The organism is Streptococcus suis (genome assembly GCF_046032515.1).
GTDB lineage: Bacteria > Bacillota > Bacilli > Lactobacillales > Streptococcaceae > Streptococcus > Streptococcus suis_AL.
The window spans coordinates 1-57671 of sequence record NZ_JARQPJ010000009.1; the positions used below are offsets into that span (position 1 = coordinate 1).

General features: G+C 41.3%; 56 protein-coding genes (1 of these 56 running past the window's edge). 15 read left to right on the forward strand and 41 right to left on the reverse strand.

The genetic code is table 11. The features are described 5' to 3' along the window. The first annotated feature begins 346 nt into the window (after window positions 1-346). Window positions 347-1780 (forward strand): SH3 domain-containing protein, encoded by a 1434-nt coding sequence (locus tag P7J49_RS05290; RefSeq protein ID WP_408569809.1) that lies wholly within the window; start codon window positions 347-349, stop codon window positions 1778-1780. 49 nt (window positions 1781-1829) lie between these two features. Here the strand turns inward: P7J49_RS05290 and P7J49_RS05295 are convergent, their stop codons facing one another. Beyond that, complete coding sequence (locus tag P7J49_RS05295) at window positions 1830-2354, reverse strand: hypothetical protein (protein ID WP_408569811.1); 525 nt, start codon at window positions 2352-2354, stop codon at window positions 1830-1832. Between the two features lie 111 nt (window positions 2355-2465). Here P7J49_RS05295 and P7J49_RS05300 point away from each other — a divergent pair, with 111 nt between their 5' ends. Continuing rightward, window positions 2466-2648, forward strand: a complete 183-nt coding sequence (locus P7J49_RS05300; RefSeq protein WP_044687958.1) for a hypothetical protein — start codon at window positions 2466-2468, stop codon at window positions 2646-2648. 39 nt (window positions 2649-2687) lie between these two features. On the opposite strand, the gene malQ is transcribed toward P7J49_RS05300, so the two are convergent. Continuing rightward, the gene (gene malQ, locus P7J49_RS05305; protein WP_408569813.1) at window positions 2688-4208 is read right to left on the reverse strand and encodes a 4-alpha-glucanotransferase; all 1521 of its coding nucleotides are present in this window, start codon (window positions 4206-4208) and stop codon (window positions 2688-2690) included. Between the two features lie 315 nt (window positions 4209-4523). On the opposite strand from malQ, the gene P7J49_RS05310 reads away from it, so the two are divergent. From P7J49_RS05310 to pulA, 6 genes are all read left to right on the forward strand, one after another. Beyond that, window positions 4524-5783, forward strand: a complete 1260-nt coding sequence (locus P7J49_RS05310; protein ID WP_408550807.1) for an extracellular solute-binding protein — start codon at window positions 4524-4526, stop codon at window positions 5781-5783. A gap of 106 nt (window positions 5784-5889) precedes the next feature. Beyond that, window positions 5890-7185 carry a sugar ABC transporter permease gene (locus P7J49_RS05315; RefSeq protein ID WP_024376014.1) on the forward strand — a complete coding sequence of 432 codons (1296 nt, stop codon included), beginning with the start codon at window positions 5890-5892 and terminating at the stop codon, window positions 7183-7185. Window position 7186: 1 nt separating this feature from the next. Further along, window positions 7187-8029, forward strand: a complete 843-nt coding sequence (locus P7J49_RS05320) for a sugar ABC transporter permease (RefSeq protein ID WP_002941891.1) — start codon at window positions 7187-7189, stop codon at window positions 8027-8029. A 131-nt stretch (window positions 8030-8160) separates the two neighbouring features. Next, window positions 8161-8871: an integral membrane protein gene (locus tag P7J49_RS05325; protein WP_015445375.1), complete on the forward strand. Its 711-nt coding sequence runs from the start codon at window positions 8161-8163 to the stop codon at window positions 8869-8871. Between the two features lie 9 nt (window positions 8872-8880). Then, window positions 8881-9864, forward strand: a complete 984-nt coding sequence (locus P7J49_RS05330; RefSeq protein ID WP_408569815.1) for a LacI family DNA-binding transcriptional regulator — start codon at window positions 8881-8883, stop codon at window positions 9862-9864. A gap of 23 nt (window positions 9865-9887) precedes the next feature. Then, entirely contained in the window at window positions 9888-11939 is a 2052-nt protein-coding gene (pulA, locus tag P7J49_RS05335; protein WP_408569817.1) for a type I pullulanase, read from the forward strand. A gap of 152 nt (window positions 11940-12091) precedes the next feature. Here the strand turns inward: pulA and nrdI are convergent, their stop codons facing one another. The 9 genes from nrdI to P7J49_RS05380 form a co-directional block, all read right to left on the reverse strand. Beyond that, window positions 12092-12544, reverse strand: a complete 453-nt coding sequence (gene nrdI / locus P7J49_RS05340) for a class Ib ribonucleoside-diphosphate reductase assembly flavoprotein NrdI (RefSeq protein ID WP_009911016.1) — start codon at window positions 12542-12544, stop codon at window positions 12092-12094. Window positions 12545-12620: 76 nt separating this feature from the next. Then, a complete protein-coding gene (locus P7J49_RS05345; RefSeq protein WP_408569819.1) occupies window positions 12621-13511 on the reverse strand; it encodes a YitT family protein in 891 nt (296 codons plus the stop codon). Between the two features lie 34 nt (window positions 13512-13545). Then, complete coding sequence (aspS, locus tag P7J49_RS05350; protein ID WP_408569820.1) at window positions 13546-15339, reverse strand: aspartate--tRNA ligase; 1794 nt, start codon at window positions 15337-15339, stop codon at window positions 13546-13548. Window positions 15340-15433: 94 nt separating this feature from the next. Further along, a complete protein-coding gene (locus P7J49_RS05355; RefSeq protein WP_408569822.1) occupies window positions 15434-15886 on the reverse strand; it encodes a GNAT family N-acetyltransferase in 453 nt (150 codons plus the stop codon). Between the two features lie 9 nt (window positions 15887-15895). After that, window positions 15896-16807: an aldo/keto reductase family oxidoreductase gene (locus tag P7J49_RS05360; protein ID WP_408569824.1), complete on the reverse strand. Its 912-nt coding sequence runs from the start codon at window positions 16805-16807 to the stop codon at window positions 15896-15898. Window positions 16808-17218: 411 nt separating this feature from the next. Then, window positions 17219-18232, reverse strand: a complete 1014-nt coding sequence (locus P7J49_RS05365) for a glycosyltransferase family 2 protein (RefSeq protein WP_408569826.1) — start codon at window positions 18230-18232, stop codon at window positions 17219-17221. A 44-nt stretch (window positions 18233-18276) separates the two neighbouring features. Then, on the reverse strand, window positions 18277-20676 hold the full coding sequence (locus P7J49_RS05370) for a glycoside hydrolase family 3 C-terminal domain-containing protein (RefSeq protein ID WP_408569891.1): 2400 nt from the start codon (window positions 20674-20676) through the stop codon (window positions 18277-18279). A gap of 149 nt (window positions 20677-20825) precedes the next feature. Then, the gene (locus P7J49_RS05375) at window positions 20826-21305 is read right to left on the reverse strand and encodes a GtrA family protein (RefSeq protein WP_408569828.1); all 480 of its coding nucleotides are present in this window, start codon (window positions 21303-21305) and stop codon (window positions 20826-20828) included. 36 nt (window positions 21306-21341) lie between these two features. Then, a complete protein-coding gene (locus tag P7J49_RS05380; protein ID WP_408569829.1) occupies window positions 21342-24251 on the reverse strand; it encodes a glycoside hydrolase family 3 C-terminal domain-containing protein in 2910 nt (969 codons plus the stop codon). 239 nt (window positions 24252-24490) lie between these two features. Between P7J49_RS05380 and P7J49_RS05385 the strand changes: the two genes are divergently transcribed. Beyond that, window positions 24491-25204, forward strand: a complete 714-nt coding sequence (locus P7J49_RS05385) for a LytR/AlgR family response regulator transcription factor (protein ID WP_408569831.1) — start codon at window positions 24491-24493, stop codon at window positions 25202-25204. Then, entirely contained in the window at window positions 25201-26508 is a 1308-nt protein-coding gene (locus P7J49_RS05390) for a GHKL domain-containing protein (RefSeq protein ID WP_408569833.1), read from the forward strand. The genes P7J49_RS05385 and P7J49_RS05390 overlap by 4 nt, the downstream gene beginning before the upstream one ends. Before the next feature lie 38 nt (window positions 26509-26546). On the opposite strand, the gene P7J49_RS05395 is transcribed toward P7J49_RS05390, so the two are convergent. The 15 genes from P7J49_RS05395 to P7J49_RS05465 all read right to left on the reverse strand — a co-directional run bounded on the left by P7J49_RS05395 (window position 26547) and on the right by P7J49_RS05465 (window position 40362). Continuing rightward, complete coding sequence (locus P7J49_RS05395; protein ID WP_408569835.1) at window positions 26547-27893, reverse strand: metallophosphoesterase; 1347 nt, start codon at window positions 27891-27893, stop codon at window positions 26547-26549. Between the two features lie 82 nt (window positions 27894-27975). After that, the gene (locus tag P7J49_RS05400) at window positions 27976-29493 is read right to left on the reverse strand and encodes a flavocytochrome c (RefSeq protein WP_408569836.1); all 1518 of its coding nucleotides are present in this window, start codon (window positions 29491-29493) and stop codon (window positions 27976-27978) included. A 134-nt stretch (window positions 29494-29627) separates the two neighbouring features. Further along, window positions 29628-30077: a thioredoxin gene (locus P7J49_RS05405; protein WP_408569838.1), complete on the reverse strand. Its 450-nt coding sequence runs from the start codon at window positions 30075-30077 to the stop codon at window positions 29628-29630. 65 nt (window positions 30078-30142) lie between these two features. Then, window positions 30143-30754 (reverse strand): 30S ribosomal protein S4, encoded by a 612-nt coding sequence (rpsD, locus tag P7J49_RS05410; RefSeq protein WP_002938227.1) that lies wholly within the window; start codon window positions 30752-30754, stop codon window positions 30143-30145. A 310-nt stretch (window positions 30755-31064) separates the two neighbouring features. Beyond that, window positions 31065-31628 (reverse strand): TlpA family protein disulfide reductase, encoded by a 564-nt coding sequence (locus tag P7J49_RS05415; RefSeq protein WP_408569840.1) that lies wholly within the window; start codon window positions 31626-31628, stop codon window positions 31065-31067. Between the two features lie 18 nt (window positions 31629-31646). Continuing rightward, on the reverse strand, window positions 31647-32342 hold the full coding sequence (locus P7J49_RS05420) for a cytochrome c biogenesis CcdA family protein (protein WP_398581615.1): 696 nt from the start codon (window positions 32340-32342) through the stop codon (window positions 31647-31649). A 139-nt stretch (window positions 32343-32481) separates the two neighbouring features. Beyond that, window positions 32482-32733, reverse strand: coding sequence for a Veg family protein (locus tag P7J49_RS05425; protein WP_408569843.1), 252 nt, complete (start codon window positions 32731-32733; stop codon window positions 32482-32484). A 3-nt stretch (window positions 32734-32736) separates the two neighbouring features. Further along, window positions 32737-34092, reverse strand: a complete 1356-nt coding sequence (gene dnaB / locus P7J49_RS05430; protein ID WP_029179684.1) for a replicative DNA helicase — start codon at window positions 34090-34092, stop codon at window positions 32737-32739. 33 nt (window positions 34093-34125) lie between these two features. Next, window positions 34126-34578 carry a 50S ribosomal protein L9 gene (gene rplI, locus P7J49_RS05435; protein ID WP_408569845.1) on the reverse strand — a complete coding sequence of 151 codons (453 nt, stop codon included), beginning with the start codon at window positions 34576-34578 and terminating at the stop codon, window positions 34126-34128. 9 nt (window positions 34579-34587) lie between these two features. Then, window positions 34588-36549, reverse strand: a complete 1962-nt coding sequence (locus tag P7J49_RS05440) for a DHH family phosphoesterase (protein WP_408569847.1) — start codon at window positions 36547-36549, stop codon at window positions 34588-34590. Between the two features lie 80 nt (window positions 36550-36629). Continuing rightward, window positions 36630-38546, reverse strand: a complete 1917-nt coding sequence (mnmG, locus tag P7J49_RS05445; protein WP_408569849.1) for a tRNA uridine-5-carboxymethylaminomethyl(34) synthesis enzyme MnmG — start codon at window positions 38544-38546, stop codon at window positions 36630-36632. A 2-nt stretch (window positions 38547-38548) separates the two neighbouring features. Further along, window positions 38549-39004, reverse strand: coding sequence for an NUDIX hydrolase (locus tag P7J49_RS05450; RefSeq protein WP_408569851.1), 456 nt, complete (start codon window positions 39002-39004; stop codon window positions 38549-38551). Beyond that, window positions 38982-39425 (reverse strand): NUDIX hydrolase, encoded by a 444-nt coding sequence (locus P7J49_RS05455; protein WP_172011118.1) that lies wholly within the window; start codon window positions 39423-39425, stop codon window positions 38982-38984. Before P7J49_RS05455 ends, P7J49_RS05450 begins: the two co-directional genes overlap by 23 nt. A gap of 16 nt (window positions 39426-39441) precedes the next feature. Beyond that, window positions 39442-39894, reverse strand: a complete 453-nt coding sequence (locus P7J49_RS05460) for an NUDIX hydrolase (protein WP_408569852.1) — start codon at window positions 39892-39894, stop codon at window positions 39442-39444. A 141-nt stretch (window positions 39895-40035) separates the two neighbouring features. Further along, window positions 40036-40362: a winged helix-turn-helix transcriptional regulator gene (locus P7J49_RS05465; protein WP_014638837.1), complete on the reverse strand. Its 327-nt coding sequence runs from the start codon at window positions 40360-40362 to the stop codon at window positions 40036-40038. A 125-nt stretch (window positions 40363-40487) separates the two neighbouring features. Between P7J49_RS05465 and P7J49_RS05470 the strand changes: the two genes are divergently transcribed. Further along, window positions 40488-40877 (forward strand): nuclear transport factor 2 family protein, encoded by a 390-nt coding sequence (locus P7J49_RS05470; protein ID WP_105138573.1) that lies wholly within the window; start codon window positions 40488-40490, stop codon window positions 40875-40877. Between the two features lie 42 nt (window positions 40878-40919). Here P7J49_RS05470 and mnmA read toward each other — a convergent pair whose 3' ends face one another. Continuing rightward, entirely contained in the window at window positions 40920-42044 is a 1125-nt protein-coding gene (mnmA, locus tag P7J49_RS05475; RefSeq protein ID WP_408569854.1) for a tRNA 2-thiouridine(34) synthase MnmA, read from the reverse strand. A gap of 218 nt (window positions 42045-42262) precedes the next feature. Here mnmA and sdaAB point away from each other — a divergent pair, with 218 nt between their 5' ends. Both sdaAB and sdaAA read left to right on the forward strand, forming a co-directional pair. Further along, window positions 42263-42934, forward strand: coding sequence for an L-serine ammonia-lyase, iron-sulfur-dependent subunit beta (sdaAB, locus tag P7J49_RS05480; RefSeq protein WP_024393077.1), 672 nt, complete (start codon window positions 42263-42265; stop codon window positions 42932-42934). A gap of 12 nt (window positions 42935-42946) precedes the next feature. After that, the gene (gene sdaAA / locus P7J49_RS05485) at window positions 42947-43816 is read left to right on the forward strand and encodes an L-serine ammonia-lyase, iron-sulfur-dependent, subunit alpha (protein ID WP_408569856.1); all 870 of its coding nucleotides are present in this window, start codon (window positions 42947-42949) and stop codon (window positions 43814-43816) included. Between the two features lie 44 nt (window positions 43817-43860). On the opposite strand, the gene P7J49_RS05490 is transcribed toward sdaAA, so the two are convergent. From P7J49_RS05490 to yfmF, 12 genes are all read right to left on the reverse strand, one after another. Next, on the reverse strand, window positions 43861-44466 hold the full coding sequence (locus P7J49_RS05490; RefSeq protein ID WP_408569857.1) for a DUF3642 domain-containing protein: 606 nt from the start codon (window positions 44464-44466) through the stop codon (window positions 43861-43863). Between the two features lie 111 nt (window positions 44467-44577). Continuing rightward, window positions 44578-45246, reverse strand: a complete 669-nt coding sequence (locus P7J49_RS05495) for a response regulator transcription factor (RefSeq protein WP_044774075.1) — start codon at window positions 45244-45246, stop codon at window positions 44578-44580. Beyond that, entirely contained in the window at window positions 45243-46232 is a 990-nt protein-coding gene (locus P7J49_RS05500) for an ATP-binding protein (protein ID WP_408569858.1), read from the reverse strand. Before P7J49_RS05500 ends, P7J49_RS05495 begins: the two co-directional genes overlap by 4 nt. Continuing rightward, window positions 46126-46575: a hypothetical protein gene (locus P7J49_RS05505; RefSeq protein ID WP_408569859.1), complete on the reverse strand. Its 450-nt coding sequence runs from the start codon at window positions 46573-46575 to the stop codon at window positions 46126-46128. The genes P7J49_RS05500 and P7J49_RS05505 overlap by 107 nt, the downstream gene beginning before the upstream one ends. A 160-nt stretch (window positions 46576-46735) precedes the next feature. Beyond that, window positions 46736-47290, reverse strand: coding sequence for a LysM peptidoglycan-binding domain-containing protein (locus P7J49_RS05510; protein WP_408569893.1), 555 nt, complete (start codon window positions 47288-47290; stop codon window positions 46736-46738). Window positions 47291-47421: 131 nt separating this feature from the next. Beyond that, on the reverse strand, window positions 47422-48216 hold the full coding sequence (locus P7J49_RS05515) for an energy-coupling factor transporter transmembrane component T family protein (RefSeq protein WP_024379550.1): 795 nt from the start codon (window positions 48214-48216) through the stop codon (window positions 47422-47424). Continuing rightward, the gene (locus P7J49_RS05520) at window positions 48209-49051 is read right to left on the reverse strand and encodes an energy-coupling factor transporter ATPase (protein WP_318817274.1); all 843 of its coding nucleotides are present in this window, start codon (window positions 49049-49051) and stop codon (window positions 48209-48211) included. Before P7J49_RS05520 ends, P7J49_RS05515 begins: the two co-directional genes overlap by 8 nt. After that, window positions 49027-49863: an energy-coupling factor ABC transporter ATP-binding protein gene (locus tag P7J49_RS05525; protein WP_002941820.1), complete on the reverse strand. Its 837-nt coding sequence runs from the start codon at window positions 49861-49863 to the stop codon at window positions 49027-49029. Before P7J49_RS05525 ends, P7J49_RS05520 begins: the two co-directional genes overlap by 25 nt. Further along, window positions 49860-50399, reverse strand: a complete 540-nt coding sequence (pgsA, locus tag P7J49_RS05530) for a CDP-diacylglycerol--glycerol-3-phosphate 3-phosphatidyltransferase (protein WP_024375811.1) — start codon at window positions 50397-50399, stop codon at window positions 49860-49862. The genes P7J49_RS05525 and pgsA overlap by 4 nt, the downstream gene beginning before the upstream one ends. Window positions 50400-50418: 19 nt before the next feature. Next, entirely contained in the window at window positions 50419-51273 is an 855-nt protein-coding gene (rodZ, locus tag P7J49_RS05535; RefSeq protein ID WP_408569860.1) for a cytoskeleton protein RodZ, read from the reverse strand. Between the two features lie 81 nt (window positions 51274-51354). Then, on the reverse strand, window positions 51355-52638 hold the full coding sequence (yfmH, locus tag P7J49_RS05540; protein WP_408569862.1) for an EF-P 5-aminopentanol modification-associated protein YfmH: 1284 nt from the start codon (window positions 52636-52638) through the stop codon (window positions 51355-51357). Next, window positions 52635-53888 carry an EF-P 5-aminopentanol modification-associated protein YfmF gene (yfmF, locus tag P7J49_RS05545; protein WP_408569864.1) on the reverse strand — a complete coding sequence of 418 codons (1254 nt, stop codon included), beginning with the start codon at window positions 53886-53888 and terminating at the stop codon, window positions 52635-52637. The genes yfmH and yfmF overlap by 4 nt, the downstream gene beginning before the upstream one ends. 73 nt (window positions 53889-53961) lie before the next feature. Between yfmF and yaaA the strand changes: the two genes are divergently transcribed. Both yaaA and recF read left to right on the forward strand, forming a co-directional pair. Then, window positions 53962-54345, forward strand: coding sequence for a S4 domain-containing protein YaaA (yaaA, locus tag P7J49_RS05550; protein ID WP_002936175.1), 384 nt, complete (start codon window positions 53962-53964; stop codon window positions 54343-54345). A gap of 2 nt (window positions 54346-54347) precedes the next feature. Next, complete coding sequence (gene recF / locus P7J49_RS05555) at window positions 54348-55442, forward strand: DNA replication/repair protein RecF (RefSeq protein WP_408569866.1); 1095 nt, start codon at window positions 54348-54350, stop codon at window positions 55440-55442. 71 nt (window positions 55443-55513) lie between these two features. Here recF and guaB read toward each other — a convergent pair whose 3' ends face one another. Together guaB and trpS are read right to left on the reverse strand one after the other, a co-directional pair. Beyond that, entirely contained in the window at window positions 55514-56995 is a 1482-nt protein-coding gene (guaB, locus tag P7J49_RS05560) for an IMP dehydrogenase (protein WP_408569868.1), read from the reverse strand. Between the two features lie 231 nt (window positions 56996-57226). Further along, window positions 57227-57671, reverse strand: partial view of a tryptophan--tRNA ligase gene (trpS, locus tag P7J49_RS05565; protein ID WP_024376052.1) — the 3' portion only. Its footprint extends 581 nt past the window's final position; only the last 445 of its 1026 coding nucleotides appear in the window; its start codon lies beyond the right edge, outside the window — the gene reads right to left on this strand; the stop codon is at window positions 57227-57229.

The window sequence follows — 57671 nt, forward strand, 5'->3', positions numbered from 1 at the left end:
ATGGGACTTTTTGTATATACTTAAAAAGGCTCCATAATCTCCACGGTGGTTTTACCCACTACAGAAATTATAGAGCCTTTTTATCATCAGCGGTAAAAAAATTCTCAAAAATTATCAGACAAGTGCGAATAGATGTAGCGAGGGGGAGTAAGAACCTGTATTCACAGTTCAGCACGTTCACCTAAGGCTAGTTTTCCAGCTACTCATCGTTCGTTTTTTTCAAAATACAGTCAGTATTCCCTCAAAAAACTGCCTTGATTAGCGAAAAACTATCTCTTATCTAAAAGCACTTTACTTGTGAATACAGGTTCTAAGACCCCTACAAAAAATCATCAAAGGAGTCTGAATGACAAAAACATCACTTACAGCAAACCAACCACGCTTTTCTATCCGCACTTATTCTCTCGGTGCTACTTCTGTTCTACTAGCCTATGCCTGTCTAGCAGCTGGACCAGTAGCCCATGCCAACATAGGTACAAACACCAATACTAGTACAAATTTAAGGACCGTCCAGACCTCGACAAGTAGTTCTGTAGGACAGGAAATAACTACACCAGTCACTCAACCAACTAGCCCACAAATTGGATCTGAGCAGACAACCGCAAACACCATCACTAGTCCAAGCAACTCTGGGCAAACCGACCAAACTTCTCATGAAAAGATTGAAACAGGAGCAAGCACTTCATACGGTCAACAAACACAGGTGACTATTCCCCAGACCAGTCAAGATAGGATAGCAATTTCCCCACAAACAACACCTACAACTAGGGACAACCAGACACAGACTGCTCCAACAAGTAGCAGCCACCCTCAGACAAGTAGCTCTGCTATTTCCCAAACAACAAGCACTCGAGCACAAACCAACACCAACAGAAATCGACTGACCACCCAGGCTCGCACCACTAGCACGCGCTCTAGCTCCACCAGTGCCTTGGGGGATGATTATCCTTATACAGCGGTTGACGCTATTGACCCTTGGAGGCTCTACACCCGTCAATGTACTTCTTTTGTAGCCTTTCGCCTCAGTAAAGTCAACGGTTTTGAAATTCCGGCAGCTTACGGTAATGCAGATGCTTGGGGACATAGAGCTCGACGAGAGGGTTACCGAGTGGATATGAACCCTGCCATAGGAGCAGTGGCTTGGTGGACCTCTCCTATGCACGTTGCCTGGGTATCTAGCATCCAAGGTGACATGGTCGAAATCGAAGAATACAACTACGGTACTCGATACACCTACAATCGCCGTCTGATCCATAAGAACTCTGTCAGTGGCTATATTCACTTCAAGGACCTAGCTGGCTCTCCTGTCAGTCAGACCAGTCCTGCACCTACTCAGACGCACACATCTGGCTTAGCAAACAGTGGTACCTATACCTTTACCCAGCAAGCACCAATTAAAAATGAAGCCAAACAATCTAGCACAACCTTGGATTACTATTATGCTGGTGAGAGCGTACGCTACGACCGGGTTCTAACAGCTGACGGCTACCAGTGGATTAGCTATGTCAGCTATAGTGGTCAAAGACGCTACATTCCTATCAAACAGATACAAACAAGTCCTACACCTCAACAAACAAATAAAAACCTTCCATCCTCAGGTACCTACACCTTCTCTAGCAAAGCCATTGTCCGCAATAGCCCTAGTCAGTCCGCCAGTGAAATCACCTACTACGGTGCTGGTTCTTCTGTCCGCTATGACCGAGTTGTCACATCCGAAGGACGCCAGTGGATCAGCTATGTCAGCTATTCAGGAGTCCGTCGCTACATCGCCATCCCATAAAACAAAAGAAACTGCAGGTTCACTATGCACCATGCAGTTTTTTAGATGATTAAATATCAGTAGAATTGATAGCTGTGCTCGATTTTTCTTTCGGTTTACGCAGATGGAAGAAAATAGTTACCCCAAAATAGATGGCAAATAGGACAACTCGAATAATATAATTCATCATTGCCTGCGCCTCTACTGACTGACGCATAACTGAATCCGTATAAATTTGCCCCAAACCTTTCTCACCAATAAAAGCGTAGGTCGAAAATAGGAGAGTTACAAAAAGATAACCCAGGTAGGTATAAGAAGCCTGCTCATTTTTCTTGAGGAAAAGCAGCACAATCGTCGCAATCACAGCAAGTAGTAACACAACTGCAAATGCCTTATTGACAAGATTCGTCTGGAAATTGATAGATTCTCTCATGTAGGTAAAATATGCCTCATCAATCCCCTCAACATTAAAATTCTGCAACAATTGACGCACAACAGCCTCATCGTACTTCGCAAAAAATATATTAAAGCCACGCAATACGCTCGCAATAGATGACAGTACAACAAAAATATACAAATGAATCGGTCTTTTCATAATAGCCTCCTTTTTTCTATATTTTATACTCATATTTTTGTATTGTCAATCATATATTTCATTTGACTATAAATATAATTTTGTTATACTAAATTCAGAGGAGGAAAACTCATGAAGAAATTGCCTACCTATATCGGAGTGATTATTTTTGTAGTTACGCTACTGATTAACTGGTTATTGCCAAGTCTTGCTAAAGTGCTGAATACATTTTTCATTTGGACTATCGTAGCCTGCCTACTCTACACCATCTACTACTGGATTAGCTACTGGCTCTATGTCCGTAAACAGAGATAACAAAGCCTCCTCTAAGTTAGCTACTTAGAGGAGTTCATTTTATTCTGACTTTTCATCAACCAAATGCACATTAACCCGACGATAAGTTTCTGTAAGGTCTAGCAATTCCGCTTCAATCTCTGGTGTCAATTGATCCGCCGTCATCCTCCAAGTCCAGTTACCACCAAGTGTATTTGGCAAGTTCATGCGAGCCGAACCATCCAAACCAAGTAGGTCCTGCATAGTAGCCACCGCCATAAAGGCAGGTGAACCAAAGAGCAGGCGGAAAAGAGCATGGCTAACCGTTTCGCCCTCACGACGATTGCTGTACTTATCTAAGAATGCACGCGATTCTTTCGTTGTTTCATTTTCGTACCAGCCAAGAATCGTATCATTGTCATGGGTTCCCGTATATGCCACCACATTATTAGGATGATTATGCGGCATTTCAATGCTGTCTCCTTCTGGATCAAAAGCAAACTGCAGGACTTTCATACCAGGAATACCTGTCGTATCACGTAATTGGATGACCTTGTCTGTCACAGAGCCCAAATCCTCAGCTATGATATTTAAGTCTCCGAGTTCACGTTTGATTGTATCAAATAATTCAAAACCTGGTGCTTCGACACGATAGCCATTTACAGCTGTTTCTTCACCCGCTGGAATTTCCCAGAAGGAGGCAAAGCCGATAAAGTGGTCAATTCGCACCATGTCATAAATCTTGAAGGACTCACGCAAACGAGCCACCCACCAAGTAAATCCGTCATGCTTCATCGCTTCCCAATCATAAATCGGATTGCCCCAAAGCTGACCAATTTCCGAAAAGGCATCTGGTGGGCATCCTGCAACCACACTCGGTTTGCCTTCTTCATCCGTTTTAAAGAAATGAGGGTTGGCCCACATATCAGCAGAATCAGCCGCGATATAAATCGGCATATCCCCAACAAACTCAACACCTTTGGCATTGGCATAAGCCTTTAAAGCCTTCCATTGTGAAAAGAATAAATATTGTGTAATGCGGTGATAATCAATTCGATCTGCCAACAAGTGACGATAATATTCCAAGGTATCGTGGTAACGTAAGCGCACCCCTTGATCTTCCCACTCTGTCCAAGGTTTGAGATCAAAATGCTCTTTTATAGCCATATACTCCGCAAAGGTATGAATCCAAAAATCATTCTCCCCTAAGAACATCCAGTAATCTTCTGGCAATCCTTGTGCCTTCATGTTGGCAACTACCTTCTCCAGTAATGGACGGCGAGCATAAAAAATGGCTGCGTAATCTACCTCTGTAGGATTCTGCCCAAAGTCAACACCTTGTAAATCCTCTGCTGCCAGCCAGCCTTTATCGATCAATATATCGAAATCAATAAAATGAGTATTCCCTGCAAAAGCTGAAAATGACTGGTAAGGAGAATCTCCATAACTGGTTGTTCCCAAAGGCAAAATCTGCCAGTAGCGCTGCTTGGTTCTTTCCAAAAAATCAACAAAATCATAGGCAGCCTGTCCCATAGAACCAATGCCGTATTTACCAGGTAGAGATGAGATATGCATGAGCACACCACTTTGGCGTTCTTTCATAATAGTCCCCTATATCTTTCTAAAAATTCTTTTTTATAAACGCAAACGATTGCTTTGTTTCATTATATAATGAAAACGGTAACAAATCAAGCTTTTTTCACAGTTCTATCAAATAATTTCGATAGCATTTACAAGTTTCTTCATTAATAGTGAATCGTTTTTACGATATTTTATATTAACCTAAAAAAATTTTTTAATTTTTTTATAAAAACACTTGCAAACGCATTCATTCTGGTGTATAATAAATACATCTTAGGAAAACGTTTGCGCTAGTAAGCGTTTCACAATAAAACATTTATTCTTGGAGGGAAGAATATGAAACACAAACTTCTTAAGAGCGTTGCTCTCTTAGCTGCATCAACTGCTGTTTTAGCTGCTTGCTCAAACTCAGGTTCATCAACAGAGGCATCTAAGTCTGCTGAAGGTAGCAAAGAATTGACTGTCTACGTTGACCAAGGTTATGAATCTTATATCAACGACGTCAAAGCTGACTTCGAAAAAGAAAATGGTGTGACTGTTACAGTTAAAACTGGTGATGCTTTGACTGGTTTGGATAACTTGTCATTGGATAACCAATCTGGTTCAGCTCCAGACGTTATGATGGCACCATACGACCGTGTAGGTAGCCTTGGTTCTGAAGGTCAATTATCTGAATTGACACTTGCAGATGATAGCAAAGCAGATGACACAACAACTGCTCTTGTAACAAACGGTGGTAAAGTTTACGGTTCACCAGCAGTTATCGAAACACTTGTTCTTTACTACAACAAAGACTTGTTGACTGAAGCTCCTAAGACATTTGCAGAACTTGAAACACTTGCTAAAGATAGCAAATACGCCTTCGAAGGAGAAGCTGGTAAAACAACTGCCTTCCTTGCTGACTGGACAAACTTCTACTACACTTACGGACTTCTAGCTGGTTACGGTGGCTACGTATTTGGCGAAAACGGTACTGATCCAAAAGACATCGGACTTGCTAACGAAGGTGCCATCAAAGCGATTGAATACGCTAAAACTTGGTATGAAAAATGGCCTCAAGGTCTTCAAGACGGTACTGCTGCAAACAACTTGATTAACACTCAATTTACAGATGGTAAAGCAGCTGCTATTATCGAAGGACCTTGGAAAGCAGCTTCATATAAAGAAGCTGGCGTAAACTATGGTGTAGCAACAATCCCAACTCTTGTAAACGGTAAAAACTACTCAGCATTCGGTGGTGGTAAAGCGTGGGTTGTTCCTACAGGCGCTAAAAACCAAGAAATGGCTCAAAAATTTGTTGACTTCTTGACTGCTACAGACCAACAAAAAGCACTTTACGACGCTACAAACGAAGTTCCAGCTAACACTGACGCTCGTGAATATGCTGTAAGCAAAAACGACGAATTGACAACTGCAGTTATCAACCAGTTCGCTTCAGCTCAACCAATGCCAAACATCTCAGAAATGGGTTCAGTTTGGACACCAGCTGGTAACATGCTCTTCGAAGCTGCAAGTGGTGCAAAAGACGCTAAAACTGCTGCAACAGACGCTGTGAAAGCTATTGCAGACGAAATTGCTCAAAAACACAGCAACTAGTCAAGTTTAAAGTTGGACTGGGAGTTCCTCCCAGTCTACTTTATTACTTAACGATAAACTGAATAGATAAAATCGACCATCTATTCAGAAGCTATATAAGGAGACTATGACTATGAAACAAAATCCAGGTAAGGCACTCCTTTTGTCCCTGATCCCTGGTCTCGGACAAATCTACAATAAACAAAAAGCCAAAGGATACATCTTTTTGGGTGTTACCCTTGCCTTCCTTGTTTATTTTATTGCAATTGCAGCTGGTGAATTAGGCAACTTGATTACCCTCGGTAGTGTTCGTGGACAAGATAATTCGCTATTCATGCTGATTCGCGGTTCTTTCCATTTGATTATCACGGTTGTCTATCTCGCTTTCTATGCACTCAACCTAAAAGATGCACGTGATACTGCGAAACGATGGAATTCAGGGATGCCAGTAGCTACCACATTAAAAGAAATGGTAAAAGGTATCTATGAGAATGGTTTCCCATATCTCTTGATTATCCCATCATATATTGCGATGACCTTTGCTATCATCTTCCCAGTTGTCGTTACATTGTTTATCGCCTTTACAAACTACGACTTCAAACACCTGCCACCAGGTGCCTTGTTGGATTGGATTGGTATTACTAACTTTACAAACATCTGGAAACTAAGCACATTCCGTACAGCATTTGGTTCTGTACTTGGCTGGACAATTATCTGGGCACTCTGCGCTTCAACAGCTCAAATTGTTATCGGTATCTTGACAGCCATCATCGCAAATCAGCCATTCATCAAAGGAAAACGCATCTTCGGTGTTATCTTCTTGCTCCCATGGGCTGTTCCTGCCTTCGTAACTATCTTGACTTTTAGTAACATGTTCAACGATAGTGTCGGCGCTATTAACACACAGGTATTACCATTCCTGAGCAAATTCCTACCATTCATCGATAATTTCCTTATCCCTTGGAAGACCGACCCATTCTGGACTAAAGTTGCCCTCATTATGATGCAGGCTTGGCTTGGTTTCCCTTATATCTATGTTTTGACCTTGGGTATTTTGCAATCCATTCCAAACGACTTGTATGAAGCTGCTTACATTGATGGTGCAAGTGCCATTCAAAAATTCCGTAACATCACCCTTCCGATGATTTTAGCAGTAGCAGCTCCAACACTAATCAGTCAATACACCTTCAACTTCAACAACTTCTCTATCATCTACCTCTTTAACAATGGTGGTCCTGGTAGCGTTGGTGGTGGAGCAGGTTCAACTGACATCTTGATTTCATGGATTTATAAATTAACCACAGGTACATCACCTCAATACTCAATGGCGGCAGCAGTTACATTGATTATCTCAATGATTGTCATCAGTATTTCCATGATTGCCTTCAAAAAACTAAATGCTTTTGAAATGGAGGATGTATAAGATGAAAGTATCTGTAAAAACTAGACGCATACTCAATCAGACCTTAACCTATCTCTATCTGATTGTTCTGTCTGTTATCATCATCTATCCTCTCTTGATTACAATCATGTCCGCCTTCAAGTCTGGTAACGTGGTTGCCTTCAAATTGGATAGCAATATCAACTTTACACTAGACAATTTCAGCAAGCTCTTTAGCGAGACTCTATACGGAACCTGGTACCTCAATACGCTTATCATTGCTCTCTTGACAATGGTTATTCAAACAAGTATAGTGGTACTAGCGGGTTACGCTTATAGTCGCTATAACTTCATCGCTCGTAAGCAGAGTTTGGTCTTCTTCTTGATTATCCAAATGGTACCAACCATGGCTGCTCTTACCGCCTTCTTCGTTATGGCCCTCATGCTCAATGCGCTCAACCAAAGCTGGTTCCTCATCTTCCTTTATGTCGGTGGTGGTATCCCAATGAACGCTTGGCTCATGAAAGGCTACTTCGATACGGTGCCAATCTCACTTGATGAATCTGCAAAACTAGACGGTGCCGGTCACTTCAGACGTTTCTGGCAAATCGTCCTCCCACTCGTTCGTCCAATGATTGCTGTACAAGCGCTCTGGGCCTTCATGGGACCTTTTGGAGATTACATCCTATCCAAATTCTTGCTTCGTGAAAAAGAATTCTATACTGTAGCTGTCGGCCTTCAAACCTTCATCAGTGATGTGAAGAATATGAAGATTGCCTACTTTGCGGCAGGTGCCATTCTTATTGCCCTCCCTATCAGTATCCTATTCTTCTTCCTACAAAAGAACTTTGTATCTGGTTTAACAAGCGGTGGCGACAAGGGATAACCCTGTCCCACCTTTTCCCTTTTTAGGGGAAACATTGATATTTATGAAAGGTTCAACGAATGCTCCCATATCCTTTTTCCTATTTTTCTAGTATCTTCTCTCCAAGAAATATGTTTGCCAATCGTAGACTAATGAACCTTTGGCAACGGTTGTTTACAACGCTTTTTTTAGTGGCGCTCTTGCTCATTCCGAGCTCCCTGCAGACTGTCAATCTCGAAACCTATCCTTTAGAAAATTTCGTAGAAGGTATCTATGCACCTCTGACAGATCAGGTCGTAGATGACCTCCGTCAACATGCAGTCATTGAAAACAACCACCTAACCTATACTGGAAATACTAACTGGGAGCAAGTGACATTTGGTGATACCGTTAGCTCTAGTTCTGACTTTACTTATCAATTCGCCAATCAGTCTCTGACTATTCGTAAAGGAAGTGATATTCTAAGCGAATTGACTTATGAAGGTTTGAATACTGACGATTTTGCTAGTAAGGAGACCTTGACTGCAACCATCTCTAAAAAATGGTATCAAGCCAACCGAGCAGCTGTCGGACTGTCCATCACTCTTATTTCGACCTTTATTTTAACAACAAACCTACTCTTCATCCTACTAGGAGCCAGCTTCTTCCTCTTTTTGACTAAAAAGTCTCGTTTCTTCCATTTTGAAACGTTTGCAGAGTGCTATAATTTTGCTCTCAACTGTCTGGGCCTGCCTACTCTTATAGCCTGTCTAATTGGACTATTTGGTCAACCTGTGACTACCCTTCTGACCATACAAAATATCCTATTTGTGCTATGCTTGTTATGGGTATTTTTCAAAACAAAATTCAGAGATGAAATCTAGGAGGTCTATATGCGTGCAACCATCAAAGATGTGGCTAAATTAGCTGGTGTCTCGCCATCTACAGTTACTCGTGTCATTCAAAATAGCTCTGCCATTAGCCAAAAAACGAAAGACTTGGTGCGGAAAGCCATGGCGGATCTCAACTACCATCCAAACCTCAACGCTCGAAGCCTAGTTTCTAGCTATACACAGGTTATCGGACTGGTTTTGCCAGATGACTCGGATGTTTTCTATCAAAACCCTTTCTTCCCTACTGCCTTACGAGGAATTTCTCAAGTTGCGGCAGATCATAATTATGCCATCCAAATCTCCACAGGAAAGAATGAAGAACAACGATTGGAAGCTATTTCTCAGATGGTCTATGGAAAGCGGGTTGATGGTCTAATTTTCCTTTATTCCAAGCCAGATGACCCACTGGTCCAGCTAGCCATTCAACATAAGTTTCCCTTCCTCATTCTCGGTAAGGCGGATTCTCCATTCATATCACTAGTTGATAATGATAATATCCAGGCCGGCTTTGAAGCTACCAACTACTTCATCAGTAAAGGTTACAAAAACATTGCCTTCGTCGCTGGTAACAAAGAGTTGGTCGTATCTCAAGACCGTTATACTGGTTACAAGAACGCCCTTAAATCGCACAATATTCCCCTGGATGAAAACAAGGTCAAGTTTGTGTCTGGCTTCCTTCTCGAAGACAGTGCCTACAAAATTTCTAAGAAATTACTCAAACAAGACCTGGATGCAATCGTCACAACCGACACTTCCGTTGCCGAAGGTGTTGTCAAATATCTCAACGAAGTCGGAGTCAAACTTCCTATCATTTCTTTTGACTCCGTCAAGCCAAAACTAGATATTGAAGCCTACGTTGACGTCCACGCTATTAAACTAGGACGCGTCGCATTCAACACTCTGCACCAAATCATCAATGACAACAAGGAAGACAAGCAGGTCTGCTACCGACGTGTCATTCCACATACCATCACCGAACTCTAACTTAGAAAGGAGCCTTTTGGCTCATGGCATTACGACAATTTCAAGCATTCCTTGATGATGTAGCAACTATTCGCTTGGTCATGGAAAAACGATTCGACTCCGAACATATGAGCTTCTCACTTGAATCAAATGATGCTACGTCTCAACTTTTTATCCATTCCTGTCTAGAAGTAGACAATCTCGTTATCTATTATCTAACCAGCCTCCATGCATTGATATTGGACAAGGACTATACCATCTACGACCAGGATCGTAATAAAGCTGAACTCGGCTATGGTCATATCGTTCGCTCTACACTTTTTGAACAAAGTTATACATACAATGGGCAAGACTTGGGAGCAACCTATCGACCAGAGGCAACAACCTTTAAGTTATGGGCACCTATTTCTAAGCAAGTTTTTCTTGTTCTAGAAGGAAACCCACATGCAATGACTAAGGGAGCAAAAGGAGTTTGGGAAATTACTGTTGAAGGAGACCTAGAGGCGCACAGCTATCACTATCTCCACAAAGTAAACGGTGAATGGATTTCCGTTCACGATCCCTACGCCCTGTCTTCCACAGCCAACTCAGGTGACAGCTACGTTATCAATCCAGATAAACTTCATAAAATTCGTCGTGCTAAGACCCAACGACCTATTTCTCAGGCCATTATCTATGAAATGAGCGTCCGTGATTTCTCATGGCAAAAAGAAGCTGGTTTCAAGCATCGCAGTCAATTTCTCGGATTGACAGAGTCTCCTACCATGGATGGAATGAAGCTAGGAATGGATTACATCAGAGAACTAGGCGTTACCCATATTCAATTATTGCCTGTTTATGATTTTGGCAGTGTGGATGAAAATAAACCCCAAGCTGTTTACAACTGGGGCTACGACCCTATGCAATACAATCTGCCAGAAGGTTCCTATTCTAGCCAACCAAACGATCCTTACGCACGTATTCTAGAGCTACAAGAAGCTATCCAGGCCTACCATGATGCAGATATTTCAGTTATTATGGACGTTGTTTACAACCACGTCTATCATGCTGAAAAGTACGCATTTGAGCTCATCGTTCCAGGCTACTTCTATCGCTATGATGACCACGGCATGCGAACAGACGGGACATTCTGCGGTAACGACGTTGCCAGCGAGCGCAGTATGGTCCGCAACTACATCAAACAATCCCTTCGCCAATGGCTAGAACTCTATGGTTTTGACGGCTTCCGTTTCGACCTTATGGGTATTTTAGATAGCGAAACAATCAACCAGATTCAAACTGAATTATCTGCCATTCACCCAAATGTCTACCTCTATGGTGAAGGATGGAAAATGGCAACAGGCCTCGAATTTGAAAAGCTGGCTCACCAGTACAATGCAGAGCAGTTACCTGAAATCAGCTTCTTCAATGACGATTACCGTGATACCTTTAAGAAACTCTTGCTCAATCCAAGCCGTCTAGTAGATAAGCAATTGCACGAAAAGGTACAACATCTCCTGACTGGTAGCCGATTAAGCCATTTCTTAACGCCTCAACAGTCCCTCAACTACATCGAATGCCATGATAATGCTACAGCATTTGACTATTTCCATATTGAGAATCCAAACTGGACACCTCAACAGCAGAAACGTGCTGCTAGCTTTGGACTTCAACTGATTTTGATTTCTCAGGGTATGGCCTTTATTCATAGTGGACAGGAATTTTTCCGTACAAAAGATGAATTAGATAATACTTACAATGTCCCTGACCTTATCAACCGTCTGGACTGGACACGAGCTATTCGTTATAAGGAACATATCGAGTTCATTCAGGAATTAATTACCTTCCGCAAAAATAATCCAATACTCAGCCAGGATAACTACGAAAGTATCCAGGAAACTTGTGATTTCTACTGGTTAACTGAATATGTTCTTCGCTATCAAGTGACAAGTGAAGAAAAGACCATTCAATTTATCATCAACTTTGCGGATAGCGACTTTACCTATGAACGTGAAAAAGATAAGGCAGTTCTCTACAACTATCCTCCAGTCGAAGAGCGTGATCAGCAAGAAATCACGATTGCAGGACAGAGTATTTGCATTTTAGAAGACAAATAGGACTTTAGACCGATGAAACACGATATAGTCTGAGGTATACTATAGTCAATCCTAAATATTTTTCATAATCTCCTTAAAACTCACTGGTCACTCTGGTGAGTTTTTTTGTGTGATCAAAAAAACAACCCAGCATAAAGCTGAGTTGAGGCTCTTTACATCAATTCCATTATCTTCCGACCAATGCGTTCAATGTCATTCTGCATCCCTCTGAGTTCAAAGGTGTCTATAACAGGAAAATTAAATCGCTCAGCATATTGCTTGGCAGTCAGACAATATTGGTTGTTAAAATTACGGTTACCTGAGCCAACGACACCCAGACAGAGCTCTGCATTGGTCCCCAAAGCGATAAAATCTCCGAGAGGATTGGTCAGAATTTCCACATCTCCGTTGTCCACTCCATTTCCACCTTCTAAGTAGGTTGGTAAAAAGGCGACAAAGGGTGCATCTAGCTGATAGAAAGGAATATCCTGCTTGACCAAATCTTTAACATGGACCAGTTCAATCTCCCAGTCAGTTTGAAATTGGAAAAAAGACTTTAGACGTTTCACAAAACTCTCTGTATTGCCACTCAAACTGATATAAACCAAATATATTTTCTTCTTCATACATTTCCTCTTTATAATAAAAACACTACATGTAGACTGTAAATACTATTTTACTCCTACATGTAGTGTTTGTCAATCAGTCACTTTCCACAAACCGACCAATAATATTGACGTTGTCAGCTACCGATACAAAGGCTTGAGGATCTGCTTTTTTCATAATTTGCTTAAATTCACTAAACTCCGCACGCGTGATAATAGTAATCAGTACCGTTTTTTGCTCATGGTTATAAGCACCCTCAGCACCGTTGATAATGGTCACACCGCGATTGAGCTTCTTATGGATTTTCTTAATGACTCGTTCAGGATGATTGGTAATAATCATGGCCTGCATCCGTTTTTGTTTCACAAAAATCGCATCTGTCATGCGGCTGGAGATAAACAGCGCAACCATTGAATACAGGGCATATTGCCAGCCAAAGGTCATCCCTGCAATCAACATAATCATAATGTTGACAATCAAGGAAATGACTCCAACTTGACGTCCCGTCTTCTTGCGAATAATAATAGAGACAATATCAGTACCACCACTGGATACATTGTTCCTAAGCGCAAAGCCAATTCCTGTACCGAGCATAAGCCCACCGAAAATAGCATTGACTAACGGATCCGTCGTCAGGGTAACTGGCGGCATAAATTGGATAAAGAAAGAACTGAAGGATACCGTAATAAAGGTAAAGATAGTAAATTTATAACCAATTTTATACCAAGCTAAGATAAGCAAGGGAATGTTCAGGCCGTAGTAGACCACCGCAATCGGTACATTCCAACCAGCGTAAGAAGCTGCCAGAGCAGAAACAATCTGTGCAAGACCAGTAACTCCAGACGAATAAACATTCCCTGGTCGAAAGAAAAAATTGACTGCAATACTAGATAGGAGTCCATAAATAATGGACCCCGATATCCGTTCAGCATATTTTTCCCGAGAAATTCCCAAAATGACCGACCAAAACTTATTCTTTCTGGCCATTCTTATCAAGCGTATTTGCTGTTTTCTGAAAAATTTATTCATTTTCGAGTGTAATGTTTAAAGCCAATTCCTCTAATTGAGCTGATGCAACCGTACTCGGTGCCTGTGTCATCGGATCAGATGCCTTGTTATTCTTCGGAAAGGCGATAACTTCACGAATGTTATCCTCACCAGCCAATAACATGACAAAGCGGTCCAAACCGATAGCCAATCCACCATGTGGTGGGAAGCCGTAGTCCATAGCTTCTAGCAAGAAACCAAACTGCTCATGGGCATCCTCGGCTGAGAAACCGAGTGCCTTGAACATCTGCTCCTGCATCTCTTTCTGGTTGATACGCAAACTACCGCCACCTAGTTCATAGCCATTCAAAACGATATCGTAGGCAACTGCGTGTATTCTCTCCAAGACACTACCTTTTTCTCTAGATAACTGTTTTAATTTTCCCTTATTTGCCTTCAATTTGTTTATAGAATCTTTATCTGGCAAGGTGAATGGGTGATGGGCACTCATGTAGCGACCTTCCTCTTCAGACCACTCAAACATTGGCCAATCCACAATCCAGAGGAAGTTAAACTTGCTTTCATCAATCAAGCCCTGTTCTTTAGCCAAGCGATTACGCAAGGCTCCCAAGGTATTGTTGGCTACTTCCAATTCATCTGCCACAAAGAGAACCAAGTCCTTGTCTTCAAGTTGTAAACTTTCTGTCAAGTTTGCTGTAATGTCTGTCAAAAACTTGGCAACTGGGCCAGCTAATTCTCCCTGGTCAACCTTAACCCAAGCAAGTCCCTTAGCACCAAATTGTTTGGCGTATTCTGTTAATTTATCAATGTCTTTACGTGAGTAGCTATCCGCCGCACCCTTGACCACAATTGCTTTGACAACTGGTGCTTCTGAGAAGACCTTGAAGTCAACTTCCTTGACAAGTTCTGTCAAGTCTTGTAAAAGCATCTCAAAACGAGTATCCGGCTTGTCTGAACCATAGAAGTTCATCGCATGGTCATAGGACATACGTGGGAATGGTAAGGTCACATCAATTCCTTTGGTATCTTTCAAGACCTTAGCAATCAAGCCTTCTACGATGTCTTGGATTTCAACCTCATTCAAGAATGAGGTTTCCAAGTCAACCTGTGTAAACTCAGGTTGACGATCCCCACGCAAATCTTCATCACGGAAACACTTAACGATTTGGTAGTAACGGTCAAAACCAGCGTTCATTAAAAGCTGCTTAGTAATCTGTGGACTTTGTGGAAGGGCATAAAAATGACCTTTGGACACACGAGATGGTACCAAGTAATCACGCGCACCTTCTGGTGTTGACTTAGTCAACATTGGCGTCTCCACATCTATAAATTCCAAGTCATCCAGATAATTGCGAATGCTGTGGGTTACAGCTGCACGCAATTTGAAGTTGTTGAGCATTTCTGGACGGCGAAGATCCAAATAACGGTAACGAAGACGGGTATCATCACTAGCTTCAATGCCGTCCTTGATTTCAAACGGAGTTGTCTTAGCCGTGTTCAACACTGTCAAGCTTGTTACTTGTAATTCAACAGCTCCTGTTGGGATGTTGTCGTTGGCTTGTTCACGCTCCACAACCGTTCCCGTTACTTCGATAACAAACTCGGAACGAAGACTCTCCGCTTTTGCCATCACTTCAGCTTCAACTGCCTCAGGGTTAATAACCAATTGCATAATGCCTTCACGGTCACGCAAGTCGATGAAAATCAGACCACCCAAGTCACGACGACGGCCAACCCACCCTTTCAAAGTAATTTCCTGTCCGACATGTTCCTTACGAACACGTCCAGCGTACATAGAACGTTTCATTTTCTTCCTCTTTTACTGATTTTATACCTACTCATTCTACCATAAAGTGGCTGATTTTTGGGGGAATTTGACAAGAAAAATCGAAAAAACAGCCTTAAACGACTGGTTTAGTATAAAGCATATCTAAATGCGGAATATCGTCCTCTAGATAGACTTCTGAAACCGTCTCAAAACCTAGCGAACTATAGAACTTTTCTAAATGGGCTTGGGCACCAATTTTAATCTGACTTTCTTTCCATTCGTTTGTAATAAAGTAAATTGCCTGCCCCATCATTGGTCGACCTAAACCTTTGCCACGATGACTTGACTTGATGACCACACGACCGATGGAAACTTCATCATAACTTAGACCAGCTGGCAATATTCTCAAGTAAGCTACTAACTCTCCTTCATCCGTTCCCAAAAGATGAAGACAGTTTGGGTCCTTTCCATCAACTTCAGGATAGGGACAGGCTTGTTCAACAACAAAGACATCAACTCTCAGTGTCAAGATAGTGTAAAGTTCCTGTAAACTTAGTTGGTCAAATGCTTTTATTTCCCACTGCATAGCTTCCTCCTAGGGCAAGATGTTGCCTGCACTTCTGTAAATCTCGTACCATTCTGGTCTAGTCAAGGTAATCTGACTAGCTTGTGCAATCTTGGTCAAACGTTCTGGATTCATGGACCCAACTATGGTTTGAATCTTAGCTGGATGTCTCAAAATCCAAGCTACGACAATGGTTTCATGTGAAACTTTGTACCGCTCTGCTATTTCCCCAATGGTCTGGTTTAAAAGAGCATAGTCAGGATGGTTGGCAAAAATACCTCGTTGCAAATCAATCAAGAAAGGAGACCAGGCTTGGATAGTGATTTTTTTAAGTTGGCAATAGTCAATTAGCCCACCATCACGCATAGTCGCAGCATCATCTTTCATATTGACATGGAGTCCGGCGTCAATCAAAGGCGTGTGAGCAGGAGATAACTGCAATTGATTAACTGCGAGCGGTTGATCAAGATAGGATTGCAATAACTCCATTTGGTAAATGTTTTGGTTGCTGACGCCAAAATGATGAACCTTCCCTGCTTTTTTCAAGAGATAAAAGGCTTCTGCCACTTCCTCTGCTTCCGTTAAAGCATCTGGTCTATGCAAGGCAAGAACATCTAAATATTCTGTATCCAAGCGCTTCAAAATCCCGTCCACAGATTCCAAGATGTAATCTTTAGAAAAATCAAAATAGCCCTTGCGAATGCCACATTTGGACTGGAGAATCATGTCCTCACGTTTCAAACCTGCCAATTTTGCTCCTTGAGCAAAACGGATTTCTGACTCACCACCACCATAAATATCTGCATGATCGAAAAAGTTAATTCCCTGTCCAACGACTGTATCTAACACTTTAGCAGTTTCCTGCTCTGTCAAACTAGCCATTCGCATACAGCCTAAAGCAATTCGAGAAACCTGTAAACCTGTCTGTCCTAATTCTTGCATGTGTCTTCTCCTTGTAAGCGTTTTTTCTTCTATTCATTATAACAGAAAAGGGAGCGGGACAGAACTCGAAAATAAAAAGAGTTCCCCTCACTTCCAAACATACAGGTTCGGACTTATATGGGCACTTTCTTACTTTCAGGTGACCAGCTGAAACAGTTCCCCGAACTGTTTCACTCCACTGGACTATTTTACTCCCGTCCCCACATAGCTCCAACAGTCAGAGTAGTGACTGTTGGAGGTTGGAAATGAAGCGAACTCGTTCGCATCAGCGTAGAGGTCAGATTTGAAGTGTGCAACACGAATTGCTGAGATTTGCTGTGCAAAACCTCTAACAATCTCCCAGATTGTTAGAGCCAATCAACCACTGTACTGAGATGTTGACACTAGCTTTGAGAAGTGGCAGTCAACCTCCTAGTTAAAACCATAAATTCTTTTCGCGATTTTATAGACGGCATTGGAAATTTTTCGACCTGGATAACCGTAAAGGTTGGTTAATTGCCCGAGTAACCCTTTACGAACGATTTTAAAGAGAGCTGGATTGTTATCACGAATATAGTGCCATAATTCCTGCTTTTTCATCATATGCTCAGCTGTTCCAGCACGATTGAGAAGGGCACAGGAGATAATGGTCGTAATCTCTACGTGATTGAGCAAATAACTCCGTAAATCAGGATTGTCAATCGCCTCCAAGTCTAAATTATCTACCAAGATTCGATTGACTTTCAACTGCTGGTCAATGCGCTTAATCATGACGGATTCATTGACAGACTGGTCATTTCGCCCAATAAAGTAACGATAAAAATCTACTGGTAGATAGTACATGGTTTTCACAGCCTGTAAAGGGGTAAACACGAAAATATTATCCACATAGAAGGTATGCTCTGGTAGAACGAGACCAACCTCTCTTAACAACTCAGTCCTGTAAATCAAGGAATGCATCATCATGTATTGACCCTTGGAAAAGGCACCTACATCTTCCCAACCGAAAATCCGATTTTCAGGTAAGACATCCTGATAGGACATGGATTTCTTTCGAGATTGTCCCTCTTTTTCGTAAACAAAATTGGAAATGAAGGCATCAACTGGCGTATTTTCGTCTTCCAATGCCTGCAAACTCTCTAGGATCTTCAAATAGGCCCTGGTATCGACCCAGTCATCTGAATCTACAACTTTAAAGTACTTCCCCTTGGCCTCACGTATCCCTGTATTAACAGCTCCGCCATGGCCCTTATTGTCCTGATAGATGGCACGTACGTTTGAAAATTGATTCTCTAGTCCCTCTGCGATTTCCTGAGTCCGATCGGTCGACCCGTCGTTAATAATCAGAATTTCAACCTTGTCACCACCCATTACAAGGGAATGAACACAGTAATGAAGGTAGGCCTCCGAATTATAACTCGGAATGGCAATACTTAGTAAGGTCATCTTTCTCTCCATTTGACACAATTTGTTACTATTTTATCACATTTTCAGGAAAGTTGCTTTTGATATTTTCGTTTTGCTTGATAGGCTCTCCATAGTTGGCCTAAGCCCTTGAAAAAATGGCCATTGACAATGGTAAGAATCCCTTCCACCATCGGTAAATCGAGCATGTCTCCTGTCATCTTGGCCATTGCCCTAAATGGCATATTATAAAGGAATAGCAGGTTCAAGTCAGGAGTCCCTTTCTGCTCTGCTTTTTTCAGTAAGCCAGCCAATAGTTTATGCACGCCACGTGCCAACCCACTCTTGGCAAATTGGAGTTTCAAAACTGGATCGTTCAGGCTCAATTCTTGACCAATTTTCCAGGTTTCTTCTGGAACTGGACGTCCAAGCAATTGTGCAAAATCCTGCGATGAAGCAGCCTGTACTTGGGCTGTCAGATAAGTCGGTAGCTGTTCTGAAGCAGGAAATTGGTCTACTGTACCTTGTCGGATAATCTCACCAACCAAGCGAATATCCTGACTACTTGCACCTACATACAAGAGATAATTTCCAGCCTCTACTTCAAATCGGCCTGTCTCTTTATTAAAATAACGGAAAGTATAATCCTCAAAAGGGATAAAAATTTGTTTGGACTCGCCTGCTTTTATAAATACCTTTTTAAAGCCTTTTAATTCCTTTACAGGTCGGTAAATCTGACTGTCTTCTTTGCCTACGTACAATTGGATAATCTCAGCCCCATCTACCATTCCTGTATTAGTAATCATGACAGAAACCCCTGATTCAGACACTTCTAATTGACTGTAAGAAAAATCTGTGTAGGATAATCCATAGCCAAAGGGATACTTGACAGATTTGTCAACGCTTGTAAAGTAACGGTAGCCTACATAGAGAGCTTCCTTATAGAGGGCAAATTCTCCCTCCGCAGGATAGTCCTCAGAAGACGGAAGATCTGCTAACTCAACAGGATAGGTCTCGCTTAGTTTCCCTGACGGGTTGACACGACCTGTCAAGGTATCTAACATGGCTCTAGCGCCAGCTTCTCCTGATAGATAGCCGTGAAGAACCGCATCTACATCCACATCCCAATTCATATCCACAACCGAACCAGCTGATAGGACAACAACGATTTTTTTACCTGTCCCTACCAAGGCATTCAGTAAGGATAACTGGTTTTTAGGGAGACTTAGATGATGACGATCCAAGCCCTCACTTTCACTCATTTCATCCAGCCCCATATGGTAAAGAACAAGTTCTGCTTGGTTTGCAAGATTGACAGCCTTGTCAACTAATTCCCCATCTTCTTTATCTACACGTTGGTAGCCTTGTTCGTAACCAATGACATTTAATGGATAATCCGCGATGCAATCCACTGTTTTATCTAATTGTCTTGTATTGATTAAGGAAGAGCCGGCTCCCTGATAGCGAGGATTTTGGGCAAATTCTCCGATAAGGGCTATTTTTATCTCGCTAGATAAGGGCAAGACATGATCCTTATTTTTTAATAGCACAATGCTCTCAGCAGCAGCCTGACGGGCCAATTTATGTTGTTCAGAATAATCTACAGTTTGTTTTTCAGCATTGGCCAACTCCAAAACCACATCAAGTAGCTCATCCACGCGCTCATTCAATACCTGCTCGGACAGACGACCAGACTGAACAGCGTCAATGATTTCCTTTTGACCAACCTTTTTAGTACCCGGCATTTCCAAATGACTACCATTTTCAACACCGAGAACATGGTCATTAGAGCCTCCCCAATCCGATACGACAAAGCCAGTAAAGCCCCATTCGTCACGAAGAATGTCACGCAAGAGGCGCTTGTCTTCATTAGCGTAGACGCCGTTTATTTTGTTATAGGCAGACATGATTGCCTTTGGATTTCCTTCACGCACAGCAATTTCAAATCCTGTCAGATAGAGCTCTCTCAGCGTGCGCTCATCTACAATGGAGTCTGAAGCCATACGTCGCAATTCCTGACTGTTTACAGCTAAATGCTTAGGCGTTGCCGCAACACCTTGCGACTGCATTCCCCGAATCATTGCGGCCGCCAGTTTTCCTGCCTGATAAGGATCTTCTGAATAATACTCAAAGTTTCGACCACATAAGGGACTGCGCTTGATATTAAGCCCCGGACCCAAAATGACATTGACACCCAAGCTGTTTGCTTCTACGCCGAGACCCTGTCCGACACGTTCAACCAGATCCACATCCCACGAATTTGCTAAGGTAGCAGCTGTTGGGAAACACGTTGCAGGAACAGAGGCATTCAGCCCTAAGTGATCACCTTCACCTTCTTGCTTGCGAATTCCATGTGGCCCATCAGACAAAAAGATAGATGGAATTCCTTTTTCAGGGTAATCCTTGGTTTCCCAAACAGATTTTCCAGACATGAGTGCTGCCTTTTCTTCCAATGTTAAACGATTAATAATCTCCTGATGCTTCATCATCTTTTCCTCATTCTATTTCTTTATCACTATCATATCAGACCAAGCGTACAATTAAAACGCTTTCTTCATAATCTGTCCGATTTTAGGCATAATCTGCTATAAAAAATCTCCCCAGAAAATACTAGGGAGATTATGTGCATCACTTCTTATTTCATGATTACAAACTTCATCATCGGATAGTTGACAGCCACTTGAACGAAAATATTGACCCAATTGGCTGCTGTCTGTGCCCAACCCAAACTCAAGCCCCATGATGTAAAGAGTTGAGTAGTGTAAGGTGGTAGCACAATGGACAAAATTCCTGCAACCAGAACAGTCAAGATATACCAATGGAGGGTTTTGGAAATATCATTCTCTGCACCAAATACCAACTTCCTTTGTACAATGTAATTGACAACTTGCGCTGCTACATAGGCCAAGAGGAAGGAGAGAAAGCCGTTTAAACCGCCATTTTCTATGGAATAATGGAAGATGAACCAGTGAAATGGCTGACTTGACAAGGCTGTAAAGAGGAAATTTGTTGACAACCAAAGAACACAGAAATTTGTAATGGTCGCTATGTTTGATAACACATTAAACTTGATAAATTCCCACAAGTCTGGGTGTTTGGCAATCCATTCTTTCATACTGTCTCCTATGCAAGACGAGGGGATGCCCCCTTGTTATGCTGCGTTTTTTTCTTCTTTTTTCTTACTTGTTAGTTTTACAAGACCGAAACCTGTAAAACCAACAAGGGCAATATTGCTTGCTACCAATACAACAATCCACCATTTAGTTTTTGGTTTGTAGATGTCAAAGGCTGCAGAATGAGCAACGGTGTACAAGATGTTTTTGCTTGCCTGACGAAGTGCGGCAACCCCTTCTTCAGTACCAGTTGAAGTGGCTGTTGGAAGGTCACCCATAGGTGTCAACATGAGGTCGCCACCGTTGCGGATAGCCTGGTCTGGACTCATATAGTCTTGACCGTCAAAGTCTGTGATGACCATTCCTTTGAAGCCCCACTCGTCACGAAGGACAGTATTCAAGAGGTCTCCGTTACCACCTGCCCAGAGGGTGCCGATACGGTTAAAGGATGACATGATGGCTGTCGCTCCACCTTCTTTGACAGGGATCTCAAATGCTTTAAGGTAGATTTCACGGATTGCCTGTTCGTTTGACCAAGTCGCCACACCTTCACGGTTATCTTCTTGGTCATTGAGGGCAAAGTGTTTGGTAAAGGTATAAACACCATTTTCAAGAGCTTTTGCTACCAGTGAGCTTGCCATTTTTCCTGAAATCAGTGGATCTTCTGAATAGTACTCGAAGTTACGTCCTGAGAATGGTGAACGGTGAATGTTCACAGCTGGTGCATACAAACCAACGATACCATGAGCTAAAGCTTCTTTGGCAAAGGCGTCACCCATTTCTTCAGCCAAGTCAGTATTCCAAGTAGATGCAACAACGACTTCTGAGTTGTATTGGATACCTTTGATACCTTGGAAGATACCGTTGATACCAGCAGGTCCGTCCAAGTCAACAACAGCTGGTTTATCGATTGATTTGACAGCTCCTGTTGCATAGCCGCCGTAACCAATCAAGTTGACCATTTCATCAACAGACATTTGAGCAACGAGTTGTTCCCAACGCTCGTCATCATAGTCTGCACCAATCAAATCAACCAAACGAAGTCCGTTATCTTCTGTTGTCACCGTATCAATCGGTGTTTCTGAAGATTCGTCAATACGGAAGTTTGAATTATTGATTTCTGTAGCAATTTGCTCGCTAGCTTCTTTGTCTTTTGTACGTTCAGTTGGCAAAGTACCTGCCCAGTCCGCACGGGTTACATACTTGACATCACCTACAGCATATTCAAAGGCATTGGTTACTTCAGCCTTATCAGATGAACGTTGCGTCAAGACTTCCTTGCTGTCAACTGTGTAGGTTTCTGAATCCAATACATCATGAGCGTTATTCATGAGTTTGATTTGGTAGTCACCCTTATCCAAAACGTAGGCTTTTTCAGTCTTTTCGTCGTAAGATGCCATGTCATCACGGTCGAAGGAAATAGTTAATTCCTCGCTCTTACCTGGCTCAATAACATCTGTCTTGTCAAATCCAGCCAAGACAACATGGGATTTTTCAATACCACCTTCGGTATATGGAGCAGTGTAATAAACTTGTGCAACTTCTTTACCAGCCACATCACCAGTGTTGGTTACCTTGACATTGACCTCAATCTTGTCACCGTTCTCTTTCATGCTGGTGATTTCTTGGTCAAATGTTGTATAGCTCAAACCATAGCCAAATGGATATTGCACTGTTGCATCGTAGGCTGCCTCATCTACTTGACCAGTCGCATTGTCAACAAAGCGAGTTTCATAGTAACGATAGCCTAGATAGATACCTTCTTGGTAGTTAACAAATTTATAGTTGAAGGTTTGAGGTTCTTTTGCTCCCCATGGAGTTTTCTCATAAGTAATATTGGTATAAGAGAAGTCCCCTGTATTCCAGTAGGTCGGGTTGGTTTCCAAGTCATAGGCATAGGTATCGACCAAGCGACCAGACGGGTTGACATCTCCTGCCAAGATATTAGCTACACCGTTCAAACCAGTTGAACCAGGTCCGCCAATCCAGAGAGCCGCATCGACACCTGCCTCTTCCAAGAAACCAAGTTCCATCGCATTTGAAGAGTTGACCAAGACAACAACCTTGTCAAAGTTTTCGGTTACAGTTTTCAACATAGCTTTTTCAACTTCTTGAAGTTCAAGATAGTGCTTGTCCTTGTCTCCTTGTTGGTATTCTGCCATATTTTGTGGAAGGTCTGCACCCTCACCACCGTTACGGGAAATGACCACCAAGGCTGTATCAGAGAAGTTCTTCGCGTTTGTTAGCAATTCATCTGTGTATTTGTCTTGAGTTGGCTCATAGATATTGTAATCTCCACCATTGAGGGAGAAGATGTTGGTACCTTCTTTTTCTGGCAGGTTTTCTGTATAGAAATCGGTCAATTCACTGTTGACTTCAAAACCAGCATTTTCAAGACCTTGTTGCAGATTGACGTTTTTGGACTCATCTGCAGCACCTGAACCAGATCCTCCGTAAGTAATGGCTACAGAAGAAATACCAAAAACATTGACCTTAGATGATTTTTCAAGCGGTAGGGTCTGATTTTTGTTTTCGAGCAAGACAGTGCCCTCTTCTTGAATAGTTGTTACCAAAGATTTAGAAACCTCTTCTGCCTCAGCTATTTTTGTCTCATCTGCATAAGACGGCGCAAAATAGGTGTCGATTACATTGACAAACATATTGACAGCATAGTTGGCACCAATAACTACTACACCTAATAATGCCAAGAGAGACGTAAAGATTTTTGATTTTTTGGTTGCAAATGCCTTATTCTTCACACCTTTGTAAATATAGTACGCGAATAAAGCTACGACTGCTAAACTAGCACATATTAAAACAATCTTTGCAATCCCTGCTGCATCCCATGCTTGATAGGAACTAGCATAATCTTCCGCAAATACCGTTACTCCGACATTTCCCATCAGAGTAACTAAACTTGCTAAACCAAGTTTTTTCCAAGCCTTCATAAGACTTCCTCCTAAACGTTTCGGCTTCCATGTAAGCCTTTTCTTTTTCTTGAGTCCACTATATCAATTAACATACTTAATGAAAACCCTTTCTTCATAATCTGTCATTTAACCTTCATAATTTGTAAATTGAGAAAAATAATCCTACTCTTGCTATTTTATCATTTGATTTTTCTAAAATATAGCTAACAATTTCATTTTAATTTTGATATACTGATAGAAAATAAAAGGGGTGCTTTATGAAAATCGCGATTGTAGAAGATCAAAAAATCGAGCAAGAGAGACTGTCCAACTACATCAAAACCTACTGCCAGAAAGCTGGGATTACAGTGGAAATCAGCTGTTTTAACGACGGTCTCCATATCACTAGTGACTATCAAAAACAATTTGACCTGATTTACCTAGATGTCGAGATGGAGATTATGGACGGGATGACCACCGCTCAAAAGATTCGGTCTGTGGATAAAGATGTTCTCATCGTCTTTGTGACCAATCATTCCCATGTCGCTATTCAGGGTTATTCTGTTGAGGCCATTGATTTTCTTCTCAAACCACTGAGCTCCTTTGTCTTTGAGGAACATTTTAAAAAAATTCTTAGAAAATTACCCGATAGCCAAGAGAAACAAAGTTTGTATATAAAAAGCAAGCAGTCCACTGTAAAACTCTATCAAGAAGATATTGTTTACCTAGAAAGTCAAGGACATCAAGTTCACATCTACACAGTTGACGGTGGCCTAACGATTACCCATAATAGTCTCAAGAATCTCGAAGCCATGTTAGACAGTAAATTGTTTGTACGAGCCCACTCCGCCTATATCATCAATCTATCCCACGTTCAAAAAGTGGAAGGAAGCCTTGTTTACGTCACAAATACAGCCTTGCCGATTAGCCGCCCAAGGAAAAAAGAATTTATGACAGCTCTAACCAACTTCATCGGAGATAGCCTACTATGATCAATTTCCCTGATATTCCACGTTTCTATACTGCTCTAACAGAAAGCTTGGCCTGCCTACTGGTCTGTTCCTCGCTTGTTTTATCTGAAAAATGGTCACGCAAACAGTTCCGTATCCTCCTGATTTTCCTCATACAAATCTTACTTCAACTTGTGGCTGGCAAACTCCCTTTGCTTTTTTGGACTGTGGGAATGGGCATCAATATCGTTTGGATGTTTGTTTCCATTCGATTGCTTGGAGTTATCCACAAGAGGACTAGTCTCTATTTGACAGCAAAAGCCTTTATCATTGCCGAATTAGTAGCCTCCATTACTTGGCATCTCTACTGTTTGACGATTTATCAACAACCTGTGGATAACTTGTGGACACAAGGGGTATCTCTGTTGATAACTTCTCTGCTGTCTTACTGGCTCATCTATCTACAAGGTAAAAAAGTTCACTTAGAAGAATTGGATAAATTCATTGAGCAGCGAGATGTGACGGTAGCTATCTTTACAACCTTATCTATCTTTGTTCTTAGTAATATTGGTTTCATCCTCTCAGGCACGCGCCAATTTCAAGACTCGACCAGCATTTTCATCCTCCGGACAACCGTCAATCTCTCTGGTCTTCTACTCCTATTCACCCAAGAATCTCAACAATACGATCGCTATTTACGACAGGAATTGACATCTATCAATAATATGTTTCAACTTCAATACAAGCAATACCAAGCCTATCGTGAAAACAGTGAGATTCTTGACCGTAAGGTCCATGATTTAAAGCATCAACTGGCCATTATTCAGCAAGAATCGGATAAAACCAAAAAGGAGCAATACCTAGCTGAAATGAGCGAGGTGATCCAGACCCTTGATGCCAAGATTGAAACAGGAAATCCCGTTCTAGATACCATTCTCAGCCAGAAAAATTATTACTGTTTGCAAAATGGAATCAACTTTACCTGTATTGTTCAGGGAGAGCCCCTTCATTTTATGGATGTAATGGATATTTCAGCTCTGTTTGGAAATGCCATTGACAATGCCATCGAGGCTGTTGAAAAAATAGATAACCCTGAACAACGCTTGATTACTTTAAAGGTTGCCTGCCATCAGCAATTTCTCATCATTCGATTAGACAACTACGATACTTCTTCATTAGACTTATCCACAGGACAGCTCCCTGAAACCTCAAAAACAAATAAGGACTACCATGGATTCGGTCTTAAGAGTATGGAGTATGTTGCCAATAAATACGGTGGCAGTCTCACACTTAGCAAGGAAGATAATTGGGTTCAACTAAAAATCATTCTCCCCTTACAAGCATAGAAAAATCCCGTTTAAAAGCGGGATTTTCTTTCTATTCATCATTTAGAAACCGTCACTTGCTCCACATCTCGACCTTGACTCCGTTTTATAATCACATCAAGATAATCAGCCAAGAAACTTCTCGGTGATGCTGCTTGCAAGGTCTGATAGGCTTGGCTAGGAAATACCGTCTCATCAAGCCAAGTCTGGTCCAATTTTTCTCCTGAAAAATAAGCACGGTTGGCCGGCATGATAAATTGTGAAATTGCATCTGCTGTCTCGCCATCATACCACCGTTCATCGTTCAACACATTGTGGACCATGATGTCGCTGGTATTGTCAAAGACGGTTTGTAAGTAGCTTAGATGATTCTGCAAATTTGGATCACTAGGTTGGTGCTTTTCTGTCCACGAAGCCATATCAAGTTGAGTTTTTTGATAGTGAATGCTTGCATCATCAAGGTTCAATTGGCCGATAACTGCTGGATAAATAGAAAATGCTCCATTGACCACTTCAGTATAGCTGACTTGTCCCAAGTCTTCTTCAACAATATTCTGAGAATGAGTGTGGCCTGAAAAACCAAATTGAATGCCATATTGATTGAACAAGGCCTTCAAATCGGCAGCATTATCCAAAGTATAGCCTTTTGAGAGCATGGCATGCTGTTGCAAGACATTGTGATGGACAACAGGTATCAAGTTTACTCCAGCTTCCTTGGCTGCCTGAAGCTGTACGTCTATCCAATCCAAGGTCTCTTTTTTGATACGTCCATTGGTTGGAGGAGCTCCTTTGCCGTAGCCGTCAGAGTAGATGTTACTGTCTAGCATCAGAAACCATGCATTGGAAAATGGCTTGGCCAGATAGCTCAATGAGGCTTGATCACGACCGCTGGCTTGTTGATAGCCATGATCGTCAAATATATCTGAAAATTGCTGAGAGGTGACCTGATCTGTCACTATCTGCTGATCTCCTTTAAAGGCCCTAGCCCAGCCACTGGCAATATCATGGTTGCCAGGAATGACCAAAACCTCCGTTCCTTTTTCTTCAATCTGGGTAAAATACTGCGCCAATTCAACCATGCTCTGCTTTTCACCGTTAAGAGTCAAATCCCCACTGACTAGTAATAAGGACGGTTGCTCACGCTCAACCTGCTCAACCAAGGCCTCCATTCGCTCATTTCCATAACGTAAATCCTTGCCAGCAGCTGTTTTTTCGATATAGGAAAAAGCCTCTCCATCATCAAATAAATCCTGTGATAAATAATGCAAATCTGTGATAATCCAAATTTTATCTTGGTCTCTTAATGCAGCCTCGACATAGGATTGCTGACGCTGACCTGCAATAGCAGACCAAATCAAAACAATGACTGCAATAGCTCCTAACAATAATACTATTTTCTTCTTCATACCTTAAAAGTATATCATCTTAGATGAATGACGACAATACAAAAAGAGGAGTTAGACTGTAGCCAACTCCTCATATTAAAATTTATTTCTTAGCAAATCCAGCTGCTTGTTCACCAGCCTGACGACCAAATACGATGATATCTGCTACAGCATTACCACCAATACGGTTTTGACCATGAACACCACCAGTTACTTCACCAGCAGCATAAAGACCAGAAATTGCTGAACCATCTGTTTTCAATACTTCAGTATTGGTATTGATTTTCACACCACCCATTGTATGGTGAACACCAGGTGCAACTTTAATCGCATGGTAAGAACCAGTATTCAAAGCATGGTCCATACCTGATGTACGACCAAATGCCGCATCATTCTTATCTGCTACAGCCTTATTCCAAGTATCAAGTGTCGTTTGAAGTGTATCCGCAGGTAGGTCAATTTCTTTAGCCAAATCTGCAAGTGTAGCACCCGTTTTTACAAGACCTTTTTCTTCGTATTGAGCAATCGCCTTCACACGATCTTTCAAAGCATCATCAAAGATAACATAAGCATAGTTTGGCTCTAAGCTATTGATAGCCGCAGAAACTTTATCACGAGTTTCCAATTCGTTAACAAAACGCTCACCTTTTGAATTGACAAGGATAGCACCCTCACCACGAACAGCTTCCGTAATCAAGTAAGAAGTTTCTTGCTCAACAGTTGGGTGAATTTGGATTTGTTCCATATCAACAGTCGCAGCACCTTCTGATTCAGCAAGCGCAATACCGTCACCTGTTGAACCTTCTTGGTTAGTAGTGACATAACCATCAAGTGCTGGATTGAATTTAGCAACCATTTCCAAATCTGCACCGAAACCACCTGTCGCCAATACAACCGCTTTTGCAGAAACTTTCTTCGTTTCACCAGCAATCTTCACTTCAACCCCTGTGACAGCTCCATCTTTGTCTTCCAGTTTCGTAACATCTGCATTGACAAAAATTGGTACTTCACGTTCAACAAGATTGTGGTAAAGACCATTTACTAAGTAGCCACCAACAGCAGAACCATCTGCTGGACGGTGGGTACGTTTTTCGCTCATACCACCAGTGGTCGTAATGTTGCTGAGGGTAATACCCATTCCATCCAGCCAGTCAATTGCACCAGCTGAATTATCTACAAGATAACGAAGTAGTTCAGGATCATTAGTTCCTTTACCACCTTTAAGGGTTTCTTCGTAGAATTTATCGTTTGTATCAGCAATACCTTCCGCTTCTTGGAATTTAGTCTGTGAAGCATTCATACCAGCTGATGATTTAGCCGTATTACCACCGATAACAGGCATTTTTTCCAATAAAACAACACTCGCACCAGCATCTTTAGCTGAGATAGCTGCCGACATACCAGCACCACCAGAACCAACAACGATAACATCATAGCTATCTTTCAACTCAGATGGATCTGTATACACTTTCTCAGATGCACCTGAAACAGCTTCTTCTGATGAAGAAGAAGTCGTAGATGATGAAGATGTAGCTGTTTTGTCAGACTTACCTCCACACGCTACTAAAAACACCACAGCAAGTAGACTCATTAGTAAGCCTAACCAAGCTTTCTTTTTCATGATAAACCTCCAATTTTTATCTGATATTAGTATTATACAAGATTGTGAAATGTTTTTCAATCTGTTTTGCAATATTTTTCACAAACATTAATAAAAAAATGTATGATATTCGATTCATACATTTTTAAAACTATTTACTGCCCTTGAAGAGCTAAAAAATTCTCTATTTCGGATATTGTTGCCTGGCTCCCTTTACGGAGTATTCCAGACAATTTACCATATTTATAATAGGTTAAACTAGGAACTGTAGCAAGACCTTGACTCTGTCGAAATTGTTGAATTTTTCCATTCGGATCCGACTCGCTATCTAAATAGTAGATAGTTGCATGTGATTGCTCTACTGCCTCTGTTAATTTAGGAACGAAGTCACGACAATAAGGACAGGTCTCACGACCTATGTATAATATAAATTCTTCCTCGTCTTGGACCTTTTGCTCCACTTCATCTATCGAAACAGCCTGATAACTCTTTACAGCCTTCACGTAGTCTGATTCATTTGGTACAGCCGCTGATTGAGATAAAAAGAATGCCCCACCTACGACCAAAATAGTCAATACCACTAGTAAAAAATACTTACGCCACATAATCCCTCCTCAAATGCAGACAAAAAGCCCTTGTAAATAGGGCTTTTAAAATATCGATACAAATCTTAGAGCATTTTGTTGTAGAATTCTACGACAAGAGCTTCGTTGATTTCTGGGTTGATTTCGTCGCGTTCTGGCAAGCGAGTCAATGAACCTTCAAGCTTTTCAGCATCGAATGATACGAAAGCTGGACGGCCAAGAGTTGCTTCAACAGCTTCAAGGATAGCTGGAACTTTGATTGACTTCTCACGAACTGAGATCACTTGACCAACTTCAACGCGGTATGAAGGAATATCAACGCGTTTGCCGTCAACAAGGATATGACCGTGGTTTACGAATTGACGTGCTTGACGACGAGTAGTTGCCAAACCAAGACGGTAAACGACGTTGTCCAAACGACGCTCCAAAAGAAGCATGAAGTTGAAACCAAGAGTACCTTGTTTGATTTTAGTAGCTTGTACGAACAAGTTACGGAATTGTTTTTCACCCAAACCGTAAGAGAAACGCAATTTTTGTTTCTCAGCCAACTGCAAACCGTATTCTGACAATTTAGAACGGTTGTTTGGTCCGTGTTGACCTGGTACGTAGTTACGACGTGCCAATTCTTTACCTGTACCTGTCAATGACAAGCCAAGACGACGAGCTTGTTTCCAAGATGGTCCTGTATAACGTGACATTTGTTATGTCCTCCTAAAAATAAAAATTTCCGTCATTTCGTTTCTCTTTTATTACGTCGTTAAGTCGGCTTGGCATACCTCAGTATAGCCTGCCCCTCCTTGCCTAGTACTAAAAGGAAACAAAAAGACTTGTTTATAGGAAATAACGTTTTAAGCAAACCTGATTCGTGCAGGAGGCCTTCATCGAAACAGCAACGATTACTCTTCTTGCTGACCTTCTGTTGACGAGCTTCATTTTGCTCTGCTGTTATTTCGCACAAAGGTTAGTATAGCACAAAAAAAAGGCTCTGTAAAGCCTTTTTCATCCTTCTTATTGCATTTCTTCCAATAGTTGGACCAATTTATCCTTTTGAACCTGTCCTGCAAAGGAAACCTTGAGGGTTCCATCACTATTGATGAGGATATGGGTCGGAAAAGCAGCAATGCCAAACTGTGTCATCGCCTGATCTTTTGTGTCAAACAAGACAGGATAGGTCGCCCCTAGCTCACTAGCCTTCTCTAAAATCTCAGCCTTGCTCACATCCGCAGGATTGGTATTCTCAAACTCAGCATCCTCAGGTGATGTAATCGACAAAAAGACAAAATCTTCCTTATCCTTATACTCTTGATAAACCTCCTCCAATTCTGGGATTTCTCTCTGACAAGGACCACACCAGGTCGCCCAAACATTGATATAAATCTTTTTCCCCTTGTAATCTGCCAGATTGACATCATTTCCATCCTTATCCTTTAGGGAAAAATCTAGCGTGACAGGTTGATTAGCTTGTAAAGTTGACTCCGTAGAAGACTGACTTACCAATGGTAACAAGGAACAAGCCGTCAACACAAAACAGGAAGCAAGTAAGCAAGCGACAATAGATAGCAACTTTTTCATAAACAAATCCTTTCTATCCTACTGGAAAAAACGAACAAGATGCTGGAAGAAACCTGTTAAAATACTCAAGCCAATCAAGAGCAACAGATAGCCTGAAATACGCTTGGTCCAAGCCAAATAGTGCCGATTGTTCTTGAAGAAAGCCAACATTTTCTGAGAAAAAAAGGCAACCAAAATAAAGGGAAGAATAAAACCAAGACAATAAACCAACAGCAAGATACCGCTCAACCAACCCTCCTGACTGCTAGCATAGATAAAGACAGAAGCCAGAATCGGACCGATACATGGTGTCCAAGAAAAACTAAAGGTAAAGCCCATCAAAAAAGCTAAAAATGGAGTGACCTGTTTCCCTGCCTGATAGACCTTGTTTTTTGCAGAAAATTCACGCTCCAACATAGGAATATTGAACCAGCCCAACTGCAAAATCCCCATGAGAATAATCAGCAGACCACTGATGATTTGCAAGACTTGAGCATTGGCTTGTAAGACCCTACTCAGCAAACTAGAGGCAAAGCCTAATAAGAAGAAGGTCACAGCAATCCCAACCACAAAACTCAGCGTATTAACCAGGACATTCCTCTCCCCCTCTTTCCCTTCAGCTCCACCTGCCAACAAACCAATGTAGATAGGAAGAATTGGCAGAACACAGGGAGAAAGAAAAGACAGAAGCCCTTCAGCAAACAGAGCTAAAAATGTAAACCATTGCAAGTCCATACAAACTCCTTTCTATCTCGCACACGAATGTTGTTGAAAACGTTTTTATGTACTAATATTATAACACACCGCTGTATCTTAGTCAATATATAGTTTGGTTAAAGCATACAAAAAAGCCTGCAAACACAGGCTCCCATTCCTAATCCAAGTAATGAATTAAGATTTTCTCCGTCAATACATCCGAGTAGGTATAAGATTCTACAAAAGTATTGTTTGGATCTTCAAATTCAACGATAAAGAGAGACTGATAAACCTCCACAATACGCCCCTGCTTATTCTTCTCACGCTTACGACCATTTTCAAGGGTCAATTCAACAATTTGTCCCTCATGGTCTTTAATATCTTGTTTGATTTGCTTCATTTTAGCAACATCTGTAAATGCATCACTCATTCTTTATCCATCCTCTCTCTTGGAAATACTTGCAAATTTATTGTATTCTTTTTGGAACATGAGTTCCACGGTACCACGCGCACCGGAACGGTTTTTCTCGATGATGACTTCAACCGTATTGTTAGGAATACCGCCGTCTTCCTGCTCACCGCGCTCATAGTAATCATCACGATATAAGAAGGCAACGATATCGGCATCCTGCTCGATAGAACCAGATTCACGAATATCTGACAGAACGGGTCTCTTATCCTGACGTTGCTCAACTCCACGCGACAACTGACTGAGGGCGATAACAGGAACTTTCAATTCCTTGGCCAAAATCTTCAGCTGACGGGAAATCTCAGAAACCTCTTGTTGTCGGTTTTCACGACCTGTTCCCGTAATCAATTGAAGATAGTCAATCAAGATCAAGCCCAGATTGCCCGTTTCCTGAGCCAACTTCCGCGAACGCGAACGGATCTCCGTAATCTTGATACCTGGCGTATCATCAATGTAAATGCTAGCTCGTGCCAAATTAGCCTGAGCCACCATATACTTATTCCACTCTTCCTGCGTCAAATGACCCGTACGAATGGAACGCGAATTGATAACTCCCTCAGAAGCCAACATACGGTCCACCAAGCTCTCCGCACCCATCTCCAAAGAAAAGATGGCGACGGTCAAACCTAATTTTGTTCCAATATTCTGAGCAATATTGAGAGCAAATGCCGTCTTACCAACCGCAGGACGAGCCGCAAGAATAATCAGCTCCTCCTCATGCAGACCCGTTGTCATAGCATCAAGAGCAGGATAGCCAGTCGCAATCCCTGTAATATCCGACGTCTGCTTGGCACGAGTTTCAAGGTTGTCAAAGTTGATATTCAAAACATCATCAATCCGCTTGAAACCACTTCGACTGGCTCCCTCACTGACATCAATCAAAGCTTTTTCAGCATTGGCAATAATGTCATCTGAACCATCCGCACCCTCATAAGCCTGATTAACTGCATCCGTCAAACGGGCAATCAGTTTACGGAGATTAGACTTTTCAGCAACAATCTTGGCATAGAATTCCGCATTGGCTGCCGTCGGTACCGAACTGATAATTTCAGCCAAGTATGCCAAACCACCGATATTTTCCAAATCACCATGGTTCACTAAATAGTTACGCATGGTAGTCGCATCAATTGCCTCATTTCTATCAGAAAGAGCAATCATAGCTTTAAAAATTAGCTTATGAGCATGTTTGAAAAAATCTTCAGCTTCAATGTATTCACGAACGAAGACCAGCTTGCCTTCATCAAGGAAAATAGCTCCCAAGACCGACTGTTCAGCCAGAATATCCTGCGGTTGCACCCGCAATTCATCCAACTCTGCCAAGATCTCACCTCCTCACTGACAATGATAACTTTTCTAAGCTTCTTTAATGCTCAAATTGATAACGCCTGTCACATCTTGATAAATTTTGACAGGAACATCAATCAAACCAAGGGCACGAATTGGGTGGTCTAATTGGATATGACGTTTGTCAATCTTGATGCCAAATTGCTTGTCCAATTCTTCAGCAATTTTCTTGCTGGTAATCGAACCAAAGGTACGACCATCTGGACCAACTTTTTCGACAAATTTCACTAAAGTAGCTTCCTCAGCCAACTTAGCCTTGATAGCCTCTGCTTCAGCAACCATTTCCGCATGAGCTTTAGCTTTAGATTTTTCTTGACCACGTAGGGCGCTGATTGCTTGTGTTGTAGCTTCCTTAGCTAAATTTTTCTTAATCAAGAAGTTTTGGGCATAACCTGTTGGAACTTCCTTGATTTCGCCTTTTTTTCCCTGACCTTTTACATCTGCCAAAAAGATAACTTTCATCTGCTTCACCTAACTTTCTTTTATTTCCTCATAAATTTTACTGATGAGGTTATTCTTAACTTGTTCAAGGGTTTGGTCATAGACCTGGGCTGCAGCCAAATTGAAATGACCTCCACCCCCCATTTCTTCCATAATCCGTTGGACATTGACCTTGCTGTGACTTCTAGCGGAAATAGCTATGTAACCTTTGGCATTTTTGGTAACTACAAAGACTGCCTCAATGCCCGCCATATCCAATATGGTATTAGCTGCCTTACTTGGAACGATCGTGTCATACTCCAAGCTTTCCTCACCACAAGCAATCACGATATGTGGCTCCAACTTCTCACCACGCAAAATCAACTCATTGATTTGACGATATTCCTCAAAATCTGTCGCAGCAATCTGCTGGATTTCCAAGCTATCGCTACCACGAGTCCGCAAGTAACTAGCCACATCAAAAGTACGACTAGTCACACGAGAGGTGAAATTTTTTGTATCAAGCATAATCCCAGCCATCAATAAACTAGATTGAATGCGATTAAGCTTATGGTGTTTATCATTCTGGAACTGAATTAATTCCGTTACTAACTCACTCGCAGAACTAGCACCACTCTCTATATAAGTCAAAACTGCATTATTTGGGAAATCTGTATCGCGACGATGATGATCAACCACCACAACCTGAGTAAATTGGTCATAGAAATCCTTATCCAAAGTCAAGCCAATCTTTGAATGATCTACCATGATTAACAACGACTGGAAAGTGACCATCTTCATGGCTTCCTCAACCGTTAGCAAATTAGAACAATTTTCATCACTCAACTTCTTGATAGCACGTGCAATATCTGGTGCCATTTCATCTGGATTATACACCGTATAGGCATTGTTCATAATATTTTGAGCAAAGTACTGCATACCGACCGCGGATCCAAGCGCATCCATATCTAAATTACGATGTCCCACCACAAAAACAGCATCAACCGATTTGAGTTTATCTGATACAGCAGACATCATAGCACGAGTCCGCGTACGTGTTCGTTTAACGGAAGAAGCCGAGCCACCGCCAAAGAAAAGTGGCTGTTTACTCTCATCATTTTCCTTGACCACAACCTGATCTCCACCACGAACCTCAGCCATATTGAGATTTTGGAGCGCAACCTGTCCGATTTGGTGATGATTTTCATTACCATACGCCAATCCCATACTCAAAGTCAAACCTAAATCTAACTTTTTAGCCTCCTCGCGGAACTTATCAATAACTGAAAATTTATTCTCTATCAATTTTTCCAACACAGCATAATCTGTAAAGAAATAGAATCGATCCATTGTGCCGCGTCGGTAGTAGATACCGTAATCATGGCAAAATTCCGAAACAAATTGAGCCAAGAAGGAATTGACTTGGCTAATTTGAGAATCAGTTACAGCATCCTCAAGCTCATCATAGTTATCAACTGAAATAATCCCTATAACAGGACGGCTTCCGATCAAACTATTTGTCGCTGAGTACTCTGATGAAGCATCAAAAAAGTAAAATAACCCTTGATCAAAATCAACGTTAACAGCGTATCTCTTGCCTGAAAAGTTTGCATAAATTCGCTCCTCATCCAGACCAACGTCAATAATTTCACGTAGTTTTTTTTGATCAAACTCACCATTTTCTTGAGCAAAAATCAGCTCAGCAAAGGGATTAAACCATTCTACCTGATTACTATCTGGTCGAACTTTGATAACTCCCACTGGCATTTTATCCAAGAGCATCATCAAACCAGAATTGGCCTGATTATTGAGATATTCAATCTGTTCTATCTCACTAAATTCATAAGAATGTTTTTGATAAATAAACAGCGCAATCAACACTAATAGGCTGATGAGTAGCGCAAAAACTGTACTGGCACCAATTGGAAAAAATCGGTGGACAAGAGCCACCAACCCAAATAAAATGACACCTATCATGACAAAGTGAATTGTCGAAAATCGAAATTTTTTCATCACTAACCTCTGCCTGCCATTTTACCACAAATCACTAGAAATTGCTAGTTTTCGCTAGCATGCAGAAGAAAAGAACAGCCTTAGTGACTGTCCTTTGATTTGTTTTTAGAAATGGAACGACTGCGTCCTTCCAAGTAAACCATAAGAATGGAGATGTCCGCTGGATTGACACCGGAAATCCGACTAGCCTGGCCAATGGTTTCTGGTGAAATCAGCTTAAATTTCTGACGAGCCTCGGTCGCAATAGAGTCAATATCATCCCAGTCAATATCGGCCGGAATGCGTTTTTCTTCCATGCGTTTCATCTTCTCCACCTGATCCAAGGCCTTGGCAATGTAGCCCTCGTACTTGACCTCTGTTTCAATCAATTCAATGGTCTTAGCATCCAAGTCCTCTGCCGCAGGACCGATAAAGGCTACCGCATCTGCATAAGTCACATCTGGACGACGCATGAATTCCTTGGCGGTAAGGGCATCCGTCAGAGGCTTGAAGCCCATGGCAACGACTTTTTCGTTGGTTTCCTTGATTGGCTTGAGTTTGATAGACTCCAAGCGTTTCATTTCATTGTCAAACTGGTTTTTATGGATTTGGAAGACCTGCCAGCGTTCATCATCTACCAAGCCAACCTGACGACCGATTTCCGTCAAACGCATATCGGCATTGTCATGACGCAGAATCAAGCGGTATTCTGCCCGACTGGTCAAGAGTCGGTAAGGCTCCACCGTTCCCTTGGTCACTAGGTCATCAATCATGACACCAATGTAGCCGTCGCTTCGTTTCAAAATCAACTCAGGCTTACCCTGTACCTTAAGAGCGGCATTGATCCCAGCGATAATTCCCTGACCTGCCGCTTCTTCATAACCCGATGTCCCGTTGGTCTGACCTGCTGTAAAGAGCCCAGAAATCTTCTTGGTTTCAAGCGTCGCCCGCAACTGATGAGGCATAACCATATCGTACTCAATGGCATAGCCAGTCCGCATCATCTGAGCATTTTCCAAGCCTTTAATGGAGTGGATCAAGTCCTGCTGCACATCTTCTGGCAGACTGGTTGACAGCCCTTGAACATAGATTTCATCGGTATTGCGACCTTCTGGCTCTAGGAAAAGCTGGTGGCGTTCCTTGTCGGCAAAACGAACAATCTTGTCCTCAATAGACGGACAATAACGGGGACCAATCCCTTTGACAATCCCTGAAAACATAGGTGCCCGATGAAGATTACTATTGATAATCTCATGGCTGGTCGCGTTGGTATAGGTCAACCAGCAAGGAATTTGGTCCTGCAAATAGTCCTCATCCTTGGACAAGAATGAAAAGTGATTTGGCTTTTCATCGCCTGGCTGAATCTCAGTTTCTTCGTAGTTAATAGTGCGAGCATTGACACGCGGTGGCGTTCCTGTCTTGAAACGACCGATTTCAAGTCCCAATTCTTTCAGATTATCCGCCAGCGTGATAGAAGCCAGGCTATTGTTAGGTCCTGACGAATACTTGAGGTCACCGATGATAATCTCGCCACGCAAAGCTGTACCCGTCGTCACCACAACTGCCTTGGCTGAAAATTTCTGGTTGGTAGCCGTTCGGACACCGATAACCTTACCATCTTCCACCAAAATCTCATCAATCATGGTTTGACGCAGAGTCAGATTTTCCTGACGCTCCACCGTCCGCTTCATCTCCGCTGAATACTCTGCCTTATCCGCTTGAGCCCGCAAGGCACGAACAGCTGGCCCCTTGCCCATATTGAGCATCTTCATCTGGATATAGGTCTTATCAATGTTGCGGCCCATTTCGCCCCCCAGGGCATCGATTTCCCTTACCACAATCCCCTTGGCAGAACCACCAATAGAGGGATTACAGGGCATAAAGGCCACCATATCCAAATTTATCGTCGCAAGCAGGGTCTTACAGCCCATTCGGCTGGCTGCCAAGCCTGCTTCTACACCCGCGTGCCCCGCTCCAATCACGATGACATCGTAGTTTTCTGCAAATGTGTGTGTCATTTTTATTTCTCCTTCATGTTCATGATGTGTTTGACTTGCCCATTCCAGTTTGGCAATTCTTGAGCCAGAAAGGCTGGTACGATATCTAGGTTGACAAGATTGTCAAGCTCAATCCATTCACAAGCTTGTTTCAAGCTATCTTCAATCATCTCCTTAGGCATTTTTCCAATAGGATCGACGATAAAATGAAACTCGATGTTGTGAAAATCTATTTCTTCATGTGTAAACTGATTTTCAACGACAAAAGCTAGTTGGTTGACACGGCTGTCAACCCCTAATTCTTCTCTGACTTCTCGAACAACCGCATCTTGCGCCGTTTCGTTGACTGCAATCGCACCGCCAATGGTATAATAATGCCCCTTAGTATCCTTCGTGAGAAATATTTTTCCGTCTTTTATAATCAATGCCGTCGCCCGAACACCGAAAATCTGGTTGTCAACTTTGGTTCTGAAATCCATTCATCCCTCTCTTTTCTAAAATTTCGTCCAGATATGGAACTAAGTTTTTCTTATTTTTATCGCTAGGGGCTAACCAGAGAAAATCTGTATGTTCTTCTGGGTCAAGAAGAATGGTTTTTGGTTGTTCAGAAAGTGTCACTTCATAGACCAGCCTTGTAAATACCGTCTGTTTCTCTACATCAAACTGACTATCTTCATGAATAATAGTCAGATTTTCCTTTTCTATCAAAATACCTGTTTCTTCAAAACACTCTCTCACTGCAGCATCACGGGGTAATTCATTCTCCTCGACACGACCGCCTGGAATGTCCCAATATTGAGGAAAAACATTGGGTTTGCCACGCTTAATCTGCAAACGCTGAATAATCAAGTGACTGTCTGCAACAGTCAGCAAGACATGGGCAATCAATTTAACAGGCATGGTTTCCTCCGCTACTTTAGTTGTCTTTGTTCATAAAATGCTTTAGTTGTCCGTCCCATTTGGCTAGCTCGGTCTTAAGAAAGGCTGGATTGAGATCCAGTTTCTCTAAGTCCGCAAAAGCAACCCATTCACACTGACGAATAGAATTTCCTTCTTCCAGATTGGGAGCAGGATTAGATAGTGGGGTAACTATATAGAGAAATTCAATCTGATGATAGGATTTCTCCTGTAAGGTGAACTGATTTTCAACGATAAATGCTAGTGGTCCAAGTTCCACCTCAATTCCGATTTCTTCTTGCATTTCCCGTTGCACAGCCTCTTCGGTTGTTTCGCCAAGCTGAATAGCTCCACCTAAGGTGTAATATTTCCCCTCAGGCGACTTAACAAGATATAACTTCTCATCTTGTACCACCAAGCCCGTCGCACGAACACCAAAAATCTGATTGTCAATTCTGGTCCTAAAATCCATCTCCTCTCCCCAATAGTAAAAAATAGCCAAAACTCTCGAAAATTGCAGGACAAAAAAACCTACAATTCCCATGAGCTTTGACCATCATGATGATTGTTACTCTTATTCTATCAAAAGATTTGCAGAATTTCAAATCTAGTGTTACGCTAACGTTTCAATATACTCTAAGCCCCAAGCCTCAACAGCATCCAGCACCGAACGAAATTTTTCACCCATTTCAGTCAAGCTGTACTCTACACGAGGGGGGACTTCTGCATAGACCGTGCGACTAATAATGCGATCCTCCTCCAATTGTCTAAGGTGCCTTGTTAACATGGTTTGAGTAATACCTGGAATCAGTCGCTGTAATTCATTGAAGCGTTTCGTTCCTGTACTGAGTTGGTAGATAATCACCAATCCCCACTTACCAGTCAAAACTTTTTGCGTTGTTGCAAAAGGACAAATACCATATTCACTAACTTTTTTCAAAAAACTTCTCCTTTATTTATCACAATAGTATCACTTTTGATACCAACAAATGCAAAAGTACCTACTTGTATAATTGATTACTTCCACTATAATTGTACTATATCAAAAAAATTGGAGGACATCAAATGTCAACAAACTTGGAAATTTTTAATGCCTATAACAATGCTCTCATCGCTGGTGATTTTGCAGCTCTTTTTGAAACAATGGCTGACGACATTATCTGGCATCAACCCGGAAATCATTCAACATCTGGTGCTAAAATTGGTAAAGAAGTACTCGGAGCACATCTAGCAACTTTCGCCGAAAAAACAAATGGATCATTCAAAGTAGTGACAAACTGGGTGTCAGATAATGATACTCTTGTTGCCGCTAACGTAACATTCCTCGGTACTCGAACAGATGGTGAAGAACTAAACATGAATGGTATCGATCTTTTCCGTATGGAAGATGGTAAAATCAAGGAAGTTTGGCTCTTCTCAGCCGACCAAAAAGCTGAAGATGCTTTCTGGGGATAAGACAAAAAGCTTAGCACGAGGGTGCTAAGCTTTTATTTTTGATTAAATATACTGACAAGCCACCCCATCCTTGTAGGCCATGTCAATCATGCCACCTCCTAGACATTCTTGTCCGTCATAGAAAACAACGGCTTGTCCTGGTGTGATGGCCCGCTGTGGCTCTGCAAAGATGACTTCTGCCTTATCACCTTTCACCTTGACAGTCACTTGACTATCTGGTTGACGGTAGCGGAACTTAGCTGTGCATTCCAACGTGAATTCTTCCGGCATATCACGTGTAAAGTGAACTTGACTAGCTTGTAAAGAAGTTGACATCAAGGACTCATGATAGAAGCCCTGACCGACATAGAGGATATTTTTTGATAGGTCTTTTCCGACAACAAACCAAGGTTCATTGTCCCCACCGATTTGTCCTCCGATACCAAGCCCGCCCCGCTGACCAATGGTATAGTACATAAGACCTGTATGTTCTCCCATGTCACGACCGTCAACCGTCATCATCCGGCCGGACTGTGCTGGCAAATACTGCCCTAAAAATTCTTTAAAGTTCTTTTCACCGATAAAACAGATACCTGTCGAGTCTTTCTTTTTAGCCGTCGCCAAGCCTGCTCGCTCTGCTATTTCCCTTACCTGAGGCTTTTGTAAATGGCCGAGCGGAAACATGGTTTTCTGTAGCTGTTCCTGTGAAAGTTGGCTAAGGAAGTAGGTCTGATCCTTGCCATTGTCTGCCCCACGCAGCATGTGAACGGTGCCGTCCTCGTCGCGTGATACCTGAGCATAGTGCCCCGTCGCCACATAGTCCGCACCCAAGTCCATAGCATAATCCAAGAAAGCCTTGAACTTGATTTCCTTGTTACACATGACATCTGGATTGGGTGTACGGCCAGCCCGATACTCAGCTAAGAAATACTCAAATACGCGGTCCCAATACTCTTTTTCAAAGTTGACAGAGTAGTACGGAATACCGATCTGGTCTGCCACTGCAGCCACGTCCTTATAGTCTTCTGTTGCTGTACAGAAGCCATTTTCGTCCGTGTCGTCCCAGTTTTTCATGAAGATGCCGATGACATCGTAGCCCTGCTCCTTGAGCAAGAGGGCCGTAACCGATGAATCCACACCACCACTCATACCGACAACGACACGAGTTTTAGAATTGTCAGTTGACATAATCTTCTCCCATCTTTTCGTAGAAATAACGATTTGAAGGTCGTATTTCAAAATTTTTTCCAAAAAACGATTTGAAGGTCGATTTTGAACAACTTGTATTATATCACACAAATGGGAGAAGCAACAGGAATTTGGCATTGAAAACCCATTCATCTTAGCATATTCCTTGACAGGATAATTTGATATAATATACCTAAGAATGAAAAGCGAGGAAAACTATGACAAACTTAAAATTTCAATCGGTTTTTGACATCATTGGACCGGTTATGATTGGACCGTCTTCTAGTCACACAGCTGGTGCGGTCCGAATTGGGAAAATTGTGTCTTCAATTTTCGGCGATGAGCCGACAGAGGTGGAATTTCAACTCTACAATTCCTTTGCCAAGACTTATCGTGGTCACGGTACGGATGTAGCCTTGGTAGCAGGTATTCTGGGCATGGATACGGATGATCCCCGCATTCCAGACTCCCTTGACATTGCTCGGGAACGTGGCATCAAGGTTTACTGGCGTGTCAACAAGGACAGCAATACCCCACATCCCAATACCACCAGGATCATCATAAAAAACGATAAAAAATCCATCTCAGCCACAGGCGTTTCCATCGGTGGGGGAAATATTCAAGTAACAGAACTCAACGGTTTTTCTGTCAATCTCAATATGAATACGCCAACTATTATTATTGTTCACCAAGATGTCCCTGGTATGATTGCAAAAGTGACCGATGTCCTTTCTAAGTATGACATCAATATCGCCCAAATGAACGTGACACGTGAACAAGCTGGCGAAAAAGCCATTATGATTATCGAAGTGGATGCCCGCCAATGTGAAAATTCTATTGCAGAAATTGAAAAAATTCCACACCTGCACAATGTAACCTTCTTCAACTAGAAAGAGAAAGACATGTTTTATACTATCGAAGAATTGGTTCAGCAAGCCAATGATTTTTCTGGCAATGTAGCTGAACTCATGATTGCTACTGAAACTGAATTGACCGGTCGTAGCCGCGAAGAAATATTGACAATTATGTCAAGAAACTTGACAGTTATGAAAGCCTCCATCGTAGATGGACTTACTGAAAGCAAATCCGTATCTGGTTTAACAGGAGGCGATGCTGCCAAGTTAGATGCCTATATGAGGAGTGGTAAGACTCTGTCGGACGCTTCTATCTTGTCTGCAGCAAGAAACGCTATGGCTGTCAACGAATTGAATGCCAAAATGGGCTTGGTCTGCGCCACTCCGACAGCAGGATCTGCTGGCTGTCTACCAGCTGTGCTAGGAGTTGCTATTGAAAAGCTCAATTTGACAGAAGAACAGCAACTTGACTTCCTATTTACAGCTGGAGCCTTTGGGCTGGTCATTGCCAACAACGCCTCCATCTCAGGTGCAGAAGGAGGCTGTCAGGCAGAAGTCGGATCTGCCTCTGCTATGTCTGCCGCAGCATTAACTCTTGCAGCAGGTGGAACTCCCTACCAAGCCAGCCAAGCCATCTGCTTTGTCATCAAAAATATGCTGGGTCTGATTTGCGATCCCGTCGCTGGTCTAGTAGAAGTCCCCTGTGTCAAACGTAATGCAATGGGAGCCAGCTACGCCATGGTAGCTGCCGATATGGCTCTAGCAGGCATCGAATCCAAAATTCCAGCAGATGAAGTCATCAATGCCATGTACCAAGTGGGCTCTGCCCTCCCAACTGCCTTCCGTGAAACTGCTGAAGGAGGACTTGCAGCAACCCCAACTGGCCGCCGCTTAGCCCAAGAAATTTTCGGAGAATAAGTTGACAACAATGTAAACCAAAAAGGACCATTGCGGTCCTTTTCTTATTGTTTCGTGAATGTTAGTTTCTCTAAGGTTGTATCATTGGCGTCAATTTCTGTCAAGGTAAGAGTTGGACCATTCAAGGTATAACTATCTGCTTCGCCATCAATGTAGGCAAGTTTTTTATCTAAATCAAAGATAACTTGTTCAATATCTTGATCTCCGTCTTTGTCAACTTCTGTCAAGGTTGCTTGATTCCCTTTTACAGTCAACGTGTAGGTGTCATTTCCAGATGTTGCTGTATAAGTACCATCTAGCTCAGAGGTGTCAACTAATTTTACACCGTAACTTGTTGCTAGTTGACTAGCAGAAGTTGTATTTACTGATGAGGCTGATGATGCATTAGCTTGTGCTATTACCTGTTGATTGTCATCATCATCTGCAATTCCAACTTGTCGCTCAATTTGATCTCCTAATGCCTCTAGTTTATTTTCATAGACTTCTGCTACGACAAAACCAGCCATCACAAGTGCCAAGGCACCTACCGACAATAAGATAATCGATTTCTTACTCATGCCTGTAACCTTCTGTTTGACTGCTTCCCAGACACCTGTTTTCTTATTTTCTGCCACTTCAATAATTTCTTGTTGTTGATTGTTATTTTCCATTTTGTCCTCTTTTTAACTTGTTTTCTTCAGCTCTTGCTGATAAGTCTATTATAGAGGATAGGTTTTAACACTTTAGAGAAACTTTCTAAACAAATTCTAAACACTTATAAATTAATCATTAAGACGATAGCCTGCTCCCCAGACAGTCTCAATCAAATCGGCTCCCAATTTATCTCGGAGCCGATTGACATGAACAGCAACTGTCGCACTATCTCCAACATAGTCATATCCCCAAATGGTTTCAAACAAGTGATCTTTAGAGAATACTCGGTTAGGGTGTTTTGCTAAATAAACCAGCAATTCAAATTCACGATTGGGCAATTTGATTTCCTGACCATCCAAAGTCACCTTCCAATTATCCAAGAAAATAGTCATATTCCCAACTGTTAATTCATTCTGATCATTATCCTTTTGAAAACGCTGGTAGCGAGCCAAATGAGCCTTTACACGCGCCACCAACTCCATAGGATCAAAAGGTTTGCTGATGTAATCATCCGCTCCCAAGCCTAGTCCTCTCACCACGCCCATGGTTTCTTGCTTGGATGTAACCATCAAAATAGGGAAGTCCACCTTATCCCGTAAATCACGACAAAGATCGTAGCCAGTTTTATTTGGGAGCATGACATCCAGCATTAAAAGAGCATAATCCTCTTTTTTGAGTTGGTCCTCTACAAGACCACCGTCATGTACCAAATCTACTTGGTAGCCCTGCATTTCCAGATAATCTCGCTCCAAATAAGCAATCTCTACATCGTCTTCTGCGATTAAAATCCGTGTCATTTCATATCCTTTCTAGGTAATCTGAAGATAAATCGAAGTCCTGGAGTTGCCTCAACAGACACTCGACCTCCTAAGCGTTCGATAATATTTTTTACAATGGCTAGACCTAGACCATGGCCTTCTACTTGCTGTCTGGTATCGTCTGCCCTGTAAAATTCTTCAAAAATCAAGTCAAATCTATTCTTTTCTACACCATTTCCATTATCTGTAAAAGTCCAAACAACTTCTTGCTCCTGCATTTGTCCAGTAATACTGATTATCAAGGGCTTTACAGCGGCATATTTTCGTGCATTGCCCACCAGATTATCTAGAATTCTACGAAATTGGATTGGATCAATCTCAACTGGCAATCCATCCGATACTTCCAAACTAAACCGAATGTCCTCATCTACTAATTCCTCCGTTTTCTCTCTTACATAGGACTGTAAAAAGATAGCCAAATCAAGCTGGACTTTATCAAATGGCATTTTATCTGTCTGCAATTGTGAAAAAGCAAATAATTTTTCCAGTAATTTCTCCATCACCTGAGATTTTTGATAGATAACAGTCAAATATTGATTACGTTTTTCATCCGTATTGGCAATACCATCCAAACTTCCCTTGGCATAACCTTTGATAGAAGTCAAGGGAGTCCGCAAATCATGCGAAATATCTGCGACCATCTGGGTTCGATTTTGTTCATACAGTCGATTTTTCTCACGGGCCTCTAACAAAGAAGTCTGCATTTGATTGAACCCTTGGGTCAATTCTTCAAATTCCTTATCACCTTGATAGGTCAGAGGTACTGTATAATCTCCCTGCTGGATACGTTCTACACCGCTGTGCAATTCCTCCAGAGGACGCATGACCACACCTAAGAGACGGTGAGTAAAGAAGAAGTTAAGCACCACTACGACCACGATACCTATTCCACCAACTAACAAAAGCTGTATCAGGAAGGCTTGAAATTCTTGGCTTTCTTGCTGGTCTTCCAAATCTTCTAACAAGGCATATATGCCCATCCGTGGCGAGTTTACGGCTAATCACAATTTCTCCATCTACATAGGAGGTGTGAGTGGTTGATGATACTGTCACTCCCAATATCTCATCCGCATCATCTTTCAGATTTGAAAAAACAGCCTCACCATTACTTTCTACATAGAGTCGTGCATCATTCGATGCTAACTCATCTGCCAATACTGCAAAATCTAATCCCGAAAATTTTTCCAAACTCTGTTGACTACCTGCTGTCTTCTGGCTAGTGGACTGCCATGTTTCTTGGTTACGATAAATACTATTAACCACATAAACACTTACCCCCAGCATCGCAACCAAGGAAAAAATAAGCATGATCATATTTAATCGAAAAATTCGTTTTTGTAATTTCATAGTTCTTCTTTTCTAGTCAATTTTTTCACAATTATAAACAAAACAACCCTATCTGTAAAGCTAGACAACTTTCAACAATAGAAAAAAGTCTAGCATCGTGCTAGACCTCTTCTAATTTATCTTAGTACCAACCATTTGCCAACCAGAAAGCCTTGGCTGCAGACCATGAACCATAGCGACTAGCAACATAAGCATCTGCTACACGCTCTTGGTTTTCTGGTGAGTAATCACCATTCAAGTAAGTATTTGTCAACTGGTAACGACCAATGTAGATACCGTTACGTGCATCATAGCTACCGCTTGATTCCTTCATTGCAATCCATTCTTTTGCTGCTGCATCTTCAGCACTCAAGTTTGAAGAATAGGTGCTAGTTGTTGCTGTTGCAGTAGAAGTTGATGTTGATTGAGTTTGTTCAACTGAACTCTCTACTGCCTTCACTGTCACATCACCCAATTCGATAACTTGACCGACATGGATAAAATCTAAGTTGGTAATCTTATTCTGCTCTGCTAATTTTTCAACAGTAGTATTGTGTGTTTCAGCAATTTCAGACAGGGTATCACCAGATTGTACAGTATAGGTTTCTGCACTGACTACACCCGCAGTCAAAAGGGAGATTCCCGCTACCAAACCAGCAATAGTTGTTTTTAAGTTTTTCTTTAATGTAATGTTCATAATAGTCACATTCCTTTCTGTCATGTGTCTATCATACCCTCTAACTATTACTTAGACTTTGTGAAATTATTACAAATATTACAGACAAATTGAGATTAGACGATAAAAACGCTATTTCTAGCGTTTTTTACTCATTTTTTCAATATAAATAAGAGTCCAGCTAAAGCTAACATAACTAAAATTGCTAACGTATCTGCTAACTTCCATTCCAAAATCCGATACTTGGTTCTCCCATCGCCGCCCTGATACCCACGCGCCTCCATCGCCGTTGCAAGAGCATCTGCCCTCTTAAAACTTGATGCGAATAACGGAATCAAAATAGGAATAACTGACTTTACCTTCTGAATAAGATTTCCCTCATTAAAGTCCACTCCACGAGCTCTCTGAGCATTCATAATCCGAGTGGTATCATCCATCAAGGTCGGTACAAAACGCAAGCTCATGGACAACATCAAACCAATTTCATGCACAGGAACCCTAAATCGCTTCAAAGGTGCAAGCCCTGACTCGATACCATCAGCCAAACTGAGCGGTGTTGTCGTCAAGGTCAACAAGGTCGAGAAGAAAATAATCAAAACAAAGCGAACAAAAATAATCGCCGCCTGTTGCAACCCTTCTACAGATAATTTAAAAATCCAAAACTCCCATAGAATGGTCGCTCCAGGTGTAAAGAAAACCTGAAAGAAAGTTGTAAATAGAATAATTCCTATCATCGGTTTCAAACCATTAATAAAAAATGATAAGCGAATACGAGATAAAACAACCATTCCTAAAACAAATGCTATCAATAAGGCATTGGTGACCAAATTGTTGGCCCAAAAAATCATCAATAGAAATCCAAACATTGCTAAAAGCTTACTTCTTGGATCCAAGCGATGAATAATTGAATCCCCAGGAATATAGCGACCTAAAATTAATTTATCCATGTGTCACCATCCCCGTAAATTCTTCAATTGTAATAGGAAGACGTTCAAATACAAAACCTCTTCTCTCCAAATTAGCTGCAAACTTAGTAATCTTAGGCACTCCCAACTGAATACTCTCTAAAAAATCTACCTCTTGAAAAATATCGACTGGTTTACCAGAACGGACTAGCTTTCCCTTTTCCATAATGTAAACAAAATCAGCATAGTTAGCCACATCGTCCATCAAATGAGTTACCAAAACGATTGTCATGCCTGATTCATGAAGCTTTTTGAAAATATCCATCAATTCCTGACGACCCGCAGGATCCAATCCAGCCGTTGGTTCATCCAAAACTAAGATACTTGGTTCCATTGCTAGAATCCCAGCAATAGCTACCCGACGCATTTGACCACCAGATAGTTCAAAAGGGCTACGCTCAAACAAGCTTTCATCAATTCCAACCAAGGCCAACTTTTCACGCGCAATCGTTTCAGCCTCTTCCTGAGAAACTCCGAAATTTTGTGGACCAAAAGCAACGTCTTTTAAGACCGTTTCATCAAACACTTGACTTTCAGGAAATTGGAACACCAGCCCAACTTTCTTCCTGACTTGCTTAATATCCTTATTTTCAGACGTCGCTGTAATCACAACATCATCAATGACTACTCTTCCCTCTGTTGGTACATTTAATCCATTCAAGAGTTGTAAAATCGTTGATTTACCCGAACCCGTATGCCCAATAAGGGCCATGTAAGAGCCATCAACAATCTCCAAATCCACACCAAAAAGCGCACGCCCCTCAAAAGGAGTGCCAGCTTGATAGGTATAGCTTACTTCTTGGAGATCAATTCCCATAAAGTTTCCTCTAATTCTTCCTCTGTAAAATAGCGGAGCGGTAAATCAAGTCCAGTCTGGCGCAAAGATGAAGCCAGCTCTGTCGTAAATGGTCTATCCAAGTCTAAATCTACCAAATCTTCTCGCATAAATAATTCATTTGGAGTGCTAATTGATTCAACCTGTCCATTTTTCATCACGATAACTCGATCACTCAATGCAACCTCATCCAAATCATGTGTTATAGAGATAACCGTCATACCATGACGCTCCTTAATTTCACGGACAATCTTAATCAAGTCGAGACGACCTTCTGGATCCAACATAGACGTAGCCTCATCCAAAATAATAATTTTTGGACGCAAGGCAACCACTCCAGCAATCGCCACCCTCTGCTTCTGACCACCAGATAAACGAGCAGGCTCACGTGTTTTGAAATCAGTCATTCCAACTAATTCCAAAGCTTCGTCAACTCGACTACGCATCTCCTCCAAAGGGATTCCCTGATTCTCTAAACCAAATGCAACATCATCTTCAACTGTAGCGCCTACAAATTGGTTATCTGGATTTTGAAAAACCATACCAATCAAGCGTCGCTTATCCCATACATTATCAATGGTTAAGGCATCACCGTCAATATAAATATCACCTGATTCAGCTTCCAACAAACCATCAATCAAACGAACTGTTGTTGATTTACCCGAACCATTATGACCAATAATAGACAGCCACTCTCCCTGTTTCACGTGAAACGAAACATCATTTAGAGTATATTGCTCATCCTCTTGGTTGTATTTATATTTTAAATTTTTTACTTCAATAATATTCATCATTTAAATGTATCTTTAAACAAGAAGGACGCACCCTTGAAATAATCATAACCTGAATATAGGGTGAAGAAAAGTGCAATATAGAGTGTTATTTGCCCCACGACGTTCCAGTGTAAGAGTAGGAAAATCACTGAAAACATCTGTGAAAATGTTTTGATTTTTCCTGGCATAGCCGCAGCTAGAACTGTTCCTCCATTTTCCACCAAGAGTAGACGAAGACCTGTCACTGCCAATTCACGGCAAATAATAATTGCAACTACCCAAGCTGGGGCAAAGCCAAGCTCTACAAGCATGATAAACGCTGTCATCACCAAAATCTTATCTGCCATCGGATCCGCAAATTTTCCAAAGTTTGTTACAACCTGCCATTTACGAGCCAAGTAGCCGTCTAGATAATCCGTAATACTAGCTAATGCAAAAATAAGTGCTGCCAACACATGACTAATTGTTGAATCCCAAACGGTCAGTAACAAGATAAAAATTGGGATTACCAAAATCCTACCTATCGTCAATGCATTGGGAATATTTTCTTTTTTCATTCTAATACCTTTATTGCCCTTATTCAAAATTTAAAGTGACCGCCCCTGTATCGGCTGTCAGAGCTGATAGATCTAGCTTTTGACCACCTACAGTTACCTCTACTCCTTTGACAACACCAAGAACAAGTGTAGTAGAAGTCACTCCTTCTTCAATAGTAGTAGTTACTGTTGGATTATCAGGTGTTAGTGTAACGCCCCCCTCTAACAAGGTGTCAGAAAGGCTGATCCAACTCGTTGTATTTTTTGCTGTTACAGTTACTTCTACTGGATAAGTCACTGTTTTAAGGGTCGCAACAATGTTAGAACCTGATCCTGAAATAGTCACATTTTCTGTAGCGGAACTACTTGAACTCGTTGAATTTGACTGCGCCTGCTCAGTAGAACTCGTCTCTGTGCCACTACTTGCTTCAGATACAGATTGCTCAACTATACTATATGACGTTGTAGTAGGCGTAATAGATGCTCTATTTTGGAGCCTGCTATGAACAATATAAGTCACAAAAATAATAATCAAACCCGTCGTAAGTAATAAGTAAATCAACGGAAGGTAAGAGTTCTTTTTACGTTTACGAACCTTATAGCTTCTTTTCAATTCTGAAGAGCGTAGTTCTTCTTCTCCATCTTCATAATATTTCACTAAACTATTGGTCTCGTAAGCATCCAGTAGAACATCTGCATCTAATTCCAAAGCCTCAGCATATGCTTTTAAAATAGACTGAACATCATCTGAGTTTGCAATAAAATCAAAATCATTGTACTCAAGTGCCTGCAAATATTTAGCTTGGATTTTTGTTATCCGTTGCAAGTCAACGAATGTCCAACCCCGTCCTTCTCTGGCTGTTCTAAGTACTTCCCCTATACTCTTTTGTCTCATAATACCCTCTCTCTATCGCTCATCATGTACAGTATACTATTCTAACAAAATTCCAAGGAAATTTCGACGGGTTGCGCCCACTTATTTTGGAAAAATCGTGAAATCTGTCATATCACAGTGATCAATAAAGCGACGACCTGCCTCTCTGATGTCATCTAACTGAAGACTTTGTATCATTTGAGGTATATCAAAAACATTTTCATATTCTGAATACTGAGAAACAAAGTGACTAGCTGTAAACTCAAGAGAATTCAAGCTACGAATAAAATCTCCATACATCTCGTTTTTCAACAATTGTAAATGATCCTCTGTCACATCTGCATCATCCTCAAATTTCCTAAGTGCTTTCATCAGTATACTAGAAAGCGTAATAGGTTCTTGAGTATCTCCCGAGATAATCAAATAGTGGTATTCAGGTGTAACCTCTAATTGGAACTGGAAAGAAGAATCAATTTTTCCCTGCTCGTATAACTGTTGGTATCGTTTTGAAGTCCAACCAAACAACATGGCAAATAAAAATTGTAAACTGAGCCGATATTTCTGAATAGTCTCCTTATCAACCTCGTCATTTCCCCGCAAACCAACAGCCAATTTTGGGGTAGATACGTCAAATTGTTCTGAGAGATGTTCCTGTATCGGCAACTTTTGGATACCTGCCAATTCAAACGACTGAGCTGGATTATCCATCTGAGCTACTTGATAACTTGAAATTTGTTTCCAAACTGCCTCTAAATCAAAATTACCAATAACGAATAAATTCATGTTACTTGGATGATAAAACACATCAAAATTCTCATGTAAATCATCCGCAGTAATTACAGCAATTGACTCAACTGTCCCTGCTATATCATAGGCCAAAGGACTTTCTGGATAAAGCGATGATAGAATTCCCGTAAACAAGCGATAATCTGCATCATCTTGATACATCTCGATTTCTTGTTCAATAATCCCCTGTTCTCTTTCTACATTGTCTTCTGTAAAATACGGTTCTCGAACAAAAGATTGTAAAAGTGATAGAGACTCCAATACTTTCTGAGTCGTTGAAAATAAGTAACTAGTCTGTCTAAAACTGGTATAAGCATTTGCGCTTGCTCCCAATTTAGCAAACTCATTCATAATATCCTCTTCATTCTCAGTTTCAAACAGCTTATGTTCTAAAAAATGTGCAATCCCTGCAGGATAAACAACACTATTACCATTAGCCAATGTAAATCGAGTATGAATACCCCCAAAATTTGTCGTTAGAATTCCATATGTCTCATGGAAATCTACTTTAGGAAGTAAAACAACTGTCAACCCATTGTCAACTTCCCCATAAAAGACAGATTCTTTCATGTAAGGATACTTCTTCTCAACTAACTTCATTCTTCTGTCCCCTCCATAAAGTAAACAGCCTGTAAATTAATCATCTGTCCTACTCGAATGACATCGTCTATTGATACCGATTTGATAGCCTCAATCCAATCTAACCAACTTAAATTTCTATTTTCTAAGGTAACTTGATTATATACTTGTTCTATCAAATTATTCTGCCTATCTTGAGCCAAGGTTGCTGAATGAATCAACATGTTTTTTGTCAACTCTAATTCTTCTTCTGTAAACTTACCACATTTTAAATCAAGTAGTTGTTTACTAATTAACTTCATTACCCTGAGTCTATTTTCACGGCTAATTCCAGCATAGACCTTCAGCATTCCTGAAAAAATAGAGACCTGACTGCCAATTGTATAGGCCAAACTTTCTTTCTCACGAACATTCATAAATAACTTCGAATGGGAAAAAGCACCCAGTAGACCATTAAATACCATCAAAGCCGAATAGTTTACATCGTTGTAAACCACTTGTAAATGATATGCCAATTCCAAAATGGACTGCCTTGCCTGTTTACGCTCGATTTTTTCTTGCGTGATGTTTGAGTATTCCTGATGATATTCTAACTCTAATTTTGGTTTTCTATAAGTAAAACCAAAATCTTCAAGTTTTCTTTTGACTTGTTCTCTGTCAACCTTCCCTAAGACAAATATATCAATTTTATCCATACGCAACATATTCCGATAAATATGAAAGGTTGATTCTGCGGTTTCTTTTTCAACCAAATCAAGCCTACCGACGCGTGGAATTTGAAGAGAGGGATCCTTATAAAAAAGCTTACTCATTTCAACATCTGCATGATAAAAATTATCTTCTATCTCTGACTGAAGAAAATTGATTAAATTCGTTTTTTCAATCTCGAAAATCTGGCTATCAAATCCTCGCCCCTTTTTCAGTGGTCTAAATATACATGTGTATAAAAAATCAAGAATCTCTACTGTAATATCCTCATTTTCTGGCAAGTGACGAGGACTGACATATGAAATTGTCACATCTACACAGTGCATCCTACCACGTTTCGAAACTGAGGTCGAGAACTGAGCACCATACAATTCTGCCAATCTTCTCCGAACAGCCTGAGCAGTCTGAAATTCTTGGTTACCCATTTCAAAAATATTTGCAACTAATACACGACCAGCGACTGTAGCCTCACTCATTTCAGCTGCAAAGCGAATACGTATACGATTTGTCGTAAACTGATCTGTATCAATAAAATGAAGATCTACTCCCTCTTGTAATTTCATCGTCTTCCTCTTTCAAACATTGTACCTTCCATTATACCATTTTGTGATATAATATTCTGTAACGAGGTGACTTATGGAATTTAAATTATTTGATGACTACATCACATTACAAGCATTGTTAAAAACGACTGGTATTCTCCATTCAGGAGGTGCCATTAAAGGTTTCTTAGAAGAAAATACCATTCTTTTCAATGGAGAGGATGAAAAAAGACGCGGTAAAAAAATCCGTGTCGGAGATGTTATCACACTCCCAGACCACAACACCAGCATCACAATCGTCGCTCCTAGTGCAGAGGAAATCAAACAGCACCAAGAGGATCAAGCTGAAAAAGAACGTGTGGCTGCAATCGTTAAAAAGTTAAATCAAGAAAATAAAAAGAATAAGAAACAGGTAAAAACGCCTAAAAAAGCAACTAAAAATACTGAAAGAAAACCTGTTCGTTTCCCTGGTATGTAGACATGTGGCTAGAACGATTAGAGTTACAACATTTTCGCAATTACAACCAATTAGATATTGAGTTCCACAAAGGGCTCAATGTCTTTTTAGGCGAAAACGCCCAAGGAAAAACCAATATTCTAGAATCTATCTATGTTTTAGCCTTAACACGAAGTCATCGAACACGGACAGATAAGGACCTACTACAGTTTCAAGAAAAGGAATTATCTATTTCTGGTTTACTCCATCGCACAAGCGGTAAAGTTCCCCTTGACATTCACTTGACAGACAAGGGGCGAGTGACCAAGGTCAACCATCTCAAACAAGCCAAGCTTTCCAACTATATCGGCCACATGAATGTTGTTCTCTTCGCCCCTGAAGATTTACAGCTGATAAAAGGTGCGCCTGCTTTGAGAAGAAAGTTCATCGATGTCGAGCTCGGGCAAATCAAGCCACTCTATCTCTCTGACCTATCGAATTATAATCACGTTTTAAAACAAAGAAATACTTACCTCAAATCTACAGATAAGATTGATGAGAACTTCCTATCCGTGTTAGATCAGCAACTTGCTGAATATGGTAGTCGTGTTATCCAACATCGACTTGATTTCCTCAAAAAACTAGAGGAATTTGGAAACAGGAAAGTTCAGGAAATATCTGGAAGTCGGGAAGAATTGACAATCGAATATCAATCTTCAATCGGATTGACAGATGATGTCAATTTAATTGACAAATTCTTGACAGAACTTGAAAAGTCTCGTAAACGTGATTTTTTTAAGAAAAATACAGGAGTTGGACCACATCGGGATGATGTAGCTTTCTTTATAAATGGAATGAATGCCCATTATGGTAGCCAAGGCCAGCACCGCAGTCTCGTTCTGTCACTCAAACTGGCTGAAATTGAGCTGATGAAAGAAGTCACACGAGAGTACCCAATTCTACTCTTAGATGATGTTATGAGTGAGCTGGATAATAATCGTCAAATCAAACTACTAGAAACTATTACAGATACGATTCAAACATTTATTACAACGACATCTTTAGACCATTTACATAAGCTACCTGATAATTTAAAAATCTTCCATATTGAGTCTGGTAAGGTTACTGAGTCAGAATAAGATTGTTTACACTGTTGTTAATAAAATTTACAAAAAAGTAAAGACCCTGTCAAGAGGGTCTTGTTTTTGTTTTACTGAACTGAATAGTTTGGAGCTTCGTTTGTGATTTGAACATCGTGTGGATGGCTTTCTTTCAAACCAGCACCTGACATTTCGATGAATTGAGCATTTTCATGCAATTCAGCCAAGTTACCAGCACCTACATAGCCCATACCTGAGCGAAGTCCACCAACCATTTGAAAAATCATATCTGCAACTGAACCTTTATAGGCTACGCGACCTTCAATTCCTTCTGGAACCAACTTGTTAGCTTCATTGACAGATGCTTGGAAGTAACGGTCTTTTGAACCTTGTTTCATGGCAGCAATAGAGCCCATACCGCGATAGGTCTTGAACTTACGACCTTGGAAGATTTCTGTCTCACCTGGTGCTTCATCAGTTCCTGCAAACATAGAACCAAGCATAACGGCATGACCACCAGCGGCAAGTGCCTTGACAATATCTCCAGAATATTTGATACCGCCATCAGCAATGATGGTTTTACCATATTCACGAGCAACACCAGCGGCATCATAGATAGCTGTCACTTGTGGTACACCGACACCTGCGATGACACGTGTTGTACAGATTGAACCTGGCCCAATACCGACCTTGACAACATCAACACCAGCTTCATAAAGAGCACGAGCTCCTTCAGCTGTGGCAATGTTGCCGGCAATCAAGGTACGAGTTGGGAAGTGGTTACGGATTTCTTTAATCTTGCGAAGAACGCCTGCTGAGTGACCGTGAGCTGTATCGATGACAATCGCGTCTGCACCCGCTTCAAAAAGGGCTTCTGCACGTTCAAAAGTATCAGATGTAACACCAACAGCACCCGCAACCAAGAGACGACCAAATTCATCCTTCGCAGCATTTGGGAACTCAATCACTTTCTCAATATCTTTGATGGTAATCAAGCCTGACAAACGACCATTTTCATCAACCAATGGCAATTTTTCAATACGATGCTTGTGAAGAATAGCCTCCGCAGTCGCAAGATCTGTTCCAACTGGCGCTGTCACCAATTCATCGCTTGTCATGTTGGTCGAAATTGGCTGTGAATAGTCAGAAATGAAACGCATATCACGGTTGGTGATGATACCAACTAATTTACGATTTTCCAATGTTTCAACGATTGGCACACCGGAAATACGATAAGTAGCCATCAATTTCTCAGCTTCAGCAATGGTGTGTTCTGGTGTTAAGAAGAATGGATCGATAATGACTCCATTTTCAGAACGTTTTACCTTACGCACCTCATCAGCCTGCTCCGCGATAGACATGTTCTTATGGATGACGCCCAAACCACCTGCACGCGCCATAGCGATAGCCATTTTGCTATCTGTTACTGTATCCATGGCAGCAGAAATAATCGGAAGATTAAGGGTCAAATTTGGTGCTAATTGTGTTTTTAAATCAATATCATGTGGCAATACATGACTTTCAGCCGGAATAAGTAATACATCGTCGAAAGTAAAGCCTTTTTTCAAAAATTTAGTGTCCCAGTTTGACATTTTCTTCCTCTTTTCTTATTTAATATGTAGCATGATTGCTATTTGTATTTTAATTATGATAACATTTTGAAATCATTTGTCAATCATTATTCGCTTTAATATCATAATTACTAAAAATTCAGAAAATTCTATTCAGTTTTATATATAAAATTCGAACGTTTGTTTTTTGCCACGTCGTAAAATAAATGAAAAAAGCAACATTTTCTCAACATTGCTCTTTCATTGTTAACCTTATTTAAAGTAGTTGATTCCCATGGCATCCTTTACTTGGTCAAGAGTTGTCGCAGCAACTTGGCGAGCTTTTTGGCTACCTGCTTCCAACATTGCATAGACCTGTCCCATATCCTGTGCAAACTCCAGACGGCGTTCACGGATTGGGCCTAATTCTCTCTCTAAAATGTCCAGCAAATAACGTTTGGTCTTCACATCACCCAAACCACCACGTTGATAGTGCTCCTTCATAGCCTCAATCTCAGCCTTATCTTCTTCGCGACCAAAAACGTCAAGATAGTGGAAAACCATGTTTCCTTCAATCTTACCTGGGTCTTCAACACGGATGTGGTTGGGATCAGTGTACATGGACATGACTTTTTTCTTGAGCGTATCCATGTCATCTGCCAGATAAATACCATTTCCAAGTGACTTAGACATCTTGGCATTGCCGTCCAAACCTGGC

Coding starts and splice junctions, on each gene's coding strand:
- P7J49_RS05415 (WP_408569840.1), bottom strand. CDS start 31,628: ATGAAAAAGTTGCTATCTATTGTCGCTTGCTTACTTGCTTCCTGTTTT.
- yaaA (WP_002936175.1), top strand. CDS start 53,962: ATGGAATTTAAATTATTTGATGACTACATCACATTACAAGCATTGTTA.
- P7J49_RS05510 (WP_408569893.1), bottom strand. CDS start 47,290: ATGAACATTACATTAAAGAAAAACTTAAAAACAACTATTGCTGGTTTG.
- pulA (WP_408569817.1), top strand. CDS start 9,888: ATGGCATTACGACAATTTCAAGCATTCCTTGATGATGTAGCAACTATT.
- P7J49_RS05380 (WP_408569829.1), bottom strand. CDS start 24,251: ATGAAGGCTTGGAAAAAACTTGGTTTAGCAAGTTTAGTTACTCTGATG.
- P7J49_RS05310 (WP_408550807.1), top strand. CDS start 4,524: ATGAAACACAAACTTCTTAAGAGCGTTGCTCTCTTAGCTGCATCAACT.
- mnmG (WP_408569849.1), bottom strand. CDS start 38,546: ATGACACACACATTTGCAGAAAACTACGATGTCATCGTGATTGGAGCG.
- mnmA (WP_408569854.1), bottom strand. CDS start 42,044: ATGTCAACTGACAATTCTAAAACTCGTGTCGTTGTCGGTATGAGTGGT.
- P7J49_RS05315 (WP_024376014.1), top strand. CDS start 5,890: ATGACTATGAAACAAAATCCAGGTAAGGCACTCCTTTTGTCCCTGATC.
- P7J49_RS05400 (WP_408569836.1), bottom strand. CDS start 29,493: ATGAAAAAGAAAGCTTGGTTAGGCTTACTAATGAGTCTACTTGCTGTG.
- malQ (WP_408569813.1), bottom strand. CDS start 4,208: ATGAAAGAACGCCAAAGTGGTGTGCTCATGCATATCTCATCTCTACCT.
- P7J49_RS05325 (WP_015445375.1), top strand. CDS start 8,161: ATGAACCTTTGGCAACGGTTGTTTACAACGCTTTTTTTAGTGGCGCTC.
- recF (WP_408569866.1), top strand. CDS start 54,348: ATGTGGCTAGAACGATTAGAGTTACAACATTTTCGCAATTACAACCAA.
- P7J49_RS05495 (WP_044774075.1), bottom strand. CDS start 45,246: ATGACACGGATTTTAATCGCAGAAGACGATGTAGAGATTGCTTATTTG.
- P7J49_RS05320 (WP_002941891.1), top strand. CDS start 7,187: ATGAAAGTATCTGTAAAAACTAGACGCATACTCAATCAGACCTTAACC.
- P7J49_RS05525 (WP_002941820.1), bottom strand. CDS start 49,863: ATGATGAATATTATTGAAGTAAAAAATTTAAAATATAAATACAACCAA.
- P7J49_RS05520 (WP_318817274.1), bottom strand. CDS start 49,051: ATGGGAATTGATCTCCAAGAAGTAAGCTATACCTATCAAGCTGGCACT.
- P7J49_RS05290 (WP_408569809.1), top strand. CDS start 347: ATGACAAAAACATCACTTACAGCAAACCAACCACGCTTTTCTATCCGC.
- P7J49_RS05385 (WP_408569831.1), top strand. CDS start 24,491: ATGAAAATCGCGATTGTAGAAGATCAAAAAATCGAGCAAGAGAGACTG.
- aspS (WP_408569820.1), bottom strand. CDS start 15,339: ATGAAACGTTCTATGTACGCTGGACGTGTTCGTAAGGAACATGTCGGA.
- P7J49_RS05365 (WP_408569826.1), bottom strand. CDS start 18,232: ATGACCTTACTAAGTATTGCCATTCCGAGTTATAATTCGGAGGCCTAC.
- P7J49_RS05345 (WP_408569819.1), bottom strand. CDS start 13,511: ATGGCCAGAAAGAATAAGTTTTGGTCGGTCATTTTGGGAATTTCTCGG.
- sdaAA (WP_408569856.1), top strand. CDS start 42,947: ATGTTTTATACTATCGAAGAATTGGTTCAGCAAGCCAATGATTTTTCT.
- P7J49_RS05515 (WP_024379550.1), bottom strand. CDS start 48,216: ATGGATAAATTAATTTTAGGTCGCTATATTCCTGGGGATTCAATTATT.
- P7J49_RS05505 (WP_408569859.1), bottom strand. CDS start 46,575: ATGCTTATTTTTTCCTTGGTTGCGATGCTGGGGGTAAGTGTTTATGTG.
- P7J49_RS05440 (WP_408569847.1), bottom strand. CDS start 36,549: ATGAAAAAATTTCGATTTTCGACAATTCACTTTGTCATGATAGGTGTC.
- P7J49_RS05405 (WP_408569838.1), bottom strand. CDS start 30,077: ATGTGGCGTAAGTATTTTTTACTAGTGGTATTGACTATTTTGGTCGTA.
- rodZ (WP_408569860.1), bottom strand. CDS start 51,273: ATGAGACAAAAGAGTATAGGGGAAGTACTTAGAACAGCCAGAGAAGGA.
- P7J49_RS05360 (WP_408569824.1), bottom strand. CDS start 16,807: ATGCAAGAATTAGGACAGACAGGTTTACAGGTTTCTCGAATTGCTTTA.
- rplI (WP_408569845.1), bottom strand. CDS start 34,578: ATGAAAGTTATCTTTTTGGCAGATGTAAAAGGTCAGGGAAAAAAAGGC.
- sdaAB (WP_024393077.1), top strand. CDS start 42,263: ATGACAAACTTAAAATTTCAATCGGTTTTTGACATCATTGGACCGGTT.
- P7J49_RS05420 (WP_398581615.1), bottom strand. CDS start 32,342: ATGGACTTGCAATGGTTTACATTTTTAGCTCTGTTTGCTGAAGGGCTT.
- rpsD (WP_002938227.1), bottom strand. CDS start 30,754: ATGTCACGTTATACAGGACCATCTTGGAAACAAGCTCGTCGTCTTGGC.
- P7J49_RS05450 (WP_408569851.1), bottom strand. CDS start 39,004: ATGGATTTCAGAACCAAAGTTGACAACCAGATTTTCGGTGTTCGGGCG.
- P7J49_RS05470 (WP_105138573.1), top strand. CDS start 40,488: ATGTCAACAAACTTGGAAATTTTTAATGCCTATAACAATGCTCTCATC.
- nrdI (WP_009911016.1), bottom strand. CDS start 12,544: ATGAAGAAGAAAATATATTTGGTTTATATCAGTTTGAGTGGCAATACA.
- P7J49_RS05390 (WP_408569833.1), top strand. CDS start 25,201: ATGATCAATTTCCCTGATATTCCACGTTTCTATACTGCTCTAACAGAA.
- yfmF (WP_408569864.1), bottom strand. CDS start 53,888: ATGAAATTACAAGAGGGAGTAGATCTTCATTTTATTGATACAGATCAG.
- yfmH (WP_408569862.1), bottom strand. CDS start 52,638: ATGAAGTTAGTTGAGAAGAAGTATCCTTACATGAAAGAATCTGTCTTT.
- P7J49_RS05355 (WP_408569822.1), bottom strand. CDS start 15,886: ATGCAGTGGGAAATAAAAGCATTTGACCAACTAAGTTTACAGGAACTT.
- P7J49_RS05375 (WP_408569828.1), bottom strand. CDS start 21,305: ATGAAAGAATGGATTGCCAAACACCCAGACTTGTGGGAATTTATCAAG.
- pgsA (WP_024375811.1), bottom strand. CDS start 50,399: ATGAAAAAAGAAAATATTCCCAATGCATTGACGATAGGTAGGATTTTG.
- P7J49_RS05370 (WP_408569891.1), bottom strand. CDS start 20,676: ATGAAGCATCAGGAGATTATTAATCGTTTAACATTGGAAGAAAAGGCA.
- P7J49_RS05490 (WP_408569857.1), bottom strand. CDS start 44,466: ATGGAAAATAACAATCAACAACAAGAAATTATTGAAGTGGCAGAAAAT.
- P7J49_RS05425 (WP_408569843.1), bottom strand. CDS start 32,733: ATGAGTGATGCATTTACAGATGTTGCTAAAATGAAGCAAATCAAACAA.
- P7J49_RS05455 (WP_172011118.1), bottom strand. CDS start 39,425: ATGCCTGTTAAATTGATTGCCCATGTCTTGCTGACTGTTGCAGACAGT.
- P7J49_RS05295 (WP_408569811.1), bottom strand. CDS start 2,354: ATGAAAAGACCGATTCATTTGTATATTTTTGTTGTACTGTCATCTATT.
- P7J49_RS05460 (WP_408569852.1), bottom strand. CDS start 39,894: ATGGATTTTAGGACCAGAATTGACAATCAGATTTTTGGTGTTCGTGCG.
- guaB (WP_408569868.1), bottom strand. CDS start 56,995: ATGTCAAACTGGGACACTAAATTTTTGAAAAAAGGCTTTACTTTCGAC.
- P7J49_RS05330 (WP_408569815.1), top strand. CDS start 8,881: ATGCGTGCAACCATCAAAGATGTGGCTAAATTAGCTGGTGTCTCGCCA.
- P7J49_RS05300 (WP_044687958.1), top strand. CDS start 2,466: ATGAAGAAATTGCCTACCTATATCGGAGTGATTATTTTTGTAGTTACG.
- P7J49_RS05395 (WP_408569835.1), bottom strand. CDS start 27,893: ATGAAGAAGAAAATAGTATTATTGTTAGGAGCTATTGCAGTCATTGTT.